The organism is Pseudomonas sp. CGJS7, from assembly GCF_036961695.1.
Genome location: NZ_JBAMDI010000094.1, coordinates 1 through 44,869, shown reverse-complemented (window position 1 = coordinate 44,869; position 44,869 = coordinate 1). Strand labels below are relative to the sequence as shown.

Here is a 44,869-nt window from a genome sequence, read left to right as displayed (position 1 = left end):
CTACAGGGCTTGTTCGCAACTACACATATATATGTATGCGCATATATGTATGCGCAACGCGACTCAGAGCCGCGCCGCGAGTTGGCTGGCCTGAGCGATCGCACGCTTGGCATCGAGTTCGGCCGCGACATCGGCGCCGCCGATCACATGCACCGGCTTGCCGCTGTCGGCGAGCGCAGCCGCCAACGGCTTGTACGGCTCCTGGCCCGCGCAGATCACCACCTGATCCACCGGCAGCACCTGTTCGCTGCCGTCGATGCGGATGCGGAATCCCTCCTCGTCCATGCCCAGGTATTCCACGCCGCCGAGCATGCGCACCTGCTTGGCCTTCAAGGTGGCGCGATGGATCCAGCCGGTGGTCTTGCCCAGTTTCGCGCCGGGCTTGCCGGGGCTGCGCTGCAGCAGCCAGACCTGGCGCGCGGGCGGTTCGGGGCGGGGCTCGGCCAGGCCGCCGCGGTTGTCGGCGTAATCCAGGTCCACGCCCCACTCGGCGCGCCAGCGCGCCGGGTCGGGATGGTGCGGAGCGTCGTCGCCGGAGTGCGGGCCGTCGTGGACCAGGAATTCGGCGACGTCGAAGCCGATGCCGCCGGCGCCGACGATGGCCACGCGCGGGCCCGGCACCACCCGGCCTTGCAGCACGTCCAGGTACGAGCAGACCCGGGCGTGGTCCGAGCCCGGGAAATCGACCTGACGCGGCTTGATCCCGGAGGCCAGCACGATTTCGTCGAAGCCGGCCAGGGCCGCGGCGTCGGCGGTGGTGTTCAGGCGCAACTCGACCCCGGTCTGTTCGATCCGGCCAGCGAAGTAACGCAGGGTTTCGTAGAACTCTTCCTTGCCCGGAATGCGCTTGGCCAGGTTGAACTGGCCGCCGATGCGCGCGGCGCTGTCGAACAAGGTGACCCGATGGCCGCGTTCGGCCGCGACCGTCGCGCAGGCCAGCCCGGCCGGGCCGGCGCCGACCACCGCCACCCGCTTGGGCGCCTGGGTCGGCAGGTAGTTAAGCTCGGTCTCGGCGCAGGCACGCGGATTGACCAGACAGCTGGCGCGCTTGTTGGCGAAGACGTGGTCCAGGCAGGCCTGATTGCAGCCGATGCAGGTGTTGATGTCGGCCGCGCGTTGCCGCCGGGCCTTGTTGACCCAGTCGGCGTCGGCCAGCAGCGGCCGCGCCATCGACACCATGTCGGCCTCGCCCTCGGCCAGGATGCGCTCGGCCACGTCGGGCATGTTGATGCGGTTGGTGGTGACCAGCGGAATCCGCACTTCGGGTTTGAGCCGCGCGGTGATGCCGGTGAATGCGCCGCGCGGGACCGAGGTGGCGATGGTCGGCACCCGCGCCTCGTGCCAGCCGATGCCGGTGTTGATCAGGGTGGCGCCGGCGGCTTCGATCGCGCGGGCCTGGGCGATCACTTCGCTCCAGGTCGAGCCTTCGTCGACCAGATCGATCATCGACAGGCGGTAGACGATGATGAAATCCGGCCCGCAGGCCTCGCGGATGCGGCGCACGATTTCGACATTGAAGCGGAACCGCTGCGGCGCCTCACCGCCCCAGGCGTCCTTGCGCTTGTTGGTGCGCGGCACGGTGAACTGATTGAGCAGATAGCCTTCCGAGCCCATCACCTCGACGCCGTCGTAACCGGCCTCGCGCGCCAGCCGCGCCGAATTGACGAAGGCCTTGATCTGTCGCTCGACCCCGCCGGCCGACAGCGCGCGCGGGGTGAACGGATTGATCGGCGCCTTGAGTTTGCTCGGCGCCACCTGCAGCGGGTGGTAGCCGTAGCGGCCGGCGTGCAGGATCTGCATGCAGATGCGCCCGCCGTGCTCGTGCACCGCGCGGGTCACCTGCTTGTGCTTGCCCGCTTCCCACGGCCAGCTGAGCTTGCCGCCGAACGGCTTGAGCCAGCCGACGATGTTGGGCGCGAACCCGCCGGTGACGATCAGACCGACGCCGCCGGCCGCGCGCTCGGCGAAATACGCCGCCAGCTTGGGGAAGTCGGCGGCCTTGTCTTCAAGGCCAGTGTGCATCGAGCCCATCAGCACCCGGTTGGGCAGGGTGCAAAAGCCCAGGTCCAGCGGCGCGAACAGGTGCGGATACAGGGGATGCGGCGCGCTGGCGGCCGGATCGAGCGGGTGAGGCGGGTTCGAACCGGGGTGGGCGGCCGTGGTCATGCTGGCTGTATACGCTGGCGTATGGAATGCGCACGATGCCGGGAAAAGCGCTGTAATTCAAGGGGCGCGGGGTGCCGGCAGGGCCCCCGGGCGGGTCCGGGTGTGACAGGACCGGGCCGGCGATCAAGGCCGCGCGAAGGCAGGCACGCGGGCGGGCGCAACGCAACGGTTGTCATGGACGCGGCCCATCGCCGAACATGCCCGACCCCCCGTAGTCCGTAATTCATGGATCCAGCCACCGAAACCAGCATCCAGGACTACCTGCGCGCCGACATCGTCGCCGCCGATCTGCCCGACCTGCAGCCCCTGCTGGGCGCGCGCGATCTGCTGCGCGCGTTCTCCACCTTGTTCCACGGCGGCGAAGAGTCGGTGATGGTGCGCCTGCTGGTGCTGCGCGCGATCGGCGAACGCGGCTCGGCCCCGGACTGGGCGCCGCAGGAACTGCGCGAACACTTCGCCTACCTGGACCCGGTCAAGTTCGACACCGTGATCGGCCGTCTGCGCGATAACGACCTGCTGCTGTGGGACAACGAAAGCCAGCGTTACCGGATCAGCCCGGCCGGCCGTCAGGCCTTGTCGGCGATCGGCCTGCTGCTGCAGTTCAATCGCGAAGGCGATGAGCTGGCCTACGTCACCGCGCAGATCGCCGCCGGCCAGGCGGTGGGGCGCGTGCGGCCGGACGACTTGCAGCATCTGTTGTCGCGTCTGAACGAATTGCGCGAGGACTTCGATCAGGCCGTGCTCAGCGGCTCGGAGCACCGCATCCTGCGCGCCGCCGGCACCTTGCAGCAGGCCTGGCGCTGGATCGAGAAAGGCACCGAGATCGTCGAGGAGATTTCCGCCGATCTGGAACTCGACAGCCACACCCACCGCGTCGCCCAGCAGATCGGCCGCGCCCAGAGCGCGATGCTGCGTCAGGCCTCGGTGTTCCAGCGCGCGCTGAGCACGCTCGACCGCCACCGCGTGCACTTGGGCGCGAGCGGCTTGTCGTCCTCGGACGTCAACCGCTTTCTGCGCGATCTGGACATCGACGCGCTCGCCGGCATCGCCGACGACGTGCTCACGCGTTCGGCGATTCCGGCCTTCATGCTCGCGCCGATCGCCCTGGACGTGGCCGAGTACGAACTGGTGGAACGCGAGCGCGAAGCGCGCGAAGACCAATCGCTGCCGCCGTCGATGGCCGCGCCCAGCGCCGAAGGCTCGCCCGCGGCGGCCACCGATTTCCAGTACGCCGAACGCTGGCTCGATGAGTTGACCGCGTTGAGCGCGCTGACCGGCGAGGCGAGCGCGCTGAGCGGTTTGATTCCGCAGGACAGTTTCACCCTGAGCGCGTATCGCATGTCCCTGCTCGGCCTGATCGGCGACCCCGGCGCGGAAAACCGCGAAGGCGTCAGCGCGTCAATGGCGCGGTTGCCGCTGGCCTGGCACGTGGAAACCGAATTCGAAACCGTCGAACGCGCCGGCGTGGCCTACATGAGCCGCGGCCGCCTGCGGCCGATCAGCGAAGAAGAACGCTTGCAGGCGCGCGCGCCGCGCAAACGCTCCAAGGCCGACATCGCCGAAAGCGAAGCCAGCGACCGGCTGGCGCCGGTGATCGAACAAGGCGACGCCGACGCGGCCCCGCGCAAGCGCGCCGCCAAAACCAAGAACGCCGACAAGCACACCGATAAGAAGACCGCCTCCGCGCGCGGCACCGGGCAACCGGCCCGGCGCGCGAAAGCGGCGAAGGAAACCGCGGACACCCCATGAACGACCCTATCGCCTCACTGATCGCGCGCCTGATCGCCGAACGCTGGCTGCCGCGCGACGACGTCGCCGTGCGCGACCTGCTCACCGACGCCGAACTGCGCAACGACCTGGAACGTCGTTTGGCCCAGGTCGGATTGCGCTTGCTCGAACATCCTTACGCCGCCAACGTCGCCGTTGGCGTCGCCCGGCCGCAAGAGTCGGCGGTGTTCGGCAGCGCCAAGGCCTGGTCGTCGACCAACCTGCAACTGGATCGCGACGCGATCGCGTTGTTGGTGGTGCTGTGGGCGCTGCTGGTGCTGCCCAAGCGCCAGCGCCAGATCGCCCGCCAACAGGCCGACCGCGATCAGGATCAGGAACAGATGTTCGCCGAACTCAAGCCGGTGCCGGTCGGCGCCGAAGTGGTCGAGCCGATCAACGAACGCACGCTGCTGGCCGATTTCGGCGAGAAGCTCGGCGGCAAGACCCGGATCCAGTTCAACCTGGGCGCGCTGGCGCGGCAGGGCTTCATCGTTCGGCGCAAAGAGCGCATCCATGAAGGTCCGCTGTTGGATTTGGCCCTGGATTACGAACGCATCGCCGGCCGAGTGATGGACGGTGCGCTCACCTACGTGGTCGCCGAAGCGCGCCAGCACGCTTTGGAATTGGCGGCGCAGGAAGCGGCCGATGCGGCCGCTGCGGGCGAGGGCGGTGCGGATGTAAGCGATGCGGCTCCGACCGAGGAAGTCCCGACGCACGACAGCGCCGCGCACGGCCTGGCCGACGACGGCTACATCGATTTCGATGCAGCCGCGTTCGAAGCTTCGCTGAGCGATGCCGACTCGGATGAGGACACCGAAGCCGACGTCGCCCTCGACGCCGAAGACGCCGAGGCGGTCGCCGCTGAGCCGTTGCCGCAACTGCCGGGCGAAGCCGAAAGCGACGAGCCCGCGCCCGAAGAAACATCCGAACTGTCCGTAGACGCCATCGAAAAGCAGGAGGCCGCGGCCGATGTTTGAGTTCCGCTCGCTCGAAGTCGTGCATTGGGATTACTGGCAGCGCTTTCAGCTGCCGCTGGATGCCTCCATCGTCACCGTGGTCGGCCCGAACGGTTCGGGCAAGACCACCTTGCTCGACGCGCTGCGCACCTTGCTGGCGATCGAAGACCGCGATACCGCGCGCGACTACAAGACCTACCTGCGCCACAACGGCAAGCCGTATGCGTGGCTGCGCGCGGTGGTCAGCAACCGCCCCGACCGCCGCGGCGGCCGCCCGTTCTTTCCGATCAAGGACGATCTGGTCACCCTGGCCTGCCGCATCCGCAAGCGCGGCGGCGATTGGAGCCGCGATTACCAGATCGTCGGCGGCGACGTGCCGGTGGAAACCCTGGAGCAGGGCGGCGATTGGCTCGGCGTGCGCGACTACCGCGTGCGTCTGGCCGGCGCGGGCCTGACCCGGGCGATCTGCCGCGTGCTCACGCTGGAACAAGGCGCGACCGACAAACTCTGCCAGTACTCGCCGCGCGAATTGTTGCAACTGATCTTCGACGTGTTCGAAGACAAGGCGGTGCTCGACGATTACCAGCGCGCGCGCAGCGAACAGTTCGACGTGGAAAAGGAACTGCAGCAGCTCGGCCAGGATCTGGCCGGCCTGCATCTGCGGCTGGAATCGGCCAAGGCCGATGTGCGCTCGTTCGAAGAAGGCAATGCGCTGCGCAATCAGCGCCAGCGCTTGCAGAGCGAGGTCGCGCCCAAGGTCGAGATGGCCGAGCAGCGCAACGCCATCGAGGGCGCCAAGCCGCGCCTGACCGGTTTGCGCCGCGCCTTGCGCGAGCGCGAAGGCGCGCTGGAGGAAATGCGCGCCGAAGACACCGTCGCCTCCAGCGGCCGCGACGCGCTGGCCGAAGCCATCCGCGAAGCGCGGCGCCAGGTCGGCGCCAGCGAACAGGACTTCACCCGCGCCCGCGACGCCGCGCGCGACGCCGAGATGCTGGTCAAGCGCCGCGACGAACTGGCCAAGCTGCAAGCCCAGCGCGGCTCGCTCGATGTCGACGCGCTCAGCGCCAGCGTCGAGAACGGCCGCCGTCGTCAGGCCGAGCTGAAGCTGGAAGCCGAACGCGACCGCAAGCGCACCGGCGAGATCGCCGCGCAGATCGGCGCGCTCAGCGGCGGCGGGCGCATCGTCGAGCCGTTCGAACGCGATTTCCGCGCCGCCCTGGATCAGGCCAAGATCGATCACCGGGTGCTGACCGAACTGGTCGAGATCGTCGATCCGCAGTGGTCGGTCGCGGTCGAAGCGGTGCTGGCGCCGTATCGCCATCTGCTGGTGCTGGAAAACCCCAAGCAGTCGCGCGCGGCGTGGCAGCTCGGCGAAAGCCAGCAATACCGCCACTTCATCGTCGCCGAACGCGCGCCGGTACCCAAGGCCAGCGCCGGCTCGCTGCTGGAAGTGGTGCGCTTCTCGGCCGATCCGCCGGCGTGGTTGCCGCGCCAGCTCGACCGCATCCGCCGGGTCACCGACATCGAACACGGCTCGCGCCTGCCGGCCGGGCAGGATTGGATCACCCAGAAGGGCTACCTGCGCGAAAGCCGCGGCGGCCGCCATATCGGCGGCACCCAGCACCACTTCGGCACCGGCGCGCGTCAGTCGCAACTGGCCGAACTGCGCGCCGAGCAGGCGGCGATCGCCCAGCGCGCGCACTCGCGCGAGGCGGAGTTGCAGGAACTGAGCCAGCGCGTGGACGCGGATCAATCGCGTTTGCTCGGGCTGGATGCGACCCAGGAACTGGTCACCCGCGCGGCCGAGTTCGCCGACGCGCAAGCGCGCCTGCCCGAACTGGCCGAAGCCGCCGCCCAGGCCGCGGCCGGGCTGGCGCAAGCGCGCGCCAAGATCGACGAAGCCGCCGATCAGGACAAGGCCGAAGGCATCGCCGCGGCCAAGCGTCAGGGCCAGATCGACGCGCTCGCGCGCGAGTTGCGCGAACGCGGGCAGCAGATCAACGGCGAGCGCCAGAGTTTGATCCAGCGCATCGTCGATTACCGCCGCAAGCGCGCGCTGATGCCCGAGTCCTGGCGCAGCCCGGCCGCGTTGCAGGCCGCCCGCGCCGAGTACGAGAGCGCGTCGGCGGTGCGTCGCGAGATCGAGCGCATCGACGATCGGCTGGATCGCGGTGGGTTCGTCGTCGATGAGGCGTGCGTGCCCTTGCGCGACAAGATCGGCGCCGACCACGACGAACTGGCCAGTTCGATCATGCGCCGCGAAGGCCATCTGGAACGCGCCAAGCGGCTTACCGAAGAAGCGCGCGGGGCGTATATCAACGTGCTGCGCGCGACCGTGCGCCGCTACAAGAAGAACCTGGCTGCGCTGGGCGAACTGGCCGGCATCGGCGTCGACGCCGACATGCCTGAGTTGGCCAATAACGACGTGGCGCTGGCGCAAGCCGGTTTGTCGGTGCGGTTCGATTTCGACCGCAAGGGCTGGATCGGTCTGGACGACGGCGAGGCCTCGGGCGGCCAGCAGGTGATGAAGTCGCTGCTGTTGTTGGTGGCGTTGCTGCGCGACGAAGACCAGCCGGGCGGCTTCGTGTTTATCGACGAACCGTTCGCGCACTTGGACGTGTTCAACATCGAGAAGGTCGGCAGGTTCCTGCGCGCTACCGATGCGCAGTACATCCTGACCACGCCGATCACGCATAACCTCAACGTGTTCGATCCGTCGGATCTGGTGTTGACCACCAGCAAGCGTCGCGGCGGCAGCGCGTGGGCGGAGCCGGTGGCGGTGTTGAAGCGGCAGCGTGAGGACAGCAAGGCGGCGTGAGTTGTGGCTTCGCCACGAAGCCGACAATCGTCCAGCCCCTGCGTCCCCCACAAGAAGCCTCCCCCCCTTTGAAAAAGGGGGCAGGGGGGGGATTTGCTCCAGCCGAGGCAAATCCCCCGCGCGACCGATTCGCAGGCAATCAAAGCAACGCCGGGCGCCCGCCCCCTTTTGCAAAGGGGGCGACGGTTAGCGTGGCGGCGCGATCGCGATCGCGAACACGCTGGCACCCAGCCGCTTCGCCCCAACAAGAAAGTTCCCCCCCTTTGAAAAAGGGGGGTAGGGGGGATTTGCTCCAGCCGAGGCAAATCCCCCGCGCGATCGATTCGCAGGCAATCAAAGCAACGCCGGGCGCCCGCCCCCTTTTGCAAAGGGGGCGACGGTTTTCAGGGGCGATGGTTGGCGTGAGGCCATCGTGCACGCGTTGGAACAATAAATCCCACCCGCAACCGCGCCCCTCCCGTTGACTCCCACCGCGCCGCCCTTACTCTATGCACACGCTAAAGCACCTCATTCCTCAGGCCGCAACCGTCATGAAGCGCTTCCCGCTCCTGATATCGCAGAACGCCCCGCGCGCGAGCGCGGGCCGGGTGCGCCTGTGCGTTGTGATCCGAGGTTCGCGGTCGATGTAATCGACCCCGCCACGGCCACACCGAACCAGAGCACCCGCAAGGGTGCTTTTTTATTGCCCGCTGTTTTTTCCGAACCCCGGCCGTCAACGCCGGACTCCACTCACCGCAGCAGCAAAACCGCCAAGGAGAACGTGTCGTGAATACCACGGCCGAAACCCGAACCTAGCCGCGCGCCCTGTCGCCAACCGGGGATGCGCGGGCTCCCTTCGTTGGCACTATCGCGAACTTTCTTATGAACACCTCTATCGCTTCGAGCTGGCGCAACCTCGGCATCATCGCCCACGTAGACGCCGGCAAAACCACCCTCACCGAACGCCTGTTGTGGAAAACCGGCGCGATCCATCGCATGGGCGAAGTCCACGACGGCGCGGCCACCACCGATTTCACCAAGATCGAACAAGACCGCGGCATCACCATCGGCGCCGCGGCGGTGCAGACGCGTTGGGCGCCGCAAGGCCAATCCGAGCATCGGCTGACCATCATCGACACCCCCGGCCACATCGACTTCGCCATCGAAGTCGAGCGTTCGCTGCGCGTGCTCGACGGCGCGGTCGCGGTGTTCAGCGCGGTCGACGGCGTGCAGCCGCAATCGGAAACCGTGTGGCGCCAGGCGCGCCGGCACGGCGTGCCGCTGATCGCGTTCGTCAACAAGATGGACCGCATCGGCGCGTCGTTCGAGCGCACCCTGGCGCAGATGCGCGAGAAGCTCGACGCGGTGCCGTGGCCGTTGGGTCAGTCGGTCGGTATCGAAAACGATCTGCAAGGCTGGGTCGACTACGTCGCCCGCGACGTCGTGCTGTGGGATGCGGACAATCGGTTGTCCCGCCGCCCGTGGAGCGAGGACGAAGCGCGCGAGTTCGAACCGCAGCGTTCGGCTTTGATCGAAGCGGTGGCCGATCACGACGACGCCTTGGCCGAAGCGTTCCTCGAGGCGCGCGCGATCGATGCGGCGATGCTGAAGGCGGCGTTGCGCCGGGCCACGCTCAAGGGCGCGGGCACGCCGGTGCTGGCCGGTTCGGCGTTCAAGAACAAGGGCGTGGAAACGCTGTTGGACGCGATCGTCGACTACCTGCCTTCGCCGTTGGATCGCCCGAGCGTGCGCGCCGAGCGCGAAGACGGTCAGGAGTGGGCGTTGGCGCCGGATGCGTCCGGGCCGCTGGCGGGCCTGCTGTTCAAGATCGTGCACCAGGAACACGGTGCGCTCTCGTTCGTGCGCCTGTACTCGGGCACGTTGCGGGTCGGCGATACGGTGTGGGCGTCGCGTCGCGGCAAGCCGCAACGGGTCGGGCGTCTGGTCGTGGTCCAGGCCAATCGCGGACACGATGTCGATGTCGCCTATGCCGGCGAAATCGTCGCGATTCCGGGTTGGAAGGACGCGGTCAGCGGCGAAACCCTGAGCGCGGTCGGCGAACGCTGGGTGCTGGACACGATCCAGGCGCAGCCGGCGGTGTTGTCGTGGCGTCTGACCGCGGGCAAGGCCGGCGATCTGATCCGTCTGGGCCAGGGCTTGGCCAGTCTGGCGCAGGAAGATCCTTCGTTCCGCGTCGGCACCGATTCGGAAACCGGCGAGACCCTGGTGTGGGGCATGGGCGAGCTGCATCTGGACGTGATGGTGCAGAAGCTGCGCGACGATTGGGGCGTGGAAGTGCGCACCGGTTCGCCGCGGGTCGCCTACCAGGAAACGCCGAGCCGGGCGGTGCGCGCGGTGGAAGGCAAGCTGTCCAAGCAGAACGGCGGCAGCGGCCAGTTCGCGCGGGTGACGATCGATGTCGAGCCGCGCGAAGACGGGCAGTTCGAGTTCGTCGACCGCACCACCGGCGGTGTGGTGCCGCGCAACTTCGTCAATGCCACCGAGAAGGGGGTGCGGTTGGCGTTGGCGGAGGGGCCGCGCGGGTATCCGGTGGTCGGTCTGACCGTGAGTCTGACCGACGGCCAGACCCACGCGGTGGATTCGTCCGAGCTGGCGTTCCAGCGCGCGGCCGCCGATGCGCTCAAAGCCGCGCTCGCGCAGAGCGGCACCGACTTGCTCGAACCGGTGATGTCGCTGGTCATCGATACGCCCGCCGGCAATGTCGGCGATGTGGTCGGCGATCTGCAACGGCGTTCCGGCCGGGTGGTGTCGATCGAGGACAACGGCACCCGCAGCGACGTCACCGCGCGCGCGCCGCTGGCTCAGTTGTCGGGTTACACGACCGCGTTGCGGTCGCTGACCCAGGGCCGAGCCTCGGCGTCGATGGTGTTCGACGGCTACGAGCAGGCGCGCGGCGAGCCCAAGGCGGCTTGAGCCGATGCGAGTGGCAACAAGGCAAGGGGCCGGTTCGCCGGCCCCTTTTTTGTGGGCGATGCGAAATCGCGGCGCGGATCGGCCGAGCTCGCCGAATGCGCGATGGATCACGCAGCCCGGGTGTCCGATCTCACGTCCGGTCTTATCGACTACGCGGACGCTCCGCACGGTCGTGCGCATCCAGGGCGCGTGAATGCGCGGGTCGTTCGCACGCGGGCACGGCGCATGCACCCGTTCGTCTTCGGCTTCGATCCGGCCGCGCTTTCTGTGAGTGACGTCCGGTAACCGCGGCGCGTATTCGGACTAACTAGCGTCAGGCAGCTGAGTCAACGTCGCCCGCCGGCTTGTCGGCACGGGCTTGTACAGTGATCAGGAGGATCCGATGGCCTTGTCCGACCGCAACATCCGCCGTGCCCGCGCGCCGCGTTCGCTCGCTTCGGTACGAATTCTCATCCTGCTTCTGCTCGCGTTGGCGTGGTTGCCGCCGGCATGGGCGCAAGTGTGCGACACGCCGAATCTGGCCTTGCGCGGCGTCGCCGCCGGCCATTCGACCTATCCCGGTTACAGCGCGCAACGGGTCAACGACGGCGACCGCAGCACCGCCTTGGGCGGCGCCGCCAGTTGGGTCAACGATCGCGGCGCGACCATGACGCTGGACCTGACCCTGTCGGCGCCGGCCAATATCGACCGCGTGCAGCTGTTCACCACGAGCGGTTACGAGGCCAGCAGCTACGACATCCAACTACGGGTCAACGGCGTTTGGGTGACCGCGCATTCGGTGCGCGGCAACAGCGCGGTCTCGCGCGACAGCCGCTTCGCGCCTCGCCTGGCCGATGCCGTGCGCATCCTCGGGGTCAGCGGTTCGGCGGTGCAGCCGGGTTATTTCCGCATCAACGAGCTGGAAATCTACGACTGCCGTTCGACCCAGGGCGCGCGCTTGAGCGGCCGGGTGATCGAGTTCGGCACGTGGCGGCCGTTGGCCAATGCGCTGGTCGATCTCGGCGGCGGACGCACCGCCATCACCGACGGCAACGGCAACTACAGCTTCACCGGCGTTCCGGCGGGAACCTATACGGTGCGGCCGCGGCTGACCGGCTGGACGTTCGGCAGCGATGCGTTCTTGCGCGATCAGTTCACCGTCACCCTCAACGGCGGCTCGCGGGCGCTGGCGGACATCTTCGGCTACAGCCGCAATCCGATCGTGTACGTGACCGGCTGGACCGATAACGTCAATCGCTTCAACCCGGTGTTCGGCGCTTTGCAACAAGCCGGATATCGCGGTTTCGACGCCAATATCCAGACCAGCATCGGCTTCACTCCGCCGCTGCGGGTCAATGCGTTGCGCGTGCGTTCGGCGATCGACACCGCGCGTTACCAAACCGGCCAGCCGCGGGTGATCCTGTTCGGCCACAGCATGGGCGGACTGGTCTCGCGCTCGTATGTCGAAAGCCTGCTGTACCGCAACGACGTCTCGCAATTGTTCACCTTCGGCACTCCGCACCGCGGCGCGCCGGCGATCACCGGCCTGGCCTGCCTGCCCAATCAGCCGGCGGTGTGCGAGATGGCCAAGCCGAGCATGCAGTTGTTCAACATCACCCACGGCCAGCGTCCGGGCGTGGTCTATCACTCGGTCGGCGGCGATGCGCCGATGTGGCGCCAGCATCGGGTCTGCTTCCGCATCTTCGGCCGACGCATTTGCCTGTTCTCGATTCCCTTGCCGAGCTTCGAATACCGCAACGGCTGGGGCTGGACCTCCGGCGTGCTGATTCCGGGTTCGGACGATGGTCTGATCCAGACCTATAGCTCCACCGGCATGCCCGGCTATCTGGATCGCATGACCACGCAGGAAATCCACATCACCCCGGCGCTCGGCCATCGCGATTACTACAGCTGGGGCGGCGGCCTGAGCAATCAGGCGTACTGGAACTGCGTGCATCCGGTGTTGGTCGCGCGTTCGCGCACCCATTGCGGCTCGCCCTCGTTCCAGTTCCCGTTCGGCGGTTTGCTGCGCGAAACCGAGCCGCTGCGCGACCCGCTGGCGATCTACGCGCCGTCGTCGGCGAAGGCGCGTGAGGAAGCGGATGAATTCAATCAGCGCACCTTGAATCTGCGCGACACCTTGCGCGCTGGTTCGAAAATCGAGCGCGAGGTGCTGATCGACGGCAGCCCGACCGTGTTCGCGGCGCGTTGGACCGCCGGCAGCGCGCGGGTGAGTTTGATCGATCCGAGCGGGCGGGTGTTCGATCCGGAGTTCGCCGCGTCGGTGTACGACGGCGAGGCGGGACCGGACGATCCGATCGAGGACAAACTCGATCCCGACATGGTGCTGTACCAGAGCGACAAGACCAGCGCGAGCTATCAGTTGCTGGCGCCGCGTCCCGGGCGTTGGCGCATGATCGTGGAAGGCGGATCGGACGTAGTCGACGGCACCGAGCTGGAGACCTCGGCGTCGTTCTCCAGCCCGCTGGGCATGGAACTCGATACCTTGTTCCCGTTCTTGATGAGCGGCACCGAGGCCGAGCTGGTGTTGGCGCCGACCTCCGCGTTGCTGAGCGCGACCGCCGAGATCCAGGTGCGCAGGATCGACGGGCGGGTCGATACGGTTCCGACCAAGCGCCGCGACGACGGCCGCTTCGTGGGTCTGTACAACGTGCCCGATGCGCCGGGCATCGCCGAGGTGTCGTGGTTCGTGTCCGGCACCACCGCGACCGGTCAGGTGTTCGAGCGCGGCGGCGGCGATTCGGTGCAGATCGGCAAGCGCAATCTGGAGGTCAGGCTCACCGGCGCGGAAATCGCGATCCCGCAGGGCAACGGCAAGCGTTATGCCGCGCTCGAAGTTCCGCTGGAGGTGAGTTCGGACTACGCCGGCGCGGCGATGGTGTCGGCCGATCTGGTCGATAGCGAAGGCCAGGTGGTCGCCAACGCGGCGCAGTTGCTCGACGTCGCCGCCGGCGCCAATCCGGTGCGGTTGCGCTTTGCCGGCGAAGACATCTTCGCCAGCCGCCGCAACGGGCCGTATCGCCTGACCAATCTGATCACCACCGACCAGCGCGAGGCGGCCAATCTGTCCGACTGGTTGTTCGATCAACTGGACACGCAGGCCTACGACTATCGGCAGTTCGCCGCGGCGCCGCCGCTGGCTTGCGGCACCACCAACCTGCTGTTGCGCGGCGCGGCCAGTGCCAGCGACACCGCGGTGGGATACGACCCGGCGCGCACGACCGACGGCGATAACAACACTGCATTCGGCGGGCAATACAGTTGGTCGAGCGTGGGCGTTTCGGACAAGGCCAGCTTCTCCAACCGGCTGCAAGTCGCGTTGCCGGTCGCGGCCCAGGCCGATCAGGTCTTGGTCTACACCACCGCCGGTTGGGAGGTGCGCGATTACGATCTGGAGTACCTCGATGGCGAAACCTGGCGTCTGGTCGAGGAAGTGCGCGGCAACGTGCAGACGGTGCGCGAGCATCGCATTCCCACGACCCGGCTGACGCAGTTGCGGGTGATCGGGTATCAAGGGCCGGATCACGATCCCAGCCGAATCCGTATCAACGAGATTTCGGCCTACCGTTGCGATGCGGTTCCGACCCGCGGTGGGAGCGCGTTGCGGGCGGCGCGTTGAGGTCGCGTCGCGATAAGGCCCTGGATCCCCGCGTTCGCGGGGATGACGGCATCAGGGCTGCGCCGTTACTTTGGAGCAATGCAGCGGCTTTGCTTTTTTGCTCGTCATTCCCGCGAACGCGGGAATCCAGAGACTTCAGAGCCACGTCGCGATAAAGCCCTGCATCCCCGCATTCGCGGGGATGACGGCATCGGGGCCACGTAGCGACTTTGCTTTTGCCCGCCGCTTTTTTGCCCGTCATTCCCGCGAACGCGGGAATCCAGAGACTTCAGAGCCATGTCGCGATAAAGCCCTGCATCCCCGCCTTCGCGGGGATGACGGCATCGAAGTTACGCAGGTTTACCAACCCGCCAGCACCAACTTCCCGATCGTCGTCCCGGATTCCAACCGCCGATGCGCCTCGCGCAACGTCGCCGCATCGATCTTGCCCAGCGTCTGCGTATGCGTGCCCTTAAGCTCGCCGGAGTCGATCAACTGCGCCACCCGATCGAGCAACTTGCCCTGTTCGACCATGTCCGCGGTCTGGAACCGCGCACGGGAGAACATCATTTCCCAGTAGATGCCGATGCACTTGGCCTTGTACGGATCGCCGATCTTCAGCGCGCCGGAAGGCTCGACGATCAGCCCGACCCGGCCCTGCGGCGCCAGCACTTCGCCCAGCACGTCCCAGTAGCGATCGGTGTCGGCCAGATTGAGCGCGACATCGACGTGCTCGAACCCGATTTGCTTGAGCTGCGGCGCCAGCGCCTGACGGTGGTCGATCACGTGGTCGGCGCCCATCTGCTTGCACCAGTCCACGGTCTCGCTGCGCGAGGCGGTGGCGATCACGGTGAAGCCGGCGCGCTTGCCGAGCTGGATCGCGATCGAGCCCACGCCGCCGGCGCCGGCGAGGACCAGCAGCGATTTGCCCTGGCCGCCGTTGTCCGGGTCGAACGGCATGCGCTGGAACAGCAACTCCCACGCGGTGATCGCGGTCAGCGGCAGCGCCGCGGCCTGGGCGGCGCTGAGCGAGGTCGGCGCCGCGCCGACGATGCGTTCGTCGACCAGATGCAACTCGCTGTTGGTGCCCGGCCGGGTGATGTCGCCGGCGTAATACACGCGGTCGCCGACCTTGAAGCGGGTGACGTTTTCGCCGACCGCTTCGACCACGCCGGCCGCGTCGTAGCCGAGCACGCGCGGCTGCGCTTCCACTTGCGGCTTGGGCGAGCGCACCTTGGTGTCGACCGGATTGACCGAAATCGCCTCCACCCGCACCAGCAGATCGTGGCCGCTGGCGGTCGGCGCGGGCAGTTCGACATCGACCAGCGATTGCGGATCGTCGATGGGGAGATAACGGGTGAGGGCTACGGCTTTCATTGCGGACTCCAAGGGGGCGGGGAAGGGTGGGGCCGGCATCGGTGCATCGATGCCGGATTGTGCGCGAAGCGGCCGTTGGGTTTTGCGAAGCCGCGCCGGCCGCGCGCGGTCGAGCGTCAGTGCGCGCCGAACAACACGGCCGGGTCCACGGCCGCGGCCATCGCGCGGTAACCGGCGTCGCCGGGGTGCAGGCGGTCGCCGGAGTCGTAGGCCGGCAGGAAACGGCGCGGGTGGCTGGGGTCGCGGGTGACCGCGTCGAAATCGACCACGGCGTCGAACTCGCCGCTGTCGCGGATCCAGGCATTGACCGCTTGCCGAACTTTTTCCTTGTCCAGGCTGTAGTAGTTCTTGACCGGCGCATCCGGCAGCGCGCCTTCGAACGGGGTCAGCGTGGCGCCGACGATGCGCACCGAGTTCAGCCGCGCGCGTGCGATCAGCTGGCGATAACCGTCGATCAAGCGCTGCGCGGTCACCGCCTCGCGTTGCGGCTCGAAGCTGCTGCCGGGCCAGCCGATGTCGTTGATGCCGATCAGCACGAACACGGTATCGGGCTTGAGGCTGAGCACGTCGCGTTCGAACCGCGCCAACGCGCTCACGCCCATGCCGTCGTTCAACACCTGCCCGCCGGAGATGCCGGCGTTGAGCACGGCGACGTCGTTGCTTGCGGACAAGCGCTGGGCCAAGGCGTCGGGCCAGCGCTGGTTGCGGTTCGGCGTCGATCCGGCGCCGTCGGTGATCGAATCGCCCAGCGTCACCACGGTGCGGATCGGCCGCGCCGATTCGACGTAGACGCCGCTGAGGAAAGGCCGGGTCTGCAGCACTTGCGCGCCGTCGATGCGCGCCTCGGCGGTGCGGTCGCCGGCAGCCAGATAGGTGTCCTGCAGGCCTTCCCAGTGGAAGGTTTTCAGTTCGGTCGGTTGCGGCAGATACAGGCTGACCGCGACTTCGCCCAGCGCAGCGACTTCCAGATCGACCGGATCGCTGAGCACCGGCGCGCCCGCCGGCACGGTCACGCTGGCGTGGCCGCCGAAAGTCAGGACGCGGTCGCTGCCGGCATCGATGCGCGAATCGCCGGCGCTGCGGGCGATGCGCGCAGCGCCGATGACCAGCGGGCGGTCGCCGTAGGCGTTGGACAGGGCGATGCGCACGCGCTTGCCGCCGACGCTGACCCGCGCGATCTGGCGCACGGTCTGCTGGTGCAACTGCGCCGGCGCGCCGTTGGGCAGGACGAAGCCCGGGGCCCAAGTCGGCTGCGGGCTGGCGGTCCAGGTGCCGACCCAGCGCGCGGCGGCGGAATCGGCGGCGTGGGCGGGCGCGGTCAGGGCCAGCGCGAGCGCGGCGGCGGCGAGGGGTTTGAGCAGGGTCGAGGTGTTCATGTGGGCGGTCCGAGAGGCGTCGGGGATTCGACGCGGCTCAAATTAGGTTCTTCCGATTGGCGCCAGTAGCGGGCAAGATCGCATAGGGTTCATTCCGTATCGGAATGGGTAACGATCCGGGAGTGGCATGGACACGCTTCGCAGCCTGCAGACCTTCGTGCGCGCGGTTGAGCTGGGCAGCCTGTCGGCGGTCGCGCGCGAGCAGGGCACCACCCAGCCGACGATCAGCAAGACCGTCGCGGCGCTGGAGCAGCAATTGGGCGTGCGCCTGCTTCAGCGCAGCACCACCCATCTGGCGCCGACCGAACAGGGGCGGCGGTTCTACGAACGCGCGCGGCGGGTGATCGAGGACTACGGCGAAGCGGTGGCCGACGCGCGCGGCCTTACCGAAACTCCAACTGGGCTGCTGCGGATCAGCGCGCCGGTAACCATCGGCGTATTGCGCTTGAACCGCTTGGCGCAGGAGTTTCTGGCGCTGTATCCGCAGATCGAGATCGAGCTGATCCTCAACGACCGCTACGTCGATCTGGTCGAGGAGGGCATGGACGTGGCCCTGCGCCTGGGCGCCAGCCTGCCGCCCGACGCCGTTGCACGCCACCTCGCTTGCTCGCCGCGCGGCTTGGTCGCCTCGCCCGAGTATCTGGCCCGGCACCCGCGCATCGACACGCCCACCGACGTCGCCGCGCACAACTACCTGCGCTTCGCCTGGGCCGGCGACAGCATCGAACTGCGCGGGCCCGATGGGCAGGCGCAGCGGATCGATGCGAATGGACGCTATCGGATCAACAACTCGCTGGGGATACGCGAAAGCTTTCTGATGGGCGCGGGCGTGGGGCTGGCGCCGGCGTGGTTGGTGCAGGACTTGATCGACCGCGGCGAACTGGTCTGGGTGTTGCCGCAATGGCGGGCGTCGGCGCATGAGGTGTATGTGCTGTATCCGGCGCGGCGTCACTTGCCGCTGCGTACGCGCGTGTGGGTGGAGTTCCTGCGCGAACGGTTGCTGCAGTTGCCGGGGTTTTTCGCGGTGGAGTGAGCGCACGGCGCGATGTCTCTCGCCGTCATTCCCGCGCAGGCGGGAATGCAGAGACTTCAGAGCCATGTCGCGGTGAAGCCCTGGATTCCCGCGTTCGCGGGAATGACGGTAGGAGGGCGCGCGGTTCCCGAAGACTTCAGCGTCATCTTTCCGTTGGTCATTCCCGCGCAGGCGGGAATCCAGAGACTCCAGAGTCATGTCGCGGTGAAGCCCTGGATTCCCGCCTCCGCGGGAATGACGGGCAAGGGCCAAATCAAGAGCGAGCGCATGCATTCGTGCGGCGCCATCAGTCGATACCGTCAGCGGGAACGCACGCACTCAACCCGCCGCACACGCAACCGCATCGCGTTCGCCATCTTTGCCGACATCCGCCGCCGCCGCCTTGCCCTTCGGCGCATCCAGCCGCGCCGCCCACACCGCCAGCGCCAGGCCCGACACCGTCACCAACGCCGCGACCCAGGTCACCGCGCCCAGCCCCGGGCCGTGTTCGATCACCGCGCCGCCCAACCACGCGCCCAGCGCGTTGCCCAGGTTGAACGCGCCGATGTTCAAGCTCGACGCCAGGTTCTGCCCGGCTGGATCGGTCTTCTGCAACACCCACAACTGCAGCGGCGGCACCGTCGCGAACGCGGCCACGCCGAGCAGGCCGACGAAGGCGATCGCGGCGAGCTTGTAGTGCAAGGCGAAGGTCATCGCGCCCAGCACCGCGGCCAAGGCGATCAGCGTGCCGATCAGCGCCGGCGCCAGGCGCTTGTCGGCCAAACGTCCGCCGATCAGATTGCCCAGGATCATGCCGCCGCCGAACACCAGCAGAATCGGCGACACCGCCGCTTCGCTGAAGCCGCTGATGCGGGTCAGGATCGGCTGGATGAAGGTGTAGACGGTGAGCACGCCGGCGAAACCCAGCACCGTCATCAGCAAGCCGAGCAGCACCTGCGGATGCACCACCGCTTTCAATTCGCGGCGCAACGCCACCGGCTCGGGCTTGCGCTTGTCGGCCGGCACCAACGTGGCGATCACCAGCGTCGCGATCAAACCGATGATCGACACCGCCCAGAATGTCGAGCGCCATCCGTACTGCAAACCCAGCCACGCGCCGGCCGGCACGCCGAGCAGGGTGGCGACGGTCAGGCCGGTGAACATGATCGAGATCGCCGAGGCTTTCTTGTCGGCCGGCACCAGGCCGGTGGCGACCACCGCGCCGACGCCGAAGAAGGTGCCGTGCGCCAGCGAGGTGATCACCCGGGCGATCATCAGCACCGTGTAGTTCGGCGCGATCGCGCAGACGATGTTGCCGAGGGTGAAGATCGCCATCAACGCCACCAGCACCGCCTTGCGCGGCATCCGCCCGGTGGCGATGGTCAGCACCGGCGCGCCGACGAACACGCCGAGCGCGTAGCCGGAAATCAGCAGGCCGGCCGCGGCCAGGCCGACTTGCAGGTCGGCGGCGACCTGCAGCAGCAGGCCCATGATCACGAACTCGGTGGTGCCGATGCCGAAGGCGCCGACGGTCAGCGCGTACAGCGCCAGCGGCAGTCCCTTGCGGCCGCCGGAGGCGGGTTCGGCGCTGGCCGCGGGGTTGGCGGAAGAGGACGACGGGGCATGCATGGGGGCGCATCCGTGAAGAGATGCGGCAGTCTGGGCCGTTGCATCTTGTGGAAAAACCCGCAGGATGGCGAATCACTATCAACGGTTCGTTGAAAATACGATGGATCGGATCGCCGACCTGACCCTGTTCCTGCGGGTGCTCGACCTGGGCTCGATCAGCGCCGCCGCGCGCAGCCTGGACCTGTCGGTCGCCGTCGCCAGCCAGCGCCTGAAACGGCTGGAGCGCGACCTGGGCGTGCGCCTGCTGCACCGGACCACGCGCCAACTGCACGCCACCGCCGAGGGCATGGCCCTGGCCGAACGCGGCCGCGCCCTGATCGAGGAACTCGAAGGCCTGACCAGCGACCTGCGCCAATCCGGCAGCCAGCCCTCCGGGGTGTTGCGGGTGACCACTTCGGCTTCGTTCGGGCGCATGTACATCTCGCCGCTGCTGCCCGAATTCCAGCGCCGCTATCCGGCGGTGCGGCTGAGCGTGAACCTCAACGACGAACGTCTGGACCTGATCGCCTCGGGCATGGATCTGGCGATCCGGATCGGCCCGCTCGACGACTCCAGCCTGGTCGCGCGCAAACTCGCCGACAACCGCCGGGTGCTGGCCGCATCCCCTGAATACCTGCGTCGCCACGGCGCGCCGCGGGTGCCCGAGGATCTGACCGATCACGAATGCCTGTTGCTGGTCGGCACGCAGGGACGGATGGAGTATTGGCGGGTGGTCGACGAAGCCGGGCACCAGAGCACGGTGCGGGTCAACGGCCGGCTGGAAAGCAACTTCGGCGAAGTGCTGCGCGACGCCGCGCTCGCCGGGCTGGGCATCGCCCATTTCTCGGCCTGGCATGTGCACGAGGATTTGCGTGCTGGAAGGCTGGTAGAAGTCTTGCCGGGTTATCGCTTGCCCGACACCGCGATCAACGCGGTGATGCCGCAACGCCGGTTCGTGCCGTTGCGGGTGCGCGCGTTCGTGGACTTCGTGGCCGAGTCCTTCGGCGAGGTGCCGCCGTGGGAGCGCGAGCCGCGATAACCGCAACTGCTACAGCCGATCACAGCCAGCCCGCAACCGCTTCGCCGTCTTCGTCGACCACTGCGATCGCGGTCTGCGCGCGCAACCACGCCAGCCAATGCCGCAAATCCGCGCCGATGCTCGGCGTGGCCAGAGTCAGTTCGATCAGCAGGCTGCCGCTTTCCCACTCGGTGAATATCCGCACATCGAACGCCCAGCGGCCGTCGGCATCGCGGTCTTCCGAACCGAGCAACCAGAACACCGGCCCGTCGTCACGCACATACGTCGCCAAGCGCTGGATCGCCGCGGCCAACTCGGCGCGATGCGCCGGCAGCCATTCGGGATCGTCGAACACTACATAGAATTCGCTGGACACACGTCGAGCCTGTAGCCGAACAGTCGCCAGCTTACTTCGCCGATTGCCGATGAGCGCGACGCGGCCAGCGGGTCGTCAATCGAACGCGAACGCATCCAACGCCAACGAGCCCATCTCGTGCGAGCGATGGATCGTGCGCACCGTCGGCGCTTCGCCGGCCGCGCCCAGCGCGACGAACAGCGGCATCAGATGTTCGACGGTCGGATGCGCATGCCGCGCGTTCGGCGCCTGCGCCTGCCAATCGAGCAAGGCCTCGCGATCGCCCGCATCCAGCTTCTGGTGCATCCACGCGCTGAACTCCGCCGCCCACGGCGGCATCGGCGCATCGCGATCGCGCCAGTCCAGATCGCCCAGGTTGTGCACGAACCCGCCCGAGCCGATCACCAACACGCCTTCGTCGCGCAACGCCGACAGCGCCTGACCCACGGCGTAGTGCTGCGCCGCCGTGCCGTGCGGCATCACCGACAGCGGCACCACCGGAATGTCGGCGTGCGGGTACATCCGCCGCAGCGGCACCCACACGCCGTGGTCCAGGCCGTGGTTGTCGCGCAGCTTGGGGTTGAGGCCGGCATCGGCCAGCCGCGCGAGGATCTGCTCGGCCAGACGCGGCAAGCCGGGCGCGGGGTACTGGATCTGATACAGCGACTGCGGAAAGCCGCCGAAGTCGTGCACCGTGTGCGGCCGCTCGTGGCCGCCGAGCATCGGCCGGTCGGTCATGAAGTGGGCCGAGGCGATCACGATCGCCCGCGGCCACGGCAGTTGTTGGCCGAGTTGGTCGAGAAAGCGCCCGGCGGGCGAATCCTCGAGCGCCAGCATCGGCGAACCGTGGGAGAGGAATAGCGTCGGCAAGCGGGTAGGGATGTCCATGACCGAAGGGTGATCCTCGGCCGGGCGGATTCCAAGCACGCTCTGGGCGCCGGATCGTTCTGTTGTTGCGATTAATTCGCAACAACGCAACGCATTGTTGAATTTCGCCCCGGCAAAAACGCTATGTGTGATTAGCGCGCCGCCAGCAACCGCGAACCGACGACCCCGCCTGACGCCCTCGGTCTGGCAAAATAGCGGGCTCACTCACCCGTTCGCAGGCCCCGTGCACATGAGCCACTTCGACATCCGTTCGACCGTCCGCCCCGATCCCGACAAGCCGATGGTCGATATCGCCGACTACGTCGCCGACTACAAGATCGACTCGAAAGAGGCCTACGACACCGCCCGCTACATGCTGCTCGACTCGCTGGCCTGCGCCGCGCTGGCGATGGACCACAAGGAATGCCTCAAGCACCTCGGCCCGCTGGTGCCGGGCGCGCAGATGACCGGCGGCGCGCGCGTGCCGTACACCTCGTATGAACTCGACCCGGTCCAGGCCGCCTACAACATCGGCGTGCAGATCCGCTGGCTCGACTTCAACGACACTTGGCTGGCGGCCGAGTGGGGTCACCCGTCCGACAACCTCGGCGCGATCCTCGGCGTGGCCGACTACCTGGGCCGCAAGGCCGAGGCCGAAGGCGGCAAGGCGATGACCGTGCGCGACGTGCTCGGCCACGCGATCAAGGCCCACGAAATCCAGGGCGGCTACGCGCTCAAGAATTCCTTCAACCGGGTCGGCCTGGACCACGTGATCCTGGTCCGCCTGGCTTCGACCGCGGTCGCCACCCAGATGCTGGGCGGCGACAAGGACGCGATCGTCACCGCGGTCTCGCACTCCTGGATCGACAACGGCGTGCTGCGCACCTACCGCCACGCGCCGAACACCGGCCCGCGCAAGAGCTGGGCCGCCGGCGACGCCTGCCGCCGCGCCGTCACCCACGCGCTCAACGCGGTCAAGGGCGTGGTCGGTTACCCGAGCGCGCTGTCGGTCAAGACCTGGGGCTTCTACGACATCGCCTTCAAGGGCAAGCAGTTCGAGTTCGAGCGTCCGTTCGGCAGCTACGTGATGGAGAACGTGCTGTTCAAGATCTCCTTCCCGGCCGAGTTCCACGCCCAGACCGCGGTCGAGTGCGCGATGAAGCTGCACGACCAGGTCAAGGACAAGCTCGACCAGATCGAACGGGTGGAACTGGAAACCCAGGAAGCCGGCGTGCGCATCATCGACAAGACCGGCCCGCTGGCCAACTACGCCGACCGCGACCACTGCCTGCAGTACATGGTCGCCGTGCCGCTGATCTTCGGCCGCCTGACCGCCGACGATTACGTCGACGCCGTCGCAAGCGATCCGCGCATCGACGCGCTGCGCGACAAGATGACGGTCAAGGAGAACGAGCAGTTCACCAAGGACTACTTCGACCCCGACAAGCGCTACATCGGCAACTCGGTGCAGGTGTTCTTCAAGGACGGCACGTCCACCGAAAAGGTGTCCATCGACTTCCCGATCGGCCACCGCAAGCGCCGCGCCGAAGGCATCCCGGTGCTGATGGCCAAGTTCGAAGCCGCCGTCCGCGCCAAGCTGCCGGCCGCCCAGGCCGACCGCCTGCTGGCCCTGGCCAACAACCCGGCCGAACTGGAAGCCCTGCCGGTCACCGAGTTCCTGGCGCTGTTCGCTCAGTCGGCCAAGTAAACGGCTGGAAGCGGTCAAATCCGCACCTGAGAAGTGCAGTTCGTTGCTGAACGGACTGCCTTCTCAAACCTGAATGAATCGCGACTCGGTCCCATTATTCATGGAACCGACTCGAATGTTAGACGGTTGTTAACACCGCTTTCACGTTGGCAAACCTACTCTGCGCGGGATGGCGTCAATCAGGCGGCCGTCCTGAACGGTAGAAACCTCGTAGACGCGGTTTCCAAAAATTTTAAGAACCAGGAGCTACAAGATGAATAAGAAACTCCTCTGTGCCGCCCTGCTGGGTGGTCTGAGCCTTGCGCAGGTCGCCAGCGCCCAGGACTTCGATGACCGTTGGTACCTGACCGGCGCCGCCGGCATGAACATCCAGGACAACGACCGCGGCACCCGCAACGCTCCGTTCGGTGCGATCGGCCTGGGTAAGTTCCTGAACAAGAACTGGTCGCTGGACGGTGAGCTGAACTATCAGAACCCGAAGTTCGACGTGAACCAGGACGCCAACTGGAGCCAGTACGGCATCTCGCTGGACCTGCGTCGCCACTTCGTGACCGACGGCCGCAACTGGAACCCGTACATCCTGATGGGCCTGGGCTACCAGCGTTCGGAAGAGGAGTACCTGCTCCCGTCGCTGCTGTCGCCGGGCAACCGTAAGGACGGCAACTTCGCCGCCAAGGTCGGCGTGGGTATCCAGGGCGACCTGGGCCGCGTCGGCATCCGTACCGAACTGGCGTACCGCGCCGACTTCGACGACACCAGCGTTGCTGCTCCGCAGGAAGACTGGTTCGGCGACGTGCTGGCCTCGGTCGGCATCGTGGTGCCGCTGGGTCCGGAACCCGTCGCTGCCGTGGCTCCGGCCCCGGTGGTGGAAGCCGGTTGCGCCGATAAGGACGACGACGGCGACGGCGTGAACAACTGCGACGACAAGTGCCCGGGTTCGCAGGCTGGCCAGACCATCGGTCCGGACGGCTGCCCGGTCCCGGTCACCATCGACCTGAAGGGCGTGAACTTCGACTTCGACAAGGCGACCCTGCGTCCGGACGCCGTGGCGATCCTGAGCGAAGCCGCCCAGATCCTCGGCCGTTACCCGGACCTGAAGGTCGAAGTCGCCGGTCACACCGACCTGTGCGGTAAGGACGCGTACAACCAGAAGCTGTCGGAGCGTCGCGCCAAGGCCGCGTACGACTACCTGACCAGCAACGGTGTCGACGCCAGCCGTCTGACCGGTCCGATCGGCTACGGCGAGAGCCGTCCGCTCGAGAACACCCCGCAGACCTTCCCGGCCTGCAAGAGCGAAAAGAACCGCCGCACCGAGCTCAACGTCCAGAACTGATCGGACGCAGCGGCACCTGTGGACCGCTCAGGCGGTCCGCAGCGCAACAAAACCTGAAGCCCGGCCTGGTGCCGGGCTTCTTTTTGTGTTGCAGCCGCGAGCGTAATCATTATCGAAAATAAGACTTCCGCCGCATTTTGTTTCCGAATACCGACCGTTCGTCGGCCGAATCGGAACTCAGTGGGCGGAGCGGGTATGTAGGCGTTACACACAAAACAGTTCGCAGCCCGGCCTGAACTACGTTAAGTGGTATTAACAAACTTCTTGACCGTGTATGATCCCCCCGCCAGTGACCGCGGCGCATGGCTTTGCCAGTGCTGAAAGTGTCTCTGTCATAAGAGTCAGCGCCGCAGAAGACTGTCCCGATCACACAGTCCCGATCACCCCCCGTTCCGATCGATCTGAAGGAGTTACAAATGAAGATTCGTATGTTGAGCACCGCTTTGCTTGCGGGCTTGGCTTTTTCGCAGGTTGCCAGCGCGCAGGATTTCGATGACCGTTGGTACCTGACCGGCGCCGCCGGCATGAACATCCAGGACAACGACCGCGGCACCCGCAACGCTCCGTTCGGTGCGATCGGCCTGGGTAAGTTCCTGAACAAGAACTGGTCGCTGGACGGTGAGCTGAACTATCAGAACCCGAAGTTCGACGTGAACCAGGACGCCAACTGGAGCCAGTACGGCATCTCGCTGGACCTGCGTCGCCACTTCGTGACCGACGGCCGCAACTGGAACCCGTACATCCTGATGGGCCTGGGCTACCAGCGTTCGGAAGAGGAGTACCTGCTCCCGTCGCTGCTGTCGCCGGGCAACCGTAAGGACGGCAACTTCGCCGCCAAGGTCGGCGTGGGTATCCAGGGCGACCTGGGCCGCGTCGGCATCCGTACCGAACTGGCGTACCGCGCCGACTTCGACGACAGCAGCGTTGCTGCTCCGCAGGAAGACTGGTTCGGCGACGTGCTGGCTTCGGTCGGCATCGTGGTGCCGCTGGGTCCGGAACCCGTCGCTGCCGTGGCTCCGGCTCCGATCGTGGAAGCCGGTTGCGCCGATAAGGACGACGACGGCGACGGCGTGAACAACTGCGACGACAAGTGCCCGGGTTCGCAGGCTGGCCAGACCATCGGTCCGGACGGCTGCCCGGTCCCGGTCGCGATCGACCTGAAGGGCGTGAACTTCGACTTCGACAAGGCGACCCTGCGTGCCGACTCGGTGGCGATCCTCAACGAGGCCGCCGAGATCCTGAAGCGCAACCCGACCCTGCGCGCCGAAGTCGCCGGTCACACCGACCTGTGCGGTAAGGACGAGTACAACCAGAAGCTGTCCGAGCGTCGCGCCAAGGCCGTGTACGACTACCTGACCAGCAACGGCGTCGACGCCGCTCGCCTGTCGGGCCCGGTCGGCTACGGCGAGAGCCGTCCGCTCGAGCCGACCCCGCAGACCTTCCCGGCCTGCAAGAGCGAAAAGAACCGCCGCACCGAGCTCAGCGTCCAGAACTAATCGGACGCAGCGGCAACTGTGGATCGCTTCGGCGATCCGCAGCGCAACAGATCAGAAGCCCGGCCTGGTGCCGGGCTTCTTTTTTGGCTGGGTTTTGCCGGCCTGTGCGTTGTTTCGCTTGCGGCACCGGCAGCGCAAGCGTGCCCAGGCTTCGCGCGCGCCCAGGCCCGCTGACGGACGGTTGCGCCAACGCCCGCGCAGGCTTGCGCCCGTTAACGAAGCGCGTTCATAAGAATTACCGATAAGCATCTGATTTTGCGGGTTGTCCGATCTGTTCGGCGCGCCTACACTGGCGCGCATCGTTAAAAACACGCGCGCCGGCTCTGGCTTTCGCGCCGAACATTGGAGAGAGAGCCCATGCGCCGATTGCTTGCCGCCACGTCGTTGATCCTGATCGCCGGAGCGGCGCAGGCGCAGGGCACTACCGCCAACTGCGCGGCCTTGACCGCGGCGCGTGCGCAGCCGGTCCAGCCGACCCTGATCGCGCCGGTGTCGCCGGAGTTGGTTGCGCCCTCGCATCAGCTCGGCGCGCCCACCGGGGTGCTGTCGCAGGCGCTGGACGAAGCGCTGTCGGTCGACCAGGTGCTGCTGCGCATCCGTCTGGACGGCTGCAACGTGGCCAAGGCCACGCCGGCGTCCACCGGCATGCCCTCGGCCAACGATCCGGCCGCCTACAAGCCCAAGACCGAGTTCGACAACACGCCCTGGCGCTTCGACATGAGCCAGGGCGGCAAGCGCATGACCGCCGACGAATTCAGCGCCTGGATGAAGGCCAAGGGCGTGCGCGTGGCCAAGGGCGCCGCCGGCACCGCCGCGCCGGCCGCTGCCGAACCGGCTCCGGCCGCTCCGGCTCCGGCGCCCGCGCCGGCCGAGCAGAAGAAAAAGAAGTAATCCCGCGCAGTGCGCGACGCAGACGGCCGTGAGCGATGCTCGCGGCCGTTTTGTTTTGCGCCGTCGCCGTGGTTGGAATATCGACAGCCCTGCGCGCCGGGATATGGTTTCGACCGATTGCGATAATGCGCGGTGCGTGGGCCAAGGGCGCGGTTTGGAATGTTCGCGCCCAGGCTTGATTGTCGGATGGGCGATGCGCGCGGCGCCGGATGCTTCAACGCGTTAACGCATTGAATATGCGGCGGCGCGCGGATGGTTCCGGTCGGATGATTGGAATCGGGTAATCCGCACGCACGATTCGAGTCGCGCTTGGCCGCGACGATGCCGCCGAAGTTTCTCCATTTCCAGGACCGCGCCGCTTGAACAAACCACCGCCCCGACATGGCCTGGCCCGCGTGCTGTCCAAGCAAGGCGTGTGCTCGCGCAGCGAAGCGGCGAAATGGATCGCTGCCGGTCGGGTCTCGGTCGACGGGCGGATCGTGCGCGATCCGGAGTTTCCGATCGTCCAGGGCCGCCATCGCATTCACATCGACGGCCGCCTGCCCGATGCCGCGCCGCGCCTGTACCTGATGCTGAACAAGCCGCGCGGGCTGGTGACCACGGTCCAGGACGAACGCGGCCGCGACACCGTCTACCGCTGCTTCGACGGCGCCAGCATCGACGGCGCGCCGTTGCCGTGGCTGGCGCCGGTCGGGCGCCTGGACAAGGCCAGCGAAGGCCTGCTGCTGTTCTGCAACGACCCGCAGTGGGCCGCCGGCATCGCCGACCCGGACCGCGGGCCGGACAAGACCTATCACGTGCAGATCGACGCCATTCCCAGCGCCGAGCAACTGGCCGCGCTGCAGGCCGGCATCGTCGAAGACGGCGAGCCGCTGCGGGCCAAGTCCGCGCTGCTGCTGCGCAGCGGCGAGAAGAACGCGTGGCTGGAGATCGTGCTCGACGAAGGCCGCAACCGGCAGATCCGGCGTCTGCTGGCGGCGCTGGATCTGAACGTGCTGCGTTTGATCCGGGTGGCGATCGGTTCGCTGGCGCTGGGCGATTTGGCCAAGGGGCAGTGGCGGGTGTTGAGCGAAGAGGATTTGCGGCGCTTGCAGTAACCCGGTTCGGGCCGGGCGATCCAGGCCGGCGAGTCGGGCCGGATATGTGCCTGCGCGAGTAATGCCCTGCGCCCCATGAGCGCGAACGCAGCCGAGCGAGCGACATGAACCGGCTGAACATCGATGCATGGCATATGAAATGCATCTCACGCGCCGCGCGCCGAGCATTGCAGCGATCGCGCGAGGACACGGATCGAACTTGGACCGGCATAACAGTCGCGGCCGCAGCGCCGAGGTAGATTGCGCGAATCGGGCCTGTCGGATCAGGCCGCAAGCGTGGACCCCGCCCAGCGCGAGCATCGGTCCACGCATCACAAGGAGGTGCGCCGCCCGCCGGACCGGGCCGTTGGTTGGATTCGAAACCTTCCCCCTGTGCCGCACATGCGCGCGTGTATGCGTGCGTTGCAGGCGCATCGCTCATTCGAGGAGCCATCCCCATGCCCCATACGATCACATCGTCGCTTGCGCTCGCGCGCACGGCCCCGAAGTCAGTCGCGTTTCTTGGTTTGCGCGCAGTCTGGTTGACCCTGCTGTTGCTGATCAGCCAAGGTGCCTGGGCCGAGCCGGCCGCGGCCGATCGCGCCCTGGGCGCGGCCAAGCAGGAATACCGCGTGCTCAAGCTGCAGCATTCCATCGGCAAGCAACATGTGCAGACCGGGCAATGGGGCGCGGCGACCAGTTCGTTCCTCGCCGCGCGAATCAGCGCGATCAAGATGTCGAATCAGCTGAGTCAGCTGTATCAGGAAAACGTCGACAGCTTCCAGCGTGGTTTGTACCGCGACGGGGTCAGCCAGCAGAAGGCGATCGACCACACCCGCGTCGCCGGCAACAACAGCAAGGTGCTCGAAGTCCGACTGCAGATGCTCAGCCAGCAGCCGTCGTTGCAGCAGAATCAGATCGCGGTGGAAGTCGAGCTGGTCAAGCTCGACCACTCGATGCTGCTGCTAGAGCAGGCGATGATCGCGGCGCAGCAGTAACTCGCGACACAAGCGGCGCGCGCGTCGCCGCCAGGAATTGCGCTCATTCAAGGAGAAACCACGATGTCCCACGCAATCGCACTTCCCGCCGCGTCCCGCCGTCAGGCGGCTGCGTTCGCGGCCTTACGCATGTTGATGTTGTCGCTGTTGATGCTGCTCAGCCATGGCGCCTGGGCCGATCCGGCTGCCGCGAATCAAGCGTTGACGGTCTCCAAGCAGAATTTCGCCCTGCTCAAGCAGAACTACACGGTCGCCAAGATGCAGGTGCAGGCCGGTCAGCCGAACGCGGCGATAGTTTCGTTCACTCTGGCCAAGGCGCAGGCGGCGCAAATGGGCTCGAATCTGATCCGGCTGTTGAACGAGAACAAACACAGCTTGGAGAACGGGCTTTATCTGAATCACAGCGCGCAAGAAAACGCGGTCCAGTACAGCTCCATCGCCAAGAACAGCGCGCAATTGCTGCAAACCAGGTTGGCGATTCTGTCGATCCAGCCGGGCTCACAGGTGGATTTGATCATGGCCGATCAGGCCTTGGCCAAGCTGACCTTCGATATGACCCGTCTGGAGCAGGAGATGATTGCGGCGCAGCAGTAACCATGCGCCAGCGGGCGACGGTTGCCGTCGCCCGCTTTTTGCTGCGTCTTCAGGCCTTGATCACACCGAGCTCGCGGCCGATCTTGATGAACGCGTCGATCGCGCGATCCAGGTGCTCGCGCGTGTGCGCGGCCGACATCTGGGTGCGGATGCGCGCTTGCCCCTGCGGCACCACCGGGAAGAAGAAGCCGATCGCGTAGATGCCTTCTTCGAGCAGGCGCGCGGCGAACTTCTGCGCCAGCGGTGCGTCGTACAGCATCACCGGGCTGATCGGATGCACGCCCGGCTTCACGTCGAAACCGGCCTGGGTCATGCGCTCGCGGAAGTAGGCGGTGTTCTCCGCCAACCGATCGCGCAGATCCCCGGCCGCCGACAACATCTCGAACGCCTTGATCCCGGCCGCGACCACATGCGGCGGCAGCGAGTTCGAGAACAGGTACGGCCGCGAACGCTGACGCAACAGCTCGATCACTTCCTTCTTGGCGGTGGTGAAACCGCCCAGCGCGCCGCCCATGGCCTTGCCGAGGGTGCCGGTGAAGATGTCGATCTTGTCCATCACGCCCTTGACCTCGGCCGAACCGCGGCCGGCCTGGCCGAGGAAGCCGGTGGCATGGCATTCGTCGATATGCACCAGCGCGCCGTACTTTTTCGCCAGCGCGGTGATTTCATCGAGCGGGGCGATGAAGCCGTCCATCGAGAACACGCCGTCGCTGGTGATCAGCTTGGTCTTGCAGCCGGCGGCGTCGGCCGCCTGCAACTGCTTCTCCAGATCGGCCATGTCGCAGTTGGCGTAACGGAAGCGCTTGGCCTTGCACAGGCGCACGCCGTCGATGATCGAAGCGTGGTTGAGCGCGTCGGAGATGATCGCGTCGTTCTCGCCCAGCAGCGGCTCGAACAAGCCGCCGTTGGCGTCGAAGCAGGCGGCGTACAGGATCGTGTCTTCGGTGCCGAAGAAATCGGCGATGGTCTTTTCCAGTTGCTTGTGCAGGTCCTGGGTGCCGCAGATGAAGCGCACCGAGGCCATGCCGAAGCCGTGGGTATCGAGCGCGTCCTTGGCCGCCTGGATGATGTCCGGATGATCGGCCAGGCCCAGGTAGTTGTTGGCGCAGAAGTTCAGCACCGTGCGGCCGTCTTCGAGCTGGATCTCGGCCGACTGCGGGCTGGTGATGACGCGCTCGGACTTGAACAGGCCTTGCGCGCGGATTTCGTCGAGGGTGTCGGCGTAGTGCTGGGTCAGGGACATGGGGGGGGGCGGGTTCGTTGGCGGTGGGAGGGCGGGCGGGCGAGAAGTGAGCGCAGAGGAGTGAGGAGTGAGCGGAAGCGAGGAGCCGTAGCTCACTGCTTGCTCCTCCGCGCTCACTCCTGCTTTCAATCGAGAAGTGAGCGCAGAGAAGTGAGGAGTGAGCGGAAGCCAGGAGCCGTAGCTCACTGCTCACTCCTCCACACTCACTCCTGCTTTCAGTTCCAGCTAAGTACGACCTTGCCCGCCTTGCCTGCTTCCATCAGGTCGAAACCCTTCTGGAATTCGTCGATCGGCAACTGATGGGTCAGCACCTTGCCGAGCGGGAAGCCCGACAGCACCAGCTGGGTCATCTTGTACCAGGTCTCGTACATCTTGCGGCCGTAGATGCCGTGCAGGGTCAGGCCCTTGAAGATGATCTTGTCCCAGTCCGCGCCGGCGCCCTTGGGCATGATCCCGAGCATCGCGATCTTGCCGCCGTGGTACATGCAATCGAGCATGTCGTTGAACGCGCGCGGGTTGCCGCTCATTTCCAGGCCGACGTCGAAGCCTTCCATGTGCAGGTCGGCCATCACGTCCTTGAGCGACTGGTTGGCGACGTTGACCACGCGGGTCGCGCCCATGTCGGCGGCGAGCTTGAGGCGGAAGTCGTTGACGTCGGTGACCACCACGTTGCGCGCGCCGATGTGCTTGCAGATGCCGGCGGCGATGATGCCGATCGGGCCGGCGCCGGTGATCAGCACGTCTTCGCCGACCACGTCGAACTCCAGTGCGCAGTGCGCGGCGTTGCCGTACGGGTCGAAGAACGCGGCCAGTTCGCTCGGGATCTGGTCCGGGATCGGCCACAGATTGCTGGCCGGCATGACGATGTATTCGGCGAACGCGCCGTTGCGGTTGACGCCGATGCCGGTGGTGTTGGGGCACAGGTGCTGACGGCCGCCGCGGCAGTTGCGGCAATGGCCGCAGACGATGTGGCCTTCGGCCGACACGCGCTGGCCGGGACGGTACCCGACCACGCCGGGGCCGAGGTCGACGACGCGGCCGACGAATTCATGGCCGATCACCAGGCCGGGCTTGATCGTGCGCTGGCTCCAGTCGTCCCACAGGTAAATGTGCAGGTCGGTGCCGCAGATCGCGGTCTTTTCCAGCTTGATCAGGACCTCGTTCGGGCCGGGCACCGGCACCGGAACTTCTTCCATCCAGATGCCCTTGCCGGCTTCGCGCTTGACCAGGGCTTTCATCGTTTGCGTCATGGGACTCGATACCTGTGGGCCGCGGCCGGGCCGGGCGGGAAAGAAGGCCGAATTATACGCGCTCGCTTCCGGCCGGGCCGGCGCCGGGGTTTGCCCGGGCCGGGCGGCTTGGCCTATCGTCGCGGCTTCCTCGCCGTTCGGTACGACCATGCGCCCCCGTGTGTTAGCCTTGTCCCTGGCGCTGTGCGCCACCGCCGCCCAGGCCGATGAAGGCATGTGGATGCCTTCGCAATTGCCCGACATCGCGCGTCAGTTGCGCGCGGCCGGATTCAAGGGCAATCCCGCCGATCTGGCCGAGTTGACCCGCGCGCCGATGAATGCGGTGGTCAAGGTCGGCGGCGCCACCGGTTCGTTCGTGTCCGGCGACGGGCTGGTGTTGACCAATCACCACGTCGCGTTCGGGGTGATCCAGTACAACGCCAAGCCCGAACGCGATCTGATCGCCAACGGCTACGTCGCCGCCGACCGCGCCGCCGAGCTGCCGGCCAATCCGGATTTCCGGGTGCTGGTGACCACCGGTTTCGACAAGGTCACCGACCGCATCCTGGCCGATGCGCGCGGCAAGAAAGGCCGCGCCTATTTCGACGCGGTTGAAACCGCAAGCAAGGCGATGGTGGCCGAATGCGAACGCGAAGCCGGTTATCGCTGCAGCGTGGCCAACATGTACTACGGCTCCGACTTCTACCTGATCCGGCAGTTGGAGCTGCGCGACATCCGCCTGGTGTACGCGCCGCCCAACAGCATCGGCAACTACGGCGATGAGATCGACAACTTCGTCTGGCCGCGCCACAGCGGCGATTTCACCTTGCTGCGCGCCTACGTCGGCCGCGACGGCAAGCCGGCCGATTACTCGCCCGACAACGTGCCTTACGCGCCGCCGGGCCATCTGCAGATTTCCACCGACCCGGTGCGCGAAGGCGATTACGCCATGCTCGCCGGTTATCCGGGCACCACCTTCCGCCATCGCATGGCTTCCGAATTCGCCCAGCAGATCCAGTGGCAACTGCCGTCGCGGGTGGCGCTGTACGCGGACATGATCAAGACCATCGACGCGGCCAGCGCCGGCGATGCCGAGGCCAAGGTGCGTTACGCGGCGCAGGTCGCCGGGTTCAAGAACACGCTCAAGCGCGCTCAGGGCGAACTGGACGGATTGCGCCGCAGCGATGCCGGCGCGGTGCGTCGCGCCGATGAGGCGGCGATGTTGGCGTGGCTGGGCAAACAAGCCGATGCCAAGGCGATCCGCAGCGATATCGACGCGGCGCAGAAAGTGTTGGATGAGGGCGCGGCGACGCGCGAGCGCGATCAGTTGCTCACCGCGATCCGCACCCAGCCGCAGTTGCTCAACGCCGCGCTGACCGTGCAGCGGCTGGCGCGCGAGCGCGGCAAGCCCGACGCCGAGCGCGAATCGGGTTATCAGCAGCGCGATGAGGGCTTGATCGTCGGCAAGCTCAAGCAGGTCCAGCGCCGTTACGCGCCGGCGGTGGAAAAGGCGCTGCTGCTGGAATTGCTGAGCCAGTACAAGGCGCTGCCCAAGGCCGCGCGCGTGGCCGAGTTCGAGCAAGTGTTCCCCGGCGAAGACCGCGCGACGTTGCAGCGCGGGCTCGATGCCTTGTACGCCGGCACCGGGCTCGGCGATGAAGCCACCCGCCTGCAGACGATGAAGTCCGATGCCGCGGCCCTGGCGGCCTCGCCGGACAGCCTGCTCAAGGCCGCGGCCACGCTGCTGCCGGCGGTGCTGCGGATCGAGGAAGAAAGCAAAACCCGCGAAGGCGAATTGCTGCGTCTGCGTCCGGCCTACATGCGCGCGCTGATCGCGTATCGGCAGTCGCAGGGCCGGGCGGTGTATCCGGACGCGAACTCGACCTTGCGGGTCAGCTTCGGCGCGGTCAGCGCGATGGACCCGCGCGACGGCGTGCGTTATCGCCCGCTGACCACCGTGCAGGGCATCGTCGAAAAACACACCGGCGTCAAACCGTTCGACGCGCCGCAAGCCTTGCGCGAGGCGATCGCCAAGGGCGATTTCGGCAGCACCGCCGATCCGGAGCTGAAGACCCAGACGGTGGATTTCCTGACCAACCTGGATACCACCGGCGGCAATTCCGGCTCGCCGGTGCTCGACGCCAACGGCAAGTTGATCGGCCTGAATTTCGACAGCAACTGGGAAGCGGTGAGCGCCAGCTGGATGTTCGATCCGCGCTACAAGCGCGCGATCCACGTCGACATGCGCTACCTGCGCTGGTTGCTGGCCAAGGTCTATCCGGCGCCGCATCTGCTGCGGGAAATGCAGCTGCCGGCGGAGTGAGCCGGCCCGGGCGGGGCGGCCGCAGCGCCGGCGGCCCCGCGCATTCATCCGGCCGGATCTGTGCGGGTGGTGGCGAAAGCCTCGAAATTCAGGGTTCGGTCCCGCTGCAACCCGGGCCCGCGGCCTGCGCCCCGGTCCGGATCGGCTAGACTTTCAGACCGTTTGACCGTCATTCCATCTCGTAAGGGGAACACGATGCGCTACACCGTATTGGCCGCCGCGCTCGCGGCAGGGACGCTGGGGCTGGGTGCTGCGACCACGGCAGGCGCCGTCGAAGGCATGTGGGTGCCGCAGCAGTTGCCGGAAATTTCCGCGCCGCTGAAGAAGGCCGGGCTCAAGCTCAACGCCAAGCAGTTGGCCGATCTGACCGGCGACCCGATGGGCGCGGTGGTCTCGCTGGGCGGCTGCACCGCCAGCTTCGTTTCCCCGCGCGGGCTGGTGGTGACCAATCACCACTGCGCTTACGGCGCGATCCAGCTCAACTCCACCGCGCAGAAGAATCTGATGCGCGACGGCTTCAACGCCGCCACCGCCGAAGAAGAAGTCTCGGCCGGTCCGGCCTCGCGCATCTACGTGCTCGATTCGATTCAGGACGTCACCGCCCAGGTCAAGGCGGCGATCGACGACGCGGTCGAGCCGATCGACCGCACCCACGCGCTGGAAGCGATCGACAAGCGCCTGGTCGCCCAGTGCGAAGCCGAAGCCGGTTACAGCTGCGAGCTGTACAGCTTCTTCGGCGGCGGCACCTACCGTCTGTTCCGCCGCATCGAGATCCAGGACGTGCGCCTGGTGTACGCGCCTCCGGGCAGCGTCGGCAACTACGGCGGCGAAGTCGACAACTGGATGTGGCCGCGCCACACCGGCGATTTCTCCTTCTACCGCGCCTACGTCGGCAAGGACGGCAAGCCGGCGGCGTATTCGAAAGACAACGTGCCGTATCAGCCCAAGCGCCATCTGAAGATCGCCGACAAGCCGCTGGGCGACGGCGATTTCGTCATGGTCGCCGGTTATCCGGGCAGCACCAGCCGTTACGCGCTGGCCAGCGATTTCGACGCGACCGAGAGCTGGACCTACCCGACCACCGCGGCGCACGACAAGAAGCTGATCGCGCTGATCGAGGAAACCTCGAAGAAAGATCCGGAGATCGGGGTCAAGTACGCCAGCACCGTGCGCGGCATGCAGAACCGGATGAAGAACTACGAAGGCCAGCTGGAAGGCTTCAAGCGCATCGGCGTGGCGCAGAAGAAGAGCGCCGACGAAGCCGCGGTGCTGGAATGGCTGGGCAAGCGCGGCGAGCAGGGCGCCGCGGCGCTGGCCGCGCACGAGAAGCTGGAAGCGATCGGCCAGGCCGCCATCGCCCACCGCGAGCGCGACATGGCGTTCGCGCAGTTCCGCCGCACCGGCGTGATCTCGGCGGCGCACGCGCTGTACCGCTTGTCGGTGGAGCGCGCCAAGCCCGATGCCGAGCGCGAAGAAGGCTATCAGCAGCGCGATCTGCCCAAGATCAAGGGCGCGCTGGAACAGATGGACCGCCGCTACGATCCGCGCATGGATCGCGAGCTGCAGACCTACTGGCTGCGCGAGTACGTCAAGCTGCCGGCCGGCGAGCGCATCGCCGAACTCGACCGTTGGCTCGGCGGTTCCGATGAGAAAGCGATCAAGCGCGGTCTGGACAAGCTGGCCAAGACCAAGCTCGGCAACGGCAAGGAGCGTCTGGCGCTGATGACCGCCGATCGCGCGAGTCTGGACAAGAGCAAGGATCCGGCGATTCAGCTGGTCAAGGCCTTGTTCCCGGCGGTGCTGCGTCTGGAGCAGGACGCCAAGACCATCCAGGGCGAAACCCTCATCGCGCGTCCGACCTATCTGCAGGGCGTGATCGACTACCGCAAGAGCAAGAAGCAGTCGGTGTACCCGGACGCCAACTCGACCCTGCGCATCACCTTCGGCAACGTCAAGGCTTACACCAAGCTCGACGGCAGCAAGCAGGTCTCGTTCACCAAGCTGGAAGAAGTCGCGGCCAAGGCCACCGGCCAGGAGCCGTTCGACGCGCCGGCCAACTTGCTGGAAGCCATCGCCGACAAGCGTTACGGCGGTCTGGCCGACAAGCGCCTGAAGACGGTGCCGGTGAACTTCCTTTCCGATCTGGACATCACCGGCGGCAACTCGGGCTCGCCCGTGCTCGACGGCGAGGGCAAGCTGGTCGGTCTGGCGTTCGACGGCAATTGGGAATCGGTGGCTTCCAACTGGCTGTTCGATCCGACCATGACCCGGATGATCGCGGTCGATCAGCGCTACATGCGCTGGATCATGCAAGAGGTCTATCCGGCGCCGCAGTTGCTGATCGAACTGGGCGTGCCGGCCAAGCAGAAGTAAGCCGGTCCGCAGGCGCTAAACCGAAAAGCCAGCCGCGCGAGCGGCTGGCTTTTTTGTTTGCGGCGTCGGCCGGTTCGTCGGCAGTCGCCGACGCACGCGCGCTAACGAATTTTTAGCGTTATCGAACGGGCGCGAAGCAAAACCTGAGCGCAAAGCGACCGCTGACGCCCGCACGCCGTTTTCGCCATGGCGCTCACAGATTTCCCCGGGCTAGACTCGACCTCCCGCGGACCCAGGACGTTTTGATGCGATATACGGCGCTGGCCAGAGCGATGGCCATGACAGGGACGTTGCTGTGCGCACTGATCTGGCTGGAACCCGCGCGGGCGGTGGAAGGCCTGTGGACGCCGCAGCAACTGCCCGAGTTGGCCTCGGCGCTTAAGCAATCCGGTCTGCGCGCGACTCCCAAGCAACTGACCCAGTGGGCCGATCCCAAGGGCGATCCGCTCGGCGCGGTGGTGCCGCTGGGCGGATGCACGGCCAGTTTCGTTTCGTCCAAGGGCTTGTTGCTGACCAATCACCATTGCGCGCTCGGCGCGATCGCGCTCAATTCCACCGCGCAGCGCAATCTGTTGCGCGACGGTTTCAAGACCGGCACCAACAACGAAGAAGTCTCGGCCGGGCCCAACGCGCGCATCTATGTGCTCGATTCGGTGCAGGACGTCACCGCCAAGGTCCAGGCCGCGCTGAGCGGCGCGGCCGACCCGATGGCGCGGATCCTGGCGCTGGACGCGCTGGAGAAACAACTGGTCGGCGAATGCGAAAAACAAGCCGGCTACGGCTGCCGCTTGTACAGCTACCTCGGCGGCAACCGCTACGAATTGCAGCGCAGCGTGGAAATCCGCGATCTGCGCCTGGTGTACGCGCCGCCGGAAAGCATCGGCAACTTCGGCGGCGAAAGCGAAAACTGGATGTGGCCGCGCCACACCGGCGATTTCGCCTTCTATCGCGCCTACGTCGGCAAGGACGGCAAGCCGGCGCCGTATGCGATCGACAACGTGCCGTATCAGCCCAAGCGCTGGCTCAAGATCGCCGACAAACCGTTGGGCGCGGGCGATTTCGTCATGCTCGCCGGGTTTCCCTCGCTGACCAACCGCTACGCGATGGCCGACGATTTCCAGGCCAACGCCGAGTGGACCTATCCCACCGTCGCCGCGCACTACAAGCGGCTGGCCGCGCTGGTGGAAGCCGAAAGCCGCAAGAATCCGCAGATCGCCAGCAAGTACGCCAGCACCTTGCGCGGCTGGCAGGGTGCGGCGAAGAACTACGAAAGCCAGATCGAGAGCTTCAACCGCGCCGGCACCGCCCAGATCAAACGCAACGAAGAAACCGAGCTGCTGGAATGGCTGCGCGGCAAGGGCGCGGCCGGGCAGGCGGCGCTGGCCGCGCATGCGCGTCTGGTCGAACTGGGCCAGCAGGCGCGCGCCGAGCGCGATCGCGATCTGGTGCTGGGGCAATTGGCGGCGACCGGTTCGTTGTGGGGCGCCACTCAGTTGTATCGCGCGGCGATCGAACGGGCCAAGCCCGATGCGCAGCGCGAAGCCGGTTATCGCGACCGCGACCGCGGCTCGTTCGAGAACGGCCTCAAGCAGATGGACCGGCGCACCGATCCGCGCATGGACCGGCAGTTGCAGAATTATTGGCTGCACGAATACGTCAAGCTGCCCAAGGAACATCGGGTCGAAGCCTTGGACAAATGGCTGGAAGGCGACGACGAAAAAGCGATCAAGCGGGTCCTGGACCGGATCGCGAAATCGCGCTTCAACAATCCCGAACAGCGCGCCAATTGGCTCAACGCCGATCGCGCCGGCTTCGAACAAAGCAAGGACGCGAGCAAGGACGGGGCGATGTCGTTCGCGGTCGCGGCGATGCCGACCTTGTTGCAGATGGAGCAGGAAATCCGCACCCGCGCCGGCGAAACCCTGAGCGTGCGGCCGGTGTATCTGAAAGCCCTGGCCGATTTCCGCAAGAGCGTCGGCCGGGTCGCCTATCCCGACGCCAACGGTTCGCTGCGCATCGGTTACGGCACCGTCACCGCCTACACCAAGAGCAACGGTGCGCAGCAATTGCCGTTCACCCGGGTCGACGAAATCGCCGCGCGCAACACCGGTACCGCGCCGTTCAATGCGCCGCAGGCCTTGTTGAGCGCGGTCCAGGCCAAGCGCTTCGGTGCGGCCTTGACCGACAAGCGGCTGGAATCGGTGCCGGTGAACTTCCTCGCCGACCTGGACATCAGCGGCGGCAATTCCGGCTCGCCGGTGCTGGACGGGCAGGGCAAGCTGGCCGGCATCGTGTTCGACAACAACTGGGAGTCGGTGAGTTCCAGCTGGTTGTTCGATCCGGCCGCCACCCGCACGATTTCGGTCGATCAGCGTTATTTCCGCTGGGTCATGCAGGAAGTGTTTCCGGCGCCGCGATTGCTGGCGGAGATGGGCGTGCCGGCTTCGGGCAAATAGCCGACTCGCGCACAGGCAGCAACGACAACGGGCCGGCAGCGATGCCGGCCCGTTGCGTATTCGCGCGGCGCATGGCGCTGCGCCGCGGTTTGGATCGGATCGAATCGGATCAGTCGCGCGGCGGCGGACAGATCATGTGGCCGCTGCTGTAGCGTGCGGTGCGCACGCCCGACTCGGTCAGCACGCCGTCGCAGCTGAGCTGCGCCGAGCCGACTTCATTGCCGGCGGCGTCGTAGTAGAAATAGAACTCGCCGATTTCGTCCGGACCCGGCGGGCGGGCGAGGGCGACGGTGGCGACGAGGGCGGCGGCGAGGCCGATACCGGCAACGAAAGACTTACGCATGGCGAACTCCTGAATTCTTCAACATGGCGAAAGGCGCGTCCGGCGCGACCGATGCGGCGCGTCGGCGCGGAAGGTGCGTTGAATGGCGCGATGCGTTGCGCGGCGGCCGTCGCTCACGACCGCAACCAAGCGCATCGAACCGATGTCGCATGAAGCGTCATCCCGGCGCGGCCGCGAACGGCCGCGCGCCGATCACGGTTCCGGATCGCAGATGTAATAGCCGACGCCGTAATCCTTGGTCGGACGGCCCCAGGCGGTGCGGGTGCCGTCGCATTGGATCGAGGATTGGCCGGACACCGAACCGTCGGTGTTGTAGTAGGTGTAGATCTCGCCAGGACCGGTCGGACCGGGCGCGGCGATGGCGACGCCGACCGCGGCGATCGCCGCCAGGCCGAGCGCGAGAGCGAATTTCTTGCGCATGATGAGGTTCTCTCTTCGATGGTGCCGGCAGATCGCCGGCGCAACGAAACTAGGCTTCGTCGATCGATTACTCATCTGACAACTAACACCTGAACGTATCTTTGTGACGGTGGCCGGAATTGACGCCGTGGGAATCGGGATTCGCGTCAAGCTAAGCGACAGCTTCGGGACAAGCGGTCCAATGCGGCCGAATCCGCATCGTCGATCCGCGCTTGTTGCCAAGCCCGCCCGCGCTGGCTTACCCTTCTCGGGCAGTCGCGGATTCCCATGCCAGCCGGCCCCGTCTCCCGACCCGTGTCAGATGCCGCTCCCACGCGGCGCCGCTTTCGGCGGTCTCGCCCCGTTCATCGGGCCCGAGATCCCCACCGACAGCGATCTACCCGTAGTGCCGGCTCGCAAGCGTCTCCCCGTCTGATCCCTCACGACCTGGAGCTTGCGACGATGAAAGTACTGGCCTGCGATGGCATTCACGAAGACGGTTTGGCCCTGTTCCGCGATGCGGGCTGGGAAGTCGTCGTATCCGATCCGATCAAAGAACCCGCCGCGCTCGCCGCCGCGCTCAAGGGCGTGGATGCGGTGCTGGTGCGTTCGGCCACCAAGGTGCCGGCCGAAGCCTTGGCCGATGCCGCGCAATTGCGGGTGATCGGCCGCGCCGGCGCCGGCGTGGACACCATCGACGTGGAAGCCGCCACCGAGCGCGGCATCGCGGTGATGAACGCGCCCGACGGCAACACCCTGGCCGCGGCCGAGCAGGCGATCTCGCTGCTGTTCGCGCTGGCCCGCCACATCCCGCGCGCCGACGCCGGCATGAAGGCCGGCGAATGGCCGAAGGCCGGGCTCACCGGTTTCGAACTGGAAGGCAAGAAGCTCGGCGTGATCGGCCTGGGCCGGATCGGCGGTACGGTCGCGCGCAAGGCCCAGGGCATCGGCATGGAAGTGGCCGCGCACGACCCGTTCCTGCCCGCGTCCGCCGCCGGCAAGGGCAGCGTGCCGCTGAAGACGCTGGAGGAATTGCTGGCCTGGGCCGACGTGGTCACCCTGCATATCCCGCGCACCAAGGAAACCACCAACCTGCTGTCGGAAGCGAGCATGCGCTCGATGAAGAAGGGCGCGTACCTGATCAACGCCGCGCGCGGCGGGCTGGTCGATGAAACCGCGCTGCTGCGGTTGATCGAAGAAGGCCATATCGCCGGCGCCGCGCTCGACACCTTCGTCACCGAACCGCTGCCGGCCGATTCGCCGCTGCGCGCCAATCCCAAGCTGATCCTGACCCCGCACCTGGGCGCGTCGACCAGCGAAGCGCAGCAAGCCGTCAGCACCATCCTGGCGCGCCAGATCATCGACTTCGTCGCCACCGGCGCGGTCGCCGGCTGCGTCAACCTGCCGCCGCTGACCGCCGAAGCCGCGCGCGAAGTCGGCCCGTGGATGCCGCTGATGTCCTCGCTCGGCCGCCTCGCCGCGCGCCTGGTGCCGGCGCCGACGCGTCTGGAAATCACCTACGCCGGCCGCACCGAGGCGCTGGACACGCGGCCGCTGTCGCGTTTGCTGGTGGCCGCGTTGCTGGGCACCGCGTCGGGCCGGGTCACTCCGGTGAACGCGTTGCAGGAAGCCGCCGGACGCGGCCTGGTGGTGTCGGAAACCCTCGGCGGCGACGGCGACGGTTTCGACCGCCTGCTCAAGCTGCGGGTGATCGGCGAGAACCGCACCCGCGAAATCGAAGCGACCTTGCATCGCGGCCCGCGCGTGGTCCGCCTGGACGGGGTGGAAATCGAATTCGATCCGCAGGCGCACGTGCTGCTGCTGCGCAACGAAGACCGTCCCGGCATGATCGGCGTGGTCGGCTCCACCCTCGGTGCGGCCGGCGTCAACATCATCAACTTCGCCCTCGGCGCGGCCGGCGACGGCCAGGCGCGCGCGGCGATCACGGTCGACCGTCCGGTCAACGACGAACAACTCGCCGCCTTGCGCGCGACCCCCGGCATCCTTTCGTTGGCGCAGGTGTAAGCATGCGAATCTTGTTAGCCCGTCACGGCGAAACCCCGTGGAATGCCGAAGGCCGCTACCAGGGCCAGGAAGACATCGCGCTGTCGCCGGTCGGCGAAACCCAGGCGCGCGCGCTCGGCGTGCGTCTGCGCGAAGTGCCGATCACCCGCGCGGTGGCTTCGCCGCTGTCGCGCGCGCGCCGCACCGCCGAGCTCGCGCTCGGCGAAGAACGCGCCTCGATGCTCAAGCTCGATCCGGGCCTGATGGAGATCGCCCACGGCACCTGGGAAGGCCTGCTCGCCAGCGAAATCCGCGAGCGCGACGGCGACCGCCTGCGCGCCTGGCGCGACACCCCGCATGAAGTGCTGATGCCCGGCGGCGAATCGATCGTGCACGTGCTCGACCGCGCCTGGCCCGCGTTCGCGCGCGCTTGCGAGGGTTTGAAGGACGACGACACGCTGCTGGTGGTCGCGCACGATGCGGTCAACCGGGTGCTGCTGTGCAAGGTGCTGGGGATTCCGCTGGCCAAGCTGTGGACCTTCCGCCAGGCGCCGACCACGCTGAATCTGCTCGAAGGCGACAGCGTCGATCGCCTGGAGGTGGTGCGGCTCAACGATTGCAGCCATCACACCGCGTTGTTCGGCGAGGCGGTGCATCGGGCGTTGTGAGCGCTGGAGCAGGGCGGTAAGTTGCACCGGCCAGCCTGGTTCCCGTGCGGCCGCCTCGGCGGTCGGCCGGCCTGTCTGGATGCCCGTGTCGGCTGTCGCCGGCGCGGGCATCGGCGCAATCGAATCGGCTAAGGAGCGCGCGAGCAGGATGCAATCGACAAGCGAAGATCGCGGCGTGGGCGAGGCCGATCGGCCGATCGTCGATCCCGGCAGGCGCCTGATGCTCGCCGTCGCCCTGCTGGCGACCTCCTCGAGCGCATGGGGGCACGCGATCGAGCCGGTGTTCCTGCCGGCGAACAATTCCGCGCAAGTGCTGGTGGCCTTCGCGCTGGCGTTGGCGACGGCGGCGGTATCGATCTGGCTGTTGTCCCTGACTCCGCTGCGAGAGCCGCTCTATCGGGAAGGTCGCGGGCTCAAGGGCAATCCGCTTTGGATCTTCGTAATGCTGGCGATAGTGGGCGTTCATTTTTTTACCTCGGTGCCGTCGATGCTGACGGGCAAATACGGCGAGCCGTTCGCGCAGGTGGAAATCCTGCACTCCGTCCCCGTGCCGCGCAAAAACAGCAAGTGCCTGCGGGTGTTTCGCGGCGCGCTGCTGACCAGGCAATACGCCCGGTTTTGCATGCCCGCGCAGTTGCACGGACCTGACGCGGATATCAAGCAGCCCTATCGCATCAGCGGCCTGCGTTCTTCCTTGGGCATGCTGATTCAGGATGTCGAGCTGGCCCAAGCGCAGCCCGATCCGGCCAAGCAGGCGCCGTAGCCGTCCGGCGCCGTCACCGGGCGCGATGGATCGGCGACAATAGGCGCATGCAAACCCGCACTCTGGCCGACTGGCTCTCCCACATCGAACGCATCCACCCCAAGTCCATCGACATGGGGCTGGAGCGCATCCGCGAAGTCTCCAAGCGCCTGGGCCTCAAGCGCCCGGGCAAGAAGGTGGTGACCGTCGGCGGCACCAACGGCAAGGGCTCGACGGTGGCGTTCATCGAAGCCATCGCCCGCGCCGGCGGCAAGAAGGTCGGCGCTTACACCTCGCCGCATTTGCTGGCCTACAACGAGCGCATCCGCATCGACGGCGCCGACGCGGCCGATGCCGACATCGTCGCCGCGTTCCAGGCCATCGAGGCGGCCCGCGGCGAAGTCGTGCTGACCTATTTCGAGTACGGCACCTTGGCCGCGTTGTGGCTGTTCGAGCGGGCCAAGCTGGATCTGGCGATCCTGGAAGTCGGCCTGGGCGGGCGTTTGGATGCGACCAACATCGTCGATCCCGACGTGGCGGTGATCACCACCGTCGATCTGGACCATCAGGATTACCTCGGCGACGACCGCGAAAGCATCGGTTTCGAGAAGGCCGGCATCGCCCGCGCGTTCAAGCCGCTGGTGCTCGGCGACGACGATCCGCCCTCGAGCGTGCTGCGTCATGCCTATGAGATCGGCGCTTCGGCGGTGCGCGCGGGCTGCGATTTCTTCTTCGCTCCCACCGAAGTGGACGGGAATTGGCGCTGGCGCGAAGTCAATTACGCGGTAGACCTCCCAGCCCCCCAACTCGCCGCCCCCGTACAAATGCGCAACGCCGCAGTAGCCATCGCCGCCCTGCGCGCGCTCGGCAAATCGCCCACCCGTCAGGAAATGGCCCAAGGCGTCAGCGCCGCCCGCGTGGCCGGACGCTTGCAGCGGTTCGAGCGCGGCGAGATCGAAGTGCTGGTCGATGTCGGCCACAACCCGCAGGCCGCACGCGAATTGGCCGCGTGGCTGGCCGCGCAGCCGGCGCGGCGCACCCACGCGGTGTTCGCCGCGCTCGGCGACAAGGACGCGCCCGGCGTGGTCGCGGCGCTGGCCGAGCGCATCGACGCCTGGCATCTGGCCGGACTGGCCGACAGCGGCCCGCGCGGGGTGAATGT

The 44,869-nt window shown here is 66.9% G+C and carries 31 protein-coding genes; 21 read left to right on the top strand and 10 right to left on the bottom strand.

Annotation, left to right across the window (positions count from 1 at the left end):
• Positions 1-63: 63 nt before the first annotated feature.
• Positions 64-2,166, bottom strand: a complete 2,103-nt coding sequence (locus V7787_RS37625; RefSeq protein WP_336092716.1) for an NADPH-dependent 2,4-dienoyl-CoA reductase — start codon at positions 2,164-2,166, stop codon at positions 64-66.
• 225 nt (positions 2,167-2,391) lie between these two features.
• Here V7787_RS37625 and V7787_RS37620 point away from each other — a divergent pair, with 225 nt between their 5' ends.
• The 5 genes from V7787_RS37620 (at position 2,392) to V7787_RS37600 (ending at position 14,239) form a co-directional block, all read left to right on the top strand.
• On the top strand, positions 2,392-3,915 hold the full coding sequence (locus V7787_RS37620; RefSeq protein ID WP_336092715.1) for a hypothetical protein: 1,524 nt from the start codon (positions 2,392-2,394) through the stop codon (positions 3,913-3,915).
• Positions 3,912-4,910 carry a hypothetical protein gene (locus tag V7787_RS37615; protein ID WP_336092713.1) on the top strand — a complete coding sequence of 333 codons (999 nt, stop codon included), beginning with the start codon at positions 3,912-3,914 and terminating at the stop codon, positions 4,908-4,910. Before V7787_RS37620 ends, V7787_RS37615 begins: the two co-directional genes overlap by 4 nt.
• Positions 4,903-7,707 carry an AAA family ATPase gene (locus tag V7787_RS37610; protein ID WP_336092712.1) on the top strand — a complete coding sequence of 935 codons (2,805 nt, stop codon included), beginning with the start codon at positions 4,903-4,905 and terminating at the stop codon, positions 7,705-7,707. The genes V7787_RS37615 and V7787_RS37610 overlap by 8 nt, the downstream gene beginning before the upstream one ends.
• A gap of 861 nt (positions 7,708-8,568) precedes the next feature.
• Entirely contained in the window at positions 8,569-10,620 is a 2,052-nt protein-coding gene (fusA, locus tag V7787_RS37605) for an elongation factor G (RefSeq protein ID WP_336092710.1), read from the top strand.
• A 382-nt stretch (positions 10,621-11,002) separates the two neighbouring features.
• The gene (locus tag V7787_RS37600) at positions 11,003-14,239 is read left to right on the top strand and encodes a PGAP1-like alpha/beta domain-containing protein (RefSeq protein WP_336092708.1); all 3,237 of its coding nucleotides are present in this window, start codon (positions 11,003-11,005) and stop codon (positions 14,237-14,239) included.
• A 339-nt stretch (positions 14,240-14,578) separates the two neighbouring features.
• Here V7787_RS37600 and V7787_RS37595 read toward each other — a convergent pair whose 3' ends face one another.
• Together V7787_RS37595 and V7787_RS37590 are read right to left on the bottom strand one after the other, a co-directional pair.
• Entirely contained in the window at positions 14,579-15,595 is a 1,017-nt protein-coding gene (locus V7787_RS37595) for a zinc-binding alcohol dehydrogenase family protein (RefSeq protein WP_336092706.1), read from the bottom strand.
• A gap of 116 nt (positions 15,596-15,711) precedes the next feature.
• Positions 15,712-16,971, bottom strand: coding sequence for an SGNH/GDSL hydrolase family protein (locus V7787_RS37590; RefSeq protein ID WP_336092704.1), 1,260 nt, complete (start codon positions 16,969-16,971; stop codon positions 15,712-15,714).
• 127 nt (positions 16,972-17,098) lie between these two features.
• Between V7787_RS37590 and V7787_RS37585 the strand changes: the two genes are divergently transcribed.
• Entirely contained in the window at positions 17,099-18,004 is a 906-nt protein-coding gene (locus tag V7787_RS37585; RefSeq protein WP_336092702.1) for a LysR family transcriptional regulator, read from the top strand.
• 318 nt (positions 18,005-18,322) lie between these two features.
• Here V7787_RS37585 and V7787_RS37580 read toward each other — a convergent pair whose 3' ends face one another.
• A complete protein-coding gene (locus V7787_RS37580; protein WP_442965349.1) occupies positions 18,323-19,540 on the bottom strand; it encodes an MFS transporter in 1,218 nt (405 codons plus the stop codon).
• A 172-nt stretch (positions 19,541-19,712) separates the two neighbouring features.
• Between V7787_RS37580 and V7787_RS37575 the strand changes: the two genes are divergently transcribed.
• On the top strand, positions 19,713-20,630 hold the full coding sequence (locus tag V7787_RS37575; protein WP_336092700.1) for a LysR family transcriptional regulator: 918 nt from the start codon (positions 19,713-19,715) through the stop codon (positions 20,628-20,630).
• A 19-nt stretch (positions 20,631-20,649) separates the two neighbouring features.
• Here the strand turns inward: V7787_RS37575 and V7787_RS37570 are convergent, their stop codons facing one another.
• Positions 20,650-20,985 carry a hypothetical protein gene (locus tag V7787_RS37570; protein WP_336092697.1) on the bottom strand — a complete coding sequence of 112 codons (336 nt, stop codon included), beginning with the start codon at positions 20,983-20,985 and terminating at the stop codon, positions 20,650-20,652.
• Between the two features lie 75 nt (positions 20,986-21,060).
• Entirely contained in the window at positions 21,061-21,852 is a 792-nt protein-coding gene (locus V7787_RS37565) for a DODA-type extradiol aromatic ring-opening family dioxygenase (RefSeq protein WP_336092694.1), read from the bottom strand.
• 229 nt (positions 21,853-22,081) lie between these two features.
• Between V7787_RS37565 and V7787_RS37560 the strand changes: the two genes are divergently transcribed.
• From V7787_RS37560 to V7787_RS37530, 7 genes are all read left to right on the top strand, one after another.
• The gene (locus tag V7787_RS37560; RefSeq protein WP_336092692.1) at positions 22,082-23,539 is read left to right on the top strand and encodes a bifunctional 2-methylcitrate dehydratase/aconitate hydratase; all 1,458 of its coding nucleotides are present in this window, start codon (positions 22,082-22,084) and stop codon (positions 23,537-23,539) included.
• Positions 23,540-23,792: 253 nt separating this feature from the next.
• Entirely contained in the window at positions 23,793-24,872 is a 1,080-nt protein-coding gene (locus V7787_RS37555) for an OmpA family protein (protein ID WP_336092690.1), read from the top strand.
• 416 nt (positions 24,873-25,288) lie between these two features.
• Positions 25,289-26,368, top strand: coding sequence for an OmpA family protein (locus V7787_RS37550; protein ID WP_336092689.1), 1,080 nt, complete (start codon positions 25,289-25,291; stop codon positions 26,366-26,368).
• A gap of 357 nt (positions 26,369-26,725) precedes the next feature.
• Positions 26,726-27,259 (top strand): hypothetical protein, encoded by a 534-nt coding sequence (locus tag V7787_RS37545; RefSeq protein WP_336092687.1) that lies wholly within the window; start codon positions 26,726-26,728, stop codon positions 27,257-27,259.
• 359 nt (positions 27,260-27,618) lie between these two features.
• Positions 27,619-28,356 carry a pseudouridine synthase gene (locus V7787_RS37540; protein ID WP_336092684.1) on the top strand — a complete coding sequence of 246 codons (738 nt, stop codon included), beginning with the start codon at positions 27,619-27,621 and terminating at the stop codon, positions 28,354-28,356.
• Positions 28,357-28,793: 437 nt separating this feature from the next.
• A complete protein-coding gene (locus tag V7787_RS37535) occupies positions 28,794-29,333 on the top strand; it encodes a hypothetical protein (RefSeq protein WP_336092683.1) in 540 nt (179 codons plus the stop codon).
• 63 nt (positions 29,334-29,396) lie between these two features.
• Positions 29,397-29,927 (top strand): hypothetical protein, encoded by a 531-nt coding sequence (locus V7787_RS37530; protein ID WP_336092680.1) that lies wholly within the window; start codon positions 29,397-29,399, stop codon positions 29,925-29,927.
• 49 nt (positions 29,928-29,976) lie between these two features.
• Here the strand turns inward: V7787_RS37530 and kbl are convergent, their stop codons facing one another.
• Both kbl and tdh read right to left on the bottom strand, forming a co-directional pair.
• Positions 29,977-31,170: a glycine C-acetyltransferase gene (kbl, locus tag V7787_RS37525; RefSeq protein ID WP_336092677.1), complete on the bottom strand. Its 1,194-nt coding sequence runs from the start codon at positions 31,168-31,170 to the stop codon at positions 29,977-29,979.
• A 215-nt stretch (positions 31,171-31,385) separates the two neighbouring features.
• On the bottom strand, positions 31,386-32,420 hold the full coding sequence (tdh, locus tag V7787_RS37520) for an L-threonine 3-dehydrogenase (protein ID WP_336092674.1): 1,035 nt from the start codon (positions 32,418-32,420) through the stop codon (positions 31,386-31,388).
• Positions 32,421-32,568: 148 nt separating this feature from the next.
• Between tdh and V7787_RS37515 the strand changes: the two genes are divergently transcribed.
• From V7787_RS37515 to V7787_RS37505, 3 genes are all read left to right on the top strand, one after another.
• The gene (locus tag V7787_RS37515) at positions 32,569-34,722 is read left to right on the top strand and encodes a S46 family peptidase (RefSeq protein ID WP_336092673.1); all 2,154 of its coding nucleotides are present in this window, start codon (positions 32,569-32,571) and stop codon (positions 34,720-34,722) included.
• Between the two features lie 195 nt (positions 34,723-34,917).
• A complete protein-coding gene (locus V7787_RS37510; RefSeq protein WP_336092671.1) occupies positions 34,918-37,095 on the top strand; it encodes a S46 family peptidase in 2,178 nt (725 codons plus the stop codon).
• A gap of 278 nt (positions 37,096-37,373) precedes the next feature.
• On the top strand, positions 37,374-39,551 hold the full coding sequence (locus V7787_RS37505) for a S46 family peptidase (protein ID WP_336092669.1): 2,178 nt from the start codon (positions 37,374-37,376) through the stop codon (positions 39,549-39,551).
• Positions 39,552-39,660: 109 nt separating this feature from the next.
• Here V7787_RS37505 and V7787_RS37500 read toward each other — a convergent pair whose 3' ends face one another.
• Both V7787_RS37500 and V7787_RS37495 read right to left on the bottom strand, forming a co-directional pair.
• On the bottom strand, positions 39,661-39,894 hold the full coding sequence (locus V7787_RS37500) for a DUF6289 family protein (protein ID WP_336092666.1): 234 nt from the start codon (positions 39,892-39,894) through the stop codon (positions 39,661-39,663).
• A gap of 192 nt (positions 39,895-40,086) precedes the next feature.
• Positions 40,087-40,314 carry a hypothetical protein gene (locus V7787_RS37495; protein WP_336092663.1) on the bottom strand — a complete coding sequence of 76 codons (228 nt, stop codon included), beginning with the start codon at positions 40,312-40,314 and terminating at the stop codon, positions 40,087-40,089.
• A 441-nt stretch (positions 40,315-40,755) separates the two neighbouring features.
• Between V7787_RS37495 and serA the strand changes: the two genes are divergently transcribed.
• The 4 genes from serA to folC all read left to right on the top strand — a co-directional run.
• Entirely contained in the window at positions 40,756-42,318 is a 1,563-nt protein-coding gene (serA, locus tag V7787_RS37490; protein WP_336092661.1) for a phosphoglycerate dehydrogenase, read from the top strand.
• 2 nt (positions 42,319-42,320) lie between these two features.
• The gene (locus V7787_RS37485; RefSeq protein WP_336092659.1) at positions 42,321-42,965 is read left to right on the top strand and encodes a histidine phosphatase family protein; all 645 of its coding nucleotides are present in this window, start codon (positions 42,321-42,323) and stop codon (positions 42,963-42,965) included.
• An 85-nt stretch (positions 42,966-43,050) separates the two neighbouring features.
• Positions 43,051-43,728: a hypothetical protein gene (locus tag V7787_RS37480; RefSeq protein ID WP_336092658.1), complete on the top strand. Its 678-nt coding sequence runs from the start codon at positions 43,051-43,053 to the stop codon at positions 43,726-43,728.
• Positions 43,729-43,775: 47 nt separating this feature from the next.
• On the top strand, positions 43,776-44,869 hold a 1,094-nt coding region (folC, locus tag V7787_RS37475; RefSeq protein WP_336092655.1), incomplete at its 3' end, for a bifunctional tetrahydrofolate synthase/dihydrofolate synthase.

Bases quoted from the DNA above. Each gene is read 5' to 3' on its own strand.
- V7787_RS37600 (WP_336092708.1), top strand. From the start codon at position 11,003: ATGGCCTTGTCCGACCGCAACATCCGCCGTGCCCGCGCGCCGCGTTCG.
- V7787_RS37515 (WP_336092673.1), top strand. From the start codon at position 32,569: ATGCGCCCCCGTGTGTTAGCCTTGTCCCTGGCGCTGTGCGCCACCGCC.
- serA (WP_336092661.1), top strand. From the start codon at position 40,756: ATGAAAGTACTGGCCTGCGATGGCATTCACGAAGACGGTTTGGCCCTG.
- V7787_RS37590 (WP_336092704.1), bottom strand. From the start codon at position 16,971: ATGAACACCTCGACCCTGCTCAAACCCCTCGCCGCCGCCGCGCTCGCG.
- V7787_RS37500 (WP_336092666.1), bottom strand. From the start codon at position 39,894: ATGCGTAAGTCTTTCGTTGCCGGTATCGGCCTCGCCGCCGCCCTCGTC.
- V7787_RS37595 (WP_336092706.1), bottom strand. From the start codon at position 15,595: ATGAAAGCCGTAGCCCTCACCCGTTATCTCCCCATCGACGATCCGCAA.
- V7787_RS37610 (WP_336092712.1), top strand. From the start codon at position 4,903: ATGTTTGAGTTCCGCTCGCTCGAAGTCGTGCATTGGGATTACTGGCAG.
- V7787_RS37585 (WP_336092702.1), top strand. From the start codon at position 17,099: ATGGACACGCTTCGCAGCCTGCAGACCTTCGTGCGCGCGGTTGAGCTG.
- V7787_RS37495 (WP_336092663.1), bottom strand. From the start codon at position 40,314: ATGCGCAAGAAATTCGCTCTCGCGCTCGGCCTGGCGGCGATCGCCGCG.
- kbl (WP_336092677.1), bottom strand. From the start codon at position 31,170: ATGTCCCTGACCCAGCACTACGCCGACACCCTCGACGAAATCCGCGCG.
- V7787_RS37505 (WP_336092669.1), top strand. From the start codon at position 37,374: ATGACAGGGACGTTGCTGTGCGCACTGATCTGGCTGGAACCCGCGCGG.
- V7787_RS37535 (WP_336092683.1), top strand. From the start codon at position 28,794: ATGCCCCATACGATCACATCGTCGCTTGCGCTCGCGCGCACGGCCCCG.
- V7787_RS37510 (WP_336092671.1), top strand. From the start codon at position 34,918: ATGCGCTACACCGTATTGGCCGCCGCGCTCGCGGCAGGGACGCTGGGG.
- V7787_RS37615 (WP_336092713.1), top strand. From the start codon at position 3,912: ATGAACGACCCTATCGCCTCACTGATCGCGCGCCTGATCGCCGAACGC.
- V7787_RS37485 (WP_336092659.1), top strand. From the start codon at position 42,321: ATGCGAATCTTGTTAGCCCGTCACGGCGAAACCCCGTGGAATGCCGAA.
- V7787_RS37550 (WP_336092689.1), top strand. From the start codon at position 25,289: ATGAAGATTCGTATGTTGAGCACCGCTTTGCTTGCGGGCTTGGCTTTT.
- tdh (WP_336092674.1), bottom strand. From the start codon at position 32,420: ATGACGCAAACGATGAAAGCCCTGGTCAAGCGCGAAGCCGGCAAGGGC.
- fusA (WP_336092710.1), top strand. From the start codon at position 8,569: ATGAACACCTCTATCGCTTCGAGCTGGCGCAACCTCGGCATCATCGCC.
- V7787_RS37555 (WP_336092690.1), top strand. From the start codon at position 23,793: ATGAATAAGAAACTCCTCTGTGCCGCCCTGCTGGGTGGTCTGAGCCTT.
- V7787_RS37575 (WP_336092700.1), top strand. From the start codon at position 19,713: ATGGATCGGATCGCCGACCTGACCCTGTTCCTGCGGGTGCTCGACCTG.
- V7787_RS37560 (WP_336092692.1), top strand. From the start codon at position 22,082: ATGAGCCACTTCGACATCCGTTCGACCGTCCGCCCCGATCCCGACAAG.
- V7787_RS37625 (WP_336092716.1), bottom strand. From the start codon at position 2,166: ATGACCACGGCCGCCCACCCCGGTTCGAACCCGCCTCACCCGCTCGAT.
- V7787_RS37545 (WP_336092687.1), top strand. From the start codon at position 26,726: ATGCGCCGATTGCTTGCCGCCACGTCGTTGATCCTGATCGCCGGAGCG.
- V7787_RS37530 (WP_336092680.1), top strand. From the start codon at position 29,397: ATGTCCCACGCAATCGCACTTCCCGCCGCGTCCCGCCGTCAGGCGGCT.
- V7787_RS37620 (WP_336092715.1), top strand. From the start codon at position 2,392: ATGGATCCAGCCACCGAAACCAGCATCCAGGACTACCTGCGCGCCGAC.
- V7787_RS37565 (WP_336092694.1), bottom strand. From the start codon at position 21,852: ATGGACATCCCTACCCGCTTGCCGACGCTATTCCTCTCCCACGGTTCG.